53 protein-coding genes and 6 pseudogenes are annotated in these 51,829 nt (G+C 64.9%); 26 read left to right on the forward strand and 33 right to left on the reverse strand.

The window, feature by feature from the left end; translation table 11 throughout:
* A partial coding sequence (locus AC1D2O_RS32825) for a transposase (RefSeq protein WP_478158560.1) occupies positions 1 to 306 on the reverse strand: 306 nt, incomplete at its 3' end.
* A gap of 87 nt (positions 307 to 393) precedes the next feature.
* Here AC1D2O_RS32825 and AC1D2O_RS32830 point away from each other — a divergent pair.
* Positions 394 to 604: pseudogene (locus AC1D2O_RS32830) on the forward strand (IS3 family transposase); the annotation flags it as partial.
* A 35-nt stretch (positions 605 to 639) separates the two neighbouring features.
* On the opposite strand, the gene AC1D2O_RS32835 reads toward AC1D2O_RS32830, so the two are convergent.
* The 8 genes and pseudogenes from AC1D2O_RS32835 to AC1D2O_RS32870 all read right to left on the reverse strand — a co-directional run bounded on the left by AC1D2O_RS32835 (position 640) and on the right by AC1D2O_RS32870 (position 8,662).
* Positions 640 to 894, reverse strand: a complete 255-nt coding sequence (locus tag AC1D2O_RS32835; protein WP_477650840.1) for a RidA family protein — start codon at positions 892 to 894, stop codon at positions 640 to 642.
* Entirely contained in the window at positions 860 to 1,108 is a 249-nt protein-coding gene (locus AC1D2O_RS32840; protein ID WP_477650841.1) for a Rid family hydrolase, read from the reverse strand. Before AC1D2O_RS32840 ends, AC1D2O_RS32835 begins: the two co-directional genes overlap by 35 nt.
* Before the next feature lie 54 nt (positions 1,109 to 1,162).
* Positions 1,163 to 2,482: an aminotransferase class V-fold PLP-dependent enzyme gene (locus AC1D2O_RS32845; protein WP_478158561.1), complete on the reverse strand. Its 1,320-nt coding sequence runs from the start codon at positions 2,480 to 2,482 to the stop codon at positions 1,163 to 1,165.
* Positions 2,483 to 2,567: 85 nt separating this feature from the next.
* Positions 2,568 to 3,440, reverse strand: a pseudogene (locus tag AC1D2O_RS32850) (phosphonopyruvate hydrolase).
* A 49-nt stretch (positions 3,441 to 3,489) separates the two neighbouring features.
* On the reverse strand, positions 3,490 to 4,905 hold the full coding sequence (locus AC1D2O_RS32855; RefSeq protein WP_478091038.1) for an L-serine ammonia-lyase: 1,416 nt from the start codon (positions 4,903 to 4,905) through the stop codon (positions 3,490 to 3,492).
* Positions 4,902 to 5,882, reverse strand: coding sequence for an ABC transporter substrate-binding protein (locus AC1D2O_RS32860; protein ID WP_478091040.1), 981 nt, complete (start codon positions 5,880 to 5,882; stop codon positions 4,902 to 4,904). Before AC1D2O_RS32860 ends, AC1D2O_RS32855 begins: the two co-directional genes overlap by 4 nt.
* Positions 5,883 to 5,906: 24 nt before the next feature.
* Positions 5,907 to 7,553 (reverse strand): ABC transporter permease, encoded by a 1,647-nt coding sequence (locus AC1D2O_RS32865; RefSeq protein ID WP_478091042.1) that lies wholly within the window; start codon positions 7,551 to 7,553, stop codon positions 5,907 to 5,909.
* Positions 7,554 to 7,567: 14 nt separating this feature from the next.
* Positions 7,568 to 8,662 (reverse strand): ABC transporter ATP-binding protein, encoded by a 1,095-nt coding sequence (locus AC1D2O_RS32870; protein ID WP_478158562.1) that lies wholly within the window; start codon positions 8,660 to 8,662, stop codon positions 7,568 to 7,570.
* A 204-nt stretch (positions 8,663 to 8,866) separates the two neighbouring features.
* On the opposite strand from AC1D2O_RS32870, the gene AC1D2O_RS32875 reads away from it, so the two are divergent.
* The 11 genes and pseudogenes from AC1D2O_RS32875 to AC1D2O_RS32925 all read left to right on the forward strand — a co-directional run bounded on the left by AC1D2O_RS32875 (position 8,867) and on the right by AC1D2O_RS32925 (position 18,161).
* The gene (locus tag AC1D2O_RS32875) at positions 8,867 to 9,766 is read left to right on the forward strand and encodes a LysR substrate-binding domain-containing protein (RefSeq protein WP_478091046.1); all 900 of its coding nucleotides are present in this window, start codon (positions 8,867 to 8,869) and stop codon (positions 9,764 to 9,766) included.
* Entirely contained in the window at positions 9,763 to 10,473 is a 711-nt protein-coding gene (serB, locus tag AC1D2O_RS32880) for a phosphoserine phosphatase SerB (protein ID WP_478091048.1), read from the forward strand. Before AC1D2O_RS32875 ends, serB begins: the two co-directional genes overlap by 4 nt.
* Before the next feature lie 54 nt (positions 10,474 to 10,527).
* Positions 10,528 to 10,848: a hypothetical protein gene (locus AC1D2O_RS32885; protein WP_478091050.1), complete on the forward strand. Its 321-nt coding sequence runs from the start codon at positions 10,528 to 10,530 to the stop codon at positions 10,846 to 10,848.
* Between the two features lie 89 nt (positions 10,849 to 10,937).
* Positions 10,938 to 11,240 (forward strand): annotated as a pseudogene (locus AC1D2O_RS32890) (DUF2958 domain-containing protein); the annotation flags it as partial.
* 440 nt (positions 11,241 to 11,680) lie between these two features.
* Positions 11,681 to 12,772, forward strand: coding sequence for an ArdC family protein (locus tag AC1D2O_RS32895; protein ID WP_478158563.1), 1,092 nt, complete (start codon positions 11,681 to 11,683; stop codon positions 12,770 to 12,772).
* A 536-nt stretch (positions 12,773 to 13,308) separates the two neighbouring features.
* A complete protein-coding gene (locus AC1D2O_RS32900; RefSeq protein ID WP_478158564.1) occupies positions 13,309 to 13,485 on the forward strand; it encodes a hypothetical protein in 177 nt (58 codons plus the stop codon).
* A 212-nt stretch (positions 13,486 to 13,697) separates the two neighbouring features.
* Positions 13,698 to 13,880 carry a HigA family addiction module antitoxin gene (locus AC1D2O_RS32905; protein WP_478158565.1) on the forward strand — a complete coding sequence of 61 codons (183 nt, stop codon included), beginning with the start codon at positions 13,698 to 13,700 and terminating at the stop codon, positions 13,878 to 13,880.
* Between the two features lie 168 nt (positions 13,881 to 14,048).
* Positions 14,049 to 14,240 (forward strand): transposase, encoded by a 192-nt coding sequence (locus AC1D2O_RS32910; protein ID WP_477650736.1) that lies wholly within the window; start codon positions 14,049 to 14,051, stop codon positions 14,238 to 14,240.
* A gap of 943 nt (positions 14,241 to 15,183) precedes the next feature.
* Positions 15,184 to 17,316 carry a ParB/RepB/Spo0J family partition protein gene (locus AC1D2O_RS32915; protein WP_478158566.1) on the forward strand — a complete coding sequence of 711 codons (2,133 nt, stop codon included), beginning with the start codon at positions 15,184 to 15,186 and terminating at the stop codon, positions 17,314 to 17,316.
* Positions 17,317 to 17,652: 336 nt separating this feature from the next.
* Positions 17,653 to 17,919 carry a hypothetical protein gene (locus tag AC1D2O_RS32920; RefSeq protein ID WP_478088465.1) on the forward strand — a complete coding sequence of 89 codons (267 nt, stop codon included), beginning with the start codon at positions 17,653 to 17,655 and terminating at the stop codon, positions 17,917 to 17,919.
* Complete coding sequence (locus AC1D2O_RS32925; protein WP_478088467.1) at positions 17,919 to 18,161, forward strand: hypothetical protein; 243 nt, start codon at positions 17,919 to 17,921, stop codon at positions 18,159 to 18,161. The genes AC1D2O_RS32920 and AC1D2O_RS32925 overlap by 1 nt, the downstream gene beginning before the upstream one ends.
* 137 nt (positions 18,162 to 18,298) lie before the next feature.
* Here the strand turns inward: AC1D2O_RS32925 and AC1D2O_RS32930 are convergent, their stop codons facing one another.
* Both AC1D2O_RS32930 and AC1D2O_RS32935 read right to left on the reverse strand, forming a co-directional pair.
* The gene (locus tag AC1D2O_RS32930; protein ID WP_478158567.1) at positions 18,299 to 18,853 is read right to left on the reverse strand and encodes a hypothetical protein; all 555 of its coding nucleotides are present in this window, start codon (positions 18,851 to 18,853) and stop codon (positions 18,299 to 18,301) included.
* A gap of 94 nt (positions 18,854 to 18,947) precedes the next feature.
* A complete protein-coding gene (locus AC1D2O_RS32935; RefSeq protein ID WP_478088471.1) occupies positions 18,948 to 19,217 on the reverse strand; it encodes a hypothetical protein in 270 nt (89 codons plus the stop codon).
* Between the two features lie 155 nt (positions 19,218 to 19,372).
* On the opposite strand from AC1D2O_RS32935, the gene AC1D2O_RS32940 reads away from it, so the two are divergent.
* The 5 genes from AC1D2O_RS32940 to AC1D2O_RS32960 all read left to right on the forward strand — a co-directional run bounded on the left by AC1D2O_RS32940 (position 19,373) and on the right by AC1D2O_RS32960 (position 23,446).
* Entirely contained in the window at positions 19,373 to 19,927 is a 555-nt protein-coding gene (locus AC1D2O_RS32940; protein WP_478088473.1) for a hypothetical protein, read from the forward strand.
* Positions 19,920 to 20,993 carry a relaxase/mobilization nuclease domain-containing protein gene (locus AC1D2O_RS32945; RefSeq protein WP_478158568.1) on the forward strand — a complete coding sequence of 358 codons (1,074 nt, stop codon included), beginning with the start codon at positions 19,920 to 19,922 and terminating at the stop codon, positions 20,991 to 20,993. The genes AC1D2O_RS32940 and AC1D2O_RS32945 overlap by 8 nt, the downstream gene beginning before the upstream one ends.
* Before the next feature lie 404 nt (positions 20,994 to 21,397).
* On the forward strand, positions 21,398 to 22,606 hold the full coding sequence (locus AC1D2O_RS32950; protein WP_478088475.1) for a Fic family protein: 1,209 nt from the start codon (positions 21,398 to 21,400) through the stop codon (positions 22,604 to 22,606).
* A 254-nt stretch (positions 22,607 to 22,860) separates the two neighbouring features.
* Positions 22,861 to 23,145, forward strand: a complete 285-nt coding sequence (locus tag AC1D2O_RS32955) for a ribbon-helix-helix protein, CopG family (RefSeq protein WP_478088477.1) — start codon at positions 22,861 to 22,863, stop codon at positions 23,143 to 23,145.
* Positions 23,146 to 23,152: 7 nt separating this feature from the next.
* On the forward strand, positions 23,153 to 23,446 hold the full coding sequence (locus tag AC1D2O_RS32960) for a type II toxin-antitoxin system RelE/ParE family toxin (RefSeq protein ID WP_478088479.1): 294 nt from the start codon (positions 23,153 to 23,155) through the stop codon (positions 23,444 to 23,446).
* Between the two features lie 245 nt (positions 23,447 to 23,691).
* Here the strand turns inward: AC1D2O_RS32960 and AC1D2O_RS32965 are convergent, their stop codons facing one another.
* The 18 genes from AC1D2O_RS32965 to AC1D2O_RS33050 all read right to left on the reverse strand — a co-directional run bounded on the left by AC1D2O_RS32965 (position 23,692) and on the right by AC1D2O_RS33050 (position 40,177).
* Positions 23,692 to 24,813 carry a zeta toxin family protein gene (locus tag AC1D2O_RS32965; protein ID WP_478158569.1) on the reverse strand — a complete coding sequence of 374 codons (1,122 nt, stop codon included), beginning with the start codon at positions 24,811 to 24,813 and terminating at the stop codon, positions 23,692 to 23,694.
* Entirely contained in the window at positions 24,810 to 25,286 is a 477-nt protein-coding gene (locus AC1D2O_RS32970) for a hypothetical protein (protein ID WP_478158570.1), read from the reverse strand. The genes AC1D2O_RS32965 and AC1D2O_RS32970 overlap by 4 nt, the downstream gene beginning before the upstream one ends.
* A 93-nt stretch (positions 25,287 to 25,379) precedes the next feature.
* A complete protein-coding gene (locus tag AC1D2O_RS32975) occupies positions 25,380 to 26,081 on the reverse strand; it encodes a TraX family protein (protein ID WP_478088484.1) in 702 nt (233 codons plus the stop codon).
* Between the two features lie 32 nt (positions 26,082 to 26,113).
* Positions 26,114 to 26,692 (reverse strand): phospholipase D family nuclease, encoded by a 579-nt coding sequence (locus AC1D2O_RS32980; RefSeq protein WP_478088486.1) that lies wholly within the window; start codon positions 26,690 to 26,692, stop codon positions 26,114 to 26,116.
* A gap of 24 nt (positions 26,693 to 26,716) precedes the next feature.
* Complete coding sequence (locus AC1D2O_RS32985) at positions 26,717 to 27,892, reverse strand: LPD7 domain-containing protein (protein WP_478158571.1); 1,176 nt, start codon at positions 27,890 to 27,892, stop codon at positions 26,717 to 26,719.
* A 21-nt stretch (positions 27,893 to 27,913) separates the two neighbouring features.
* Positions 27,914 to 29,821 carry a type IV secretory system conjugative DNA transfer family protein gene (locus AC1D2O_RS32990; protein WP_478158572.1) on the reverse strand — a complete coding sequence of 636 codons (1,908 nt, stop codon included), beginning with the start codon at positions 29,819 to 29,821 and terminating at the stop codon, positions 27,914 to 27,916.
* Positions 29,787 to 30,920: a P-type DNA transfer ATPase VirB11 gene (virB11, locus tag AC1D2O_RS32995; protein ID WP_478158573.1), complete on the reverse strand. Its 1,134-nt coding sequence runs from the start codon at positions 30,918 to 30,920 to the stop codon at positions 29,787 to 29,789. Before virB11 ends, AC1D2O_RS32990 begins: the two co-directional genes overlap by 35 nt.
* Complete coding sequence (gene virB10, locus AC1D2O_RS33000; protein ID WP_478158574.1) at positions 30,889 to 32,274, reverse strand: type IV secretion system protein VirB10; 1,386 nt, start codon at positions 32,272 to 32,274, stop codon at positions 30,889 to 30,891. The genes virB11 and virB10 overlap by 32 nt, the downstream gene beginning before the upstream one ends.
* Positions 32,271 to 33,101, reverse strand: coding sequence for a TrbG/VirB9 family P-type conjugative transfer protein (locus tag AC1D2O_RS33005; protein WP_478088494.1), 831 nt, complete (start codon positions 33,099 to 33,101; stop codon positions 32,271 to 32,273). The genes virB10 and AC1D2O_RS33005 overlap by 4 nt, the downstream gene beginning before the upstream one ends.
* On the reverse strand, positions 33,098 to 33,820 hold the full coding sequence (locus AC1D2O_RS33010; protein ID WP_478088496.1) for a VirB8 family type IV secretion system protein: 723 nt from the start codon (positions 33,818 to 33,820) through the stop codon (positions 33,098 to 33,100). Before AC1D2O_RS33010 ends, AC1D2O_RS33005 begins: the two co-directional genes overlap by 4 nt.
* A 155-nt stretch (positions 33,821 to 33,975) precedes the next feature.
* Positions 33,976 to 35,031 (reverse strand): TrbL/VirB6 family protein, encoded by a 1,056-nt coding sequence (locus AC1D2O_RS33015; protein ID WP_478088498.1) that lies wholly within the window; start codon positions 35,029 to 35,031, stop codon positions 33,976 to 33,978.
* A 10-nt stretch (positions 35,032 to 35,041) separates the two neighbouring features.
* Complete coding sequence (locus AC1D2O_RS33020; protein ID WP_478158575.1) at positions 35,042 to 35,284, reverse strand: hypothetical protein; 243 nt, start codon at positions 35,282 to 35,284, stop codon at positions 35,042 to 35,044.
* Positions 35,285 to 35,300: 16 nt separating this feature from the next.
* Positions 35,301 to 36,035 (reverse strand): P-type DNA transfer protein VirB5, encoded by a 735-nt coding sequence (gene virB5 / locus AC1D2O_RS33025; protein WP_478092454.1) that lies wholly within the window; start codon positions 36,033 to 36,035, stop codon positions 35,301 to 35,303.
* Positions 36,028 to 38,544: a VirB4 family type IV secretion/conjugal transfer ATPase gene (locus AC1D2O_RS33030; protein ID WP_478092456.1), complete on the reverse strand. Its 2,517-nt coding sequence runs from the start codon at positions 38,542 to 38,544 to the stop codon at positions 36,028 to 36,030. Before AC1D2O_RS33030 ends, virB5 begins: the two co-directional genes overlap by 8 nt.
* The gene (locus AC1D2O_RS33035; RefSeq protein WP_478092458.1) at positions 38,541 to 38,921 is read right to left on the reverse strand and encodes a VirB3 family type IV secretion system protein; all 381 of its coding nucleotides are present in this window, start codon (positions 38,919 to 38,921) and stop codon (positions 38,541 to 38,543) included. The genes AC1D2O_RS33030 and AC1D2O_RS33035 overlap by 4 nt, the downstream gene beginning before the upstream one ends.
* Before the next feature lie 11 nt (positions 38,922 to 38,932).
* The gene (locus tag AC1D2O_RS33040; protein ID WP_478092459.1) at positions 38,933 to 39,193 is read right to left on the reverse strand and encodes a TrbC/VirB2 family protein; all 261 of its coding nucleotides are present in this window, start codon (positions 39,191 to 39,193) and stop codon (positions 38,933 to 38,935) included.
* A gap of 44 nt (positions 39,194 to 39,237) precedes the next feature.
* The gene (locus AC1D2O_RS33045; protein ID WP_478092461.1) at positions 39,238 to 39,540 is read right to left on the reverse strand and encodes a hypothetical protein; all 303 of its coding nucleotides are present in this window, start codon (positions 39,538 to 39,540) and stop codon (positions 39,238 to 39,240) included.
* 64 nt (positions 39,541 to 39,604) lie between these two features.
* Entirely contained in the window at positions 39,605 to 40,177 is a 573-nt protein-coding gene (locus AC1D2O_RS33050; RefSeq protein WP_478092463.1) for a hypothetical protein, read from the reverse strand.
* A gap of 306 nt (positions 40,178 to 40,483) precedes the next feature.
* Here AC1D2O_RS33050 and AC1D2O_RS33055 point away from each other — a divergent pair, with 306 nt between their 5' ends.
* Genes AC1D2O_RS33055 through AC1D2O_RS33070 form a run of 4 tightly spaced genes read left to right on the forward strand, consistent with a single transcriptional unit; the run spans position 40,484 to position 42,838 of the window.
* Positions 40,484 to 41,272, forward strand: a complete 789-nt coding sequence (locus AC1D2O_RS33055) for a ParA family protein (protein WP_478092465.1) — start codon at positions 40,484 to 40,486, stop codon at positions 41,270 to 41,272.
* On the forward strand, positions 41,269 to 42,186 hold the full coding sequence (locus AC1D2O_RS33060; RefSeq protein ID WP_478158576.1) for a ParB/RepB/Spo0J family partition protein: 918 nt from the start codon (positions 41,269 to 41,271) through the stop codon (positions 42,184 to 42,186). Before AC1D2O_RS33055 ends, AC1D2O_RS33060 begins: the two co-directional genes overlap by 4 nt.
* Before the next feature lie 3 nt (positions 42,187 to 42,189).
* The gene (locus tag AC1D2O_RS33065) at positions 42,190 to 42,546 is read left to right on the forward strand and encodes a hypothetical protein (protein WP_478158577.1); all 357 of its coding nucleotides are present in this window, start codon (positions 42,190 to 42,192) and stop codon (positions 42,544 to 42,546) included.
* Complete coding sequence (locus AC1D2O_RS33070; protein WP_478158578.1) at positions 42,533 to 42,838, forward strand: TrfB-related DNA-binding protein; 306 nt, start codon at positions 42,533 to 42,535, stop codon at positions 42,836 to 42,838. Before AC1D2O_RS33065 ends, AC1D2O_RS33070 begins: the two co-directional genes overlap by 14 nt.
* A gap of 76 nt (positions 42,839 to 42,914) precedes the next feature.
* Here the strand turns inward: AC1D2O_RS33070 and AC1D2O_RS33075 are convergent, their stop codons facing one another.
* Both AC1D2O_RS33075 and AC1D2O_RS33080 read right to left on the reverse strand, forming a co-directional pair.
* Positions 42,915 to 43,553 (reverse strand): H-NS family nucleoid-associated regulatory protein, encoded by a 639-nt coding sequence (locus AC1D2O_RS33075; RefSeq protein WP_478158579.1) that lies wholly within the window; start codon positions 43,551 to 43,553, stop codon positions 42,915 to 42,917.
* A gap of 65 nt (positions 43,554 to 43,618) precedes the next feature.
* Positions 43,619 to 44,647: a tyrosine-type recombinase/integrase gene (locus AC1D2O_RS33080; protein WP_477650627.1), complete on the reverse strand. Its 1,029-nt coding sequence runs from the start codon at positions 44,645 to 44,647 to the stop codon at positions 43,619 to 43,621.
* Positions 44,648 to 44,967: 320 nt separating this feature from the next.
* On the opposite strand from AC1D2O_RS33080, the gene AC1D2O_RS33085 reads away from it, so the two are divergent.
* Both AC1D2O_RS33085 and AC1D2O_RS33090 read left to right on the forward strand, forming a co-directional pair.
* Complete coding sequence (locus AC1D2O_RS33085; protein ID WP_478158580.1) at positions 44,968 to 46,110, forward strand: PDDEXK nuclease domain-containing protein; 1,143 nt, start codon at positions 44,968 to 44,970, stop codon at positions 46,108 to 46,110.
* 75 nt (positions 46,111 to 46,185) lie between these two features.
* A pseudogene (locus AC1D2O_RS33090) lies at positions 46,186 to 46,391 on the forward strand (transposase domain-containing protein); the annotation flags it as partial.
* A 205-nt stretch (positions 46,392 to 46,596) separates the two neighbouring features.
* Here AC1D2O_RS33090 and panD read toward each other — a convergent pair.
* A pseudogene (gene panD / locus AC1D2O_RS33095) lies at positions 46,597 to 46,997 on the reverse strand (aspartate 1-decarboxylase).
* A gap of 139 nt (positions 46,998 to 47,136) precedes the next feature.
* On the opposite strand from panD, the gene AC1D2O_RS33100 reads away from it, so the two are divergent.
* Positions 47,137 to 48,272 (forward strand): IS3 family transposase gene (locus AC1D2O_RS33100; RefSeq protein WP_478158581.1). Its coding sequence is split into 2 segments (ribosomal slippage): positions 47,137 to 47,392 and positions 47,392 to 48,272, totalling 1,137 coding nucleotides; the frame shifts between segments, so codons are not numbered across the junction.
* A gap of 110 nt (positions 48,273 to 48,382) precedes the next feature.
* Here AC1D2O_RS33100 and AC1D2O_RS33105 read toward each other — a convergent pair.
* Positions 48,383 to 49,074 (reverse strand): IS6 family transposase gene (locus AC1D2O_RS33105; RefSeq protein WP_478158582.1). Its coding sequence is split into 2 segments (ribosomal slippage): positions 48,383 to 48,939 and positions 48,939 to 49,074, totalling 693 coding nucleotides; the frame shifts between segments, so codons are not numbered across the junction.
* A 650-nt stretch (positions 49,075 to 49,724) separates the two neighbouring features.
* On the opposite strand from AC1D2O_RS33105, the pseudogene AC1D2O_RS33110 reads away from it, so the two are divergent.
* A pseudogene (locus AC1D2O_RS33110) lies at positions 49,725 to 50,366 on the forward strand (CHAT domain-containing protein); the annotation flags it as partial.
* A 153-nt stretch (positions 50,367 to 50,519) separates the two neighbouring features.
* On the forward strand, positions 50,520 to 51,554 hold the full coding sequence (locus AC1D2O_RS33115) for an IS110 family RNA-guided transposase (protein ID WP_478158583.1): 1,035 nt from the start codon (positions 50,520 to 50,522) through the stop codon (positions 51,552 to 51,554).
* The last annotated feature ends 275 nt before the right edge of the window (positions 51,555 to 51,829 follow it).

Raw genomic sequence — 51,829 nt, forward strand, 5'->3', positions numbered from 1 at the left:
GTCCATCGCCAGGCCGATGAACCAACGAAACAGCATGTTGTATTGCGTCTGCTCCATGAGCTGGCGCTCCGAGCGAATGCTGAACAGGATCTGCAGCAGCATCGCCCGCAGCAGCTTCTCCGGCGCGATGCTCGGGCGGCCGCCCTTGATGTCGGCCTCGTACATCCGGGAGAACAGCTCATCCATCTTGGCCAGAGCCTCGTTGACCATCACCCGGATGCGGCGTAGCGGATGATTCGCTGGAACGAAATCGTCCAGCCGTCTCATGGTAAACAAACCTTCGGTGAATGTGTCAGGGCCGCGCATCGGAGCAGGTTTCGTGGGTCTGCGAAGACAACGCCTCAGGCCCACTTTCGGGGGACCATCCGGTGAGGTATTTCAGCAGCCTGCTAGGGGTACTCGCCTGATAACGCGGCGTGCGAAGGCTTCTTCGGCCGGTTGAAAACCGAGCTGTTCTATCCACGCAATTGGCAGTCCACGACCATTGAGCAGTTCATACAGGCCGTGGACTCCTACTTTCGTTGGTACAACGAACAGCGGATCAAGATTTCCCTGGGCTCTCTCAGTCCCATCGAATACCGAGAGTCCTGGACTTACGGCATAAAACCAGTCCAAGATCTTATCCGCACCCCCTATCGGTCAATTTGACCGTACAGCCGCAACAGCTGCAATTTCCACCTTGACTTCCCGCGGTAGTCGGGCAACGCCGACAGTTGCACGAGCGGGCGGGGCTTCCTTGAAGTAGCTGCCGTAAATTGCGTTCATTCGCGGGAACTCGCTCAAGTCAGTCATGTAAACCTGTGTGGATACGACATCGGCCAGGGTCAGTCCACGCGCGCCGAGGACGGCACGAATGTTCTCAATCGTGATCGGCCTGCTCTTCGATATCCGCATTGGGTGGAATCTGATTGGTCGCCGGATCGATGGGTATCTGGCTGGAAATGAAAAGCAGGTTGCCGGACCGTATGGCTTGGGAATAAGGACCGATAGCAGCTGGCGCCTTGGTGGTTGCAACGACCTCCTTGGTTACATGCTGAATGGGGGCGCATGCGGAAACGATCGCGGCGAGGCTCAATACCAAAAGAGTCGGGGTACGGCTGATTTGCATGATGACTAGGTGGATATGGAGGAGGCCAAGCTTCGACCGCGACCCCGAAGGTGATCAGGCTTTGGTGAGTTCTTTGATCGCAACAACCAAACGATCCAGATCCTGAGGGCGTGTGTGTAGAGAAACGGTCACTCGCACACAATCTCCCTTCGTTATGCCGCCACGTCGAACAGTAAATACTCTATGCCTGTCAAGCATCTGGTTCACGACGTTCACGTTGTCGGCCTTGGATGTCTTTTCGGCAAGGCGGAACGACGTGATCGATCCGTAGCAGCTGGGATCGTCCGGGGTCAGAATCTGGATTCCCTTGAAATCACGGACTCGATTGACCCAGTAGTCTCGAAGGTACACGAGGCGCGCACGCTTGTTCTTTATGCCGACCTTGTTCTGAAATGCCAGCGCAGCGGGGATCGTCATCACGTTTGCAATGTTGGTCGTACCCGAGTGCACGCGCGAGCGAATGTCCGTCGCGGCGTTGTCTTCATCGGCAAAGACTCGGTCAATGTCGGCCAGACGATCCTTCTTGATGTACATGAATCCCACGCCAAGGGGAGCGCCCATCCACTTGTGTAGATTGAAGCCGATGAAGTCGGCGTTCAAGTCGGAGGCTTTGAAGTCAATCTGGCCCCATGTGTGTGCTGCATCGACGATCACATCGATGTTTTGGGCTTTGGCCATCGTCACGATATCTGCGACCGGCATAACCAGCCCCGTGCGATGGCTTGCGTGGGTGAGGAGCAGCAGTTTGGTCTTCGGGTAGGCCTTGAAGGCCCTCTCGTAGGTATCGAGGATCGCCTGCCTGGTTGCAGGTTCCGGGATGCTGATCTTGGCTACGTCGACGCCTCGTCTGTCCCGCAGGCTGTTCATGGCGTACTGCATGCTGTCATAGTCCAGATCCGAGTACATGACGGTATCGCCTGCCTTCAGGAGGCGGTAGTTTGTGATCAGATTCTGAAGCGCCTCCGTTGCACCCCGCGTGAGTGCAATCTCTCCGGGTTCCGCCCCGATGGCTGCGGCAACCTGGGCACTGATCGCCGCATTTCCTGTCGGATCGTAGTTTCGCCGCAGGAAGTACGAGTTATTTTGATTCAGGTATTCAACGTTGCGTTTGTACTCGTCCAACACCGGGCGAGCCAGGATACCGAAGTAGCCGTTCTCCAGGTTCACGATGTCCTTCGCGATGTCGAACTGTGCGGCAACTTCCGACCAATAGCCCTCATCGGACGCAACTTGGGCCGCGCCCCCAGAGGGCGCTTGTGGTGTCGAGGGCCCCGTCCCCGACCAAGCAGCCGTGGAGACGGAAAGCCCGGTTGCGGCCAGGCTGACAGCGGTCGATCTGTTCAGGAAGTTTCTCCGAGATATTTGATCACTCATCACTTCGTCCTTTGTGTTTGTGTTTGTGTTTGTGGGGGAACTCTGGTGGTTCTCATGGCCGCTGCTGCAAGCAAGACGACGTGGATCACTTGAGAAACCTCGCCTCGATGGTGCGCATAACCTCATCGCCCTGGAGAGCGATGATTTCCTTGACGGCCGGAATCCGGCCGTCCACCTGCCCCATGCCGCCGTCCTTGCGGATCTGCGCGAAGACTGAACGCATCGCACCTACCGCGGCGCGGATGGCGTGGTTTCCGTAGATCACGATACCGACTTTCTGCGACGCCTTGATGTCAGTCTGTGTGAGCTGGGGATACGCCGTCGGCACGAGGACAAGCGGAAGTTTGCCGCTTCAGCGATCGACGAACGCAAGGATCTCGTCGGGCGTCTTTTGCTTGGAGTGGATCAGGATCGCGTCAGCGCCAGCCTCCTCGTACGCCAATGCACGCCTGATGGCCTCCTCCTGCCCTAGGCCGGCGATCAATGCCTCCACACGGGCTATGACGAGGAAGTCGCGGTCGCTCCGAGCGTTCACCGCCGCCTCGATCTTGCCCTGGAACTCCTCGACTCGAACGAGTTTCTGTCGACCCTCTGCGCGCAGGCTGATGTCTTTGGGAAAGGTCTTGTCCTCCATCACGATGGCGGACGCGCCGGCCGCTTCGTACTGTGGAACGATGTAGGAGACGTTGACGGCGCTGCCGAAGCCCGTGTCGATGTCCGCGATGAGAGGCACCGATACCACCGATGCGATCGTCCGCATCATCTCCAGGTGCGTTCCCATCGACAGGATATTGGCATCGGGCACGGTGTAGCTGGCGGAAAGTTCAAAGCCTCTTCCCCAGATTCCGTCGAAGCCTGCCTCCTCGGCCAACTTGGCTGCCAAAGGATTGTGTGCCGCCATCGCCGTGAAGAGCGTCCCTTCGTTCAGGGCCCGCCGGATCTTGTCGTTCTTCGTCATGTGCTTCTCCGAGGTGTTGTGTTTGTCTGCGAACTTCTAACTCACGGCACTAGCACTCGACAATGTTCACGGCCAGGCCGCCGCGCGAGGTTTCCTTGTACTTGGTCTTCATGTCCGCGCCGGTCTGCATCATGGTGCGGATGACCTTGTCCAGCGAGACGAAGTGAGAGCCATCGCCGCGCAACGCCATGCGCGCGGCGTTGATGGCCTTGACGGCCCCCATCGCGTTGCGCTCGATGCACGGGATCTGCACCAGCCCGCTGATCGGGTCGCAGGTCATGCCCAGGTTGTGCTCCATGCCGATCTCGGCGGCGTTCTCGATCTGCCCGGGCGTGCCGCCCATCACGGCAGCGAACGCACCCGCCGCCATCGAACAGGCCACGCCCACTTCGCCCTGACACCCGACCTCCGCGCCCGAGAGCGAGCCGTTCTTCTTGTAGATGATGCCGATGGCTGCGGCGGTGAGCAGGAACTCGACCACTGCATCCTCGCCCGCGCCGGGAAAAAAACGCTGGTGGTAGTGCAGCACCGCCGGAATCACACCCGCCGCCCCGTTGGTGGGCGCGGTGACCACGCGCCCGCCGACTGCGTTTTCCTCGTTGACGGCAATCGCATACAGGTTGACCCAGTCCATCGCCGCAAGCGGGTCCGGCGCGGTGGCGGGCGTGCCGCTTTGCAGTTGCCGGAACAGGTCCGCCGCGCGCCGCCGCACCTGCATGCGCCCGGGCAAGGTGCCGGTACTCGCGCAACCGCGCTGCACGGCCCCGGCCATGGTCTCCCACACCCGCAGCAGTTGCGCCCGCACCTCGGCTTGCGGGCGCCATTGCGTTTCGTTGTCCATCATCAGCGCGGCAATCGACTTGCCGTGCGCCTTGCATTGCGCCAGCAGGTCCGCGCCAGTCTCGAAGGCAAAGGGCAGCGCAGCGGGCGGCGGGCGCTGCGCGCCCTCGTCGTTGCGCACGCCGAAGCCGAGTGCATCGACGACGAAGCCGCCGCCCACGGAGAAATAGTCGGCCTCGGCCAGCGGCAGGCCCTGCGCGTCCAGCGCCATGAACCGCATGCCGTTGGGGTGATGCGGCAAGCTCTTTCGCATGAAGAGCAGGTGCACCTTTTCGTCGAACGCCACCGAGTGCACGCCGAGCAGGCACAGCCGCCGGTCTTGCCGGACGGCCGCGACGGCGGGCTCGATCGTGTCGGGGTCGATCAGGTCCGGCCGATGGCCTTCCAGCCCGAGCAACACGGCGCGGTCCGTGCCGTGGCCGCGGCCGGTCGCGCTCAGCGAGCCATACAACTGCGTCACCAGCGCGGCCACCTTCGGCAGCAAGCCTCTTGCTTGCAGCAGGCAGGCGAACTGCTGGGCCGCGATCATCGGCCCGACCGTGTGCGAACTCGACGGTCCGATGCCAATCTTGAAAAGATCGAAGGCGCTGACGGGCGTGGAACCCGCCTTTACAGCGTCGGTCACCGCGCCTTCACCGCCAGGTTCCACAAGGCCACGAGCTGCTCGTACTCCGCCGAAGCAGCTTCCTGGTCGAGCGGGAAGATCTTGACGGCGCCCAGATCAGGCAGCGAGGTGAGCTTGGACACCGGGATGTCGCTGCGCACCGGGCGGCGGAAGTTCTTCACCAGCAGTTCCTGCTGCGTCTCCTTGCTCAGCAGATCGTTGTAGAGGGTGATGGCGGCGTCCATGTTCTTTGCGCCCTTCACGATGAACATGCCTTCAGGCGCCAGGTAGCTGCCCTCGGTGGGGTAGACCAGCTTGATCTCTTTCTGCCCGCCCGCCACGTACTCCTGCGCCGCGTATTCGATGGTCAGGCCGACCGGGTATTCGCCGGCCGCCACGCCCTTGTAGGTGCTGCCCGAAGACGCGGTGATGACCGCATTGGCAGCCAGCTTGGTCAGCCCGTCGCGGCCGAACTGCTTGAGCAGCCCGTACACCAGCATGTAGGCCGTGGCGCTCTTGCTCGGGTCGGTGATGGCGAACTTGCCTTTCCATTCGGGGCGCATCAGGTCCGACCAGGTCTTGGGCGCGGCCATGCCCTTGAGCTGGCGCTCGTTGACCATCATCACCATCACATGCACGTTGGTGCCGACCCACAGGTCGTTCGGCCCACGGAACGCCGCGGGAACGGCCGCCAGCTCGGGCGACTTGTAGGGCGCCATCTGGTCCTTGTAGGCGCCCAGCGTGCCGAAGCCGCCGCTCCAGAGCACGTCGCCGCGCGGGCTCTTCGCCTCGGCCTGGATGCGCTTCATCAGCGTGCCGGTGCCACCGGTGACCTGCTGCACCGTCAGCGCGGGCGATTTCTTCTTGACCACGGCCAGCGCGGTCTCGACGGTTTCCGTGTTGTTGGACGAATAGAGTACCACCGTCTGCGCGCCGGCCACGCCCGCCACGAGGGCCAGGGCTGTGACCGCGCATTTCGCCAGAGACTTGAAGGACATGAAAACCTCGCAGGTTGAAGTTGGCTATTTGCTGGAAAAGAGATTGATGCGGAACACCTTGATCGACACGATGATCGGCAGCAGGATCACGCTGACCAGTGCCGCGCCGTAGGCCGAAGCCAGCCCCAGGCGGCCGCCGTCGACCTGGCGGAAGATGGCGATGGGCATGGTCTCGAGGCCGCCCGTGTAAACCACGATGGAGGCGGAGAGCTCCGAGATGGTGGTCACCCACATCAGGATGGCGGCCGAGATGATCGAGGCCTTCATGGCCGGCAGCAGCACCTTGAAGAAGGTCTTCAGCGGCGACACGCCCAGGCTGATCGACGCCTCTTCGATGGAGTCCGAAATGTTGAACAGCGTTGACGACGCGTTGCGCACCGCAAAGGGCAGGCGCCGCACCGTGTAGCACAGCACCATGATTCCCGACGAGCCCGCCAGCACCAGCCAGCCGGTGTTGAAGGTCTGCACCAGCGCAATGCCCAGCACCGTGCCCGAGATGGTGAGCGGCAGCACCACGATGTAGTCCAGCAGCTGGGTGAACGCGTTGCGCTTCTTGATCGTCAGGTAGCTCACCAGCACGGCGAAGGCCACGCCCACCACGGTGGCCATCGAGGCGAACTTCAGCGAATTGAAAATGGGCTCGGGCGCACCGCGCAGCGCGCGCTCCAGGCTCGACAGCGACCACTGGCCCCAGCGCATCACCGGCCCGCTGGTCTCGGTGAACGCACCCACGAAAACGATGAGCAGTGGCAGCATCGACAGCACGATAATCACGCCCACGCTGAGCGTGTAGAGCACCGCCGCGCCCGAGCGCACGCGCACCACCGCCGGCGCACGGCCCTGCGTCATCGTGTAGATCTTGCGTTCGACCACACGCTTCTGGAAAAACAGCACGATGGCCACGATGCCGATGGACAGCACCGACATCGCGCTTTGAAGCGTGGGGCTGCCGCCCATCTCGCCAACGAAGGCGTTGTACGTCATGACCGAGAGCAGCGGCACGCTGCTGCCCAGCACCACCGACAGCGCGAAGTTGCCCACCACCAGCGTGAACACCACCAGTGCATTGACCAGCACCGCGGGCAAAATCACCGGCACCAGCACGCGCAGCTTGGTCACCAGCGGCGAGGTGCCCAGGCTCAGGCCGGCTTCTTCCAGCTGGCCGTCGAAGCCGCGCAGCGCGGCCAGCACACCCAGGTAGATGTAGGTGTAGTAGACCAGGGTCATGGAGAACACCATGCCGGTCCAGCCATAGAAGGTCGGCAGCTCGATGCCCACGCTCGCCAGCATGTTGGTCACCAGCCCGTTGTTGCCCAGCAGCAGCAGCCACGACTGGCCGACGATGATCTCCGGGATCACGATGGTCATGATCGGCAGCACGGCCACCAGGTTCTTCAGCGGGAAGTCGTAGCGCGCCACCATGTAGGCGAAGGGCACGCCCACCGCCACCGTGCAGGCCGTGACCGTCACGCCAAGCACCAGCGTGTTGCGAAACGCCAGCAGGTATTCGCTGTCGCGCAGCAGCGTGATGAAGCCGGACAGCGAGAACGCACCCGACTCGTCGCGCACGCTGTTCACGAACAGCGTGCCCAATGGATAGAACACGAAGAACAGGAGCAGCAGCAGACTGAGCAGGGTCAGGAAACCCCAGGGCCACCAGTTGATTTTCATGGCTTGCTTCCCGCTCAGGCGCCGACGATGCGGCTGTCCGCCGGCACCAATACCTGCACCGCGTCACCAGCCTGGAAGTCGGCCACCATGTTGCCGGCATGCAGCTCGACACGGATCTCGGAGTTGTCGTGCAGCCGGATGCGGTAGGCCGTCTTGAAGCCCAGGTACTGGCGCCTCAGCACTTCGCCCGCGATGGCGTTCGGCACATGGGGCGCGGGTGCCATCAGCGACAGCGCCTCAGGACGCGCGATGAGGATGCCCTGCGCGCCCAGCGTGGCGCTGCCCTGCATGCCGTCGAGCTGCTGGCCGCACAGTTGGTAGCGCAAATGCGGCGGGGCGCCTCCGGCGGACTCGGCCGGCGCGGTGCCCACGCGTTCGGCCGGCACCGGAATCACGTTGGCCGAGCCGATGAAGTCGGCCACATAGGCGTTGACCGGCGTGCCGTACAGCTCTTCGGGCGTGCCCAGCTGCGCGATGCAGCCGCGGTCCATGATGGCGATGCGGTCCGACATGGCCAGCGCTTCTTCCTGGTCGTGCGTGACGAACACGGTGGTGATGCCGGCCTCGCGCACCAGGTCGAGAATCACGTCGCGCATCTGCAGGCGCATCTTGGCGTCGAGGTTCGACAGCGGCTCGTCCATCAGCAACACGCGCGGGCGGATCACCAGCGCCCGGGCCAGCGCAACGCGCTGGCGCTGGCCGCCGCTCATCTGCGCCGGGTAGCGGTCGGCCAGCGCCAGCAGGCTCACCTTGTCCAGCGCCTCGTTGGCGCGACGGGCGATCTCGGCCTTGGGCACCTTGCGCGCGCGCAGCCCGTAGGCCACGTTGTCGAAGGCTGTCTTGTCGGGAAACAGCGCGTAGTCCTGGAACACCATGCCGATGTCGCGGTGGTGGGTCGACACGCGCGTCACGTCGTCCTTGTCGAACAGGATGCGGCCGCCGTCGGGGTCGTTGAAGCCGGCGATGCAGCGCAGCAGCGTGGTCTTGCCGCAGCCGCTGGGGCCCAGCAGGGTGTAGAAGGCGCCATCCGGCACATGCAGCGACAGGTTCTGCAGCACCGTCTGATTGGCGAACTGCTTGACGACGTTGTCGATGGTGATGGAAGCCATGTCTCTTGTTCAGGGTGGAAAGAAGCGCGATGCTAGGCGGGGCCCTTGCGTGTCACCAGCCGTATTTTCTAAGACTGCCGGTTAGTTTTTCTGCAGGCTTCCCGTTCTAAGATGCCCGCCGGCCTTCGAACCAATGCGGCAAGCAACCGACCACGAAAAACAGATGAGAAAGACGAGCCCGTTCGCCAAGGTACGCATGTGGTGATGCGACGCCTCCCCCCTTTGAAAGCGCTGCGCGCCTTCGAAGCGGCGGCGCGCCATGCCAACTTCACCGCGGCCGCCGACGAACTCAGCATCACCCACAGTGCCGTCAGCCAGCAGATCCGCCTGTTGGAGGACTACCTGGAGCAGCCTCTGTTCGCGCGCGAGGCGCGCGGCGCGACGCTGCTGCCGCATGCGCGCGACTACTTCGCCGAGGTGCAGGCCAGCCTGGACCGCATCGCCAGCGCCACGGCGGCGCTGAAGTCGCCCAACCAGCGCACCAGCCTGCGGGTGTGCACCACGCCTTCGCTGGCCATGAAGTGGCTGATTCCGCGGCTGGCCGGGTTCCAGGCCTTCGCGCCCCTGGCCGACGTGCAGCTGTCGACGCTGGGCCGGCAGTTCTTCGACCATGCCGAGGCCGGCAACGACGTGCTGGTGCGCCGCATGCCCATGCAGCGCCCCGACCACACCTGCGTGCGCTGCCTGGACGACCATCTGGTGGCCGTGGCGTCGCCGCGCTTCATCGAGCGCCACCGCATTGCCAGCATTGCCGACTGCCTGGGCCACCCGCTGTTGCAGGCCACCGGCGGGCTGGACAACTGGCCACGCTGGTTCGAGCTGGCCGGCGTGCGCGTGCCGCCTCGGTTGCCGGGCCCCGTGTTCGACCACCAGTTTCTTTGCATGCAGGCGGCCATGAACGACCAGGGCCTGGCCCTGGCGCCCTGGTGCCTGCTCGAAGAAGACATCCGGACCGACCGGCTGCGGCTGGTGTTCCCCGAGCCCCGCCTGCCGGCCTCGGGCGTGTACGCGCTGTACCGCACCGAGGGACCGGTGGCCACGCTGGCGCGGCAGTTCGTCGACTGGCTGGGCACGCAGCACTGGACCGCGGGAAGCACGCCGTGAACCACACACCCGGGCATCGCCCGCCCACCCTGCGGCTTTCGGATTTCCGGCTGATCGCCTTCGACATGGACTCGACGCTGATCGACATCGAGACGGTCGACGAAATCGCCGACATCGCGGGCTGCGGGCCCGAGGTCGCGGCCATCACCGACGCCACGATGCGCGGCGAGATCACCGACTACAAGGAAAGCCTGCGCCGCCGCGTGGCCCTGCTGCGCGGCGTGCCGCTGTCGGCGCTGCAGGCCGTGTACGACCAGCGGCTGCACCTGAACCCCGGCGCCGAAACCCTGATCGACGCCTGCAAGCGCGCCGGCTTGCGGATCGTGCTGCTGAGCGGCGGCTTCACGTTTTTCACCGATCGCCTGCGGGACCGGTTGAAGCTGGACGACACACGCTCCAATGTGCTCGAGATCGAAAGCGACCGCCTGACCGGGCGCATGCTGGCCCAGCCATGGGGCGACATCTGCGACGGCCAGGCCAAGAAAGACAAGTTGCTCGAATGCTGCCGCGCGATGGGCATTTCACCGGCCCAGGCGATTGCCGTGGGCGACGGTGCCAATGATCTGCCGATGATGCGGGTGGCCGGGCTGTCGGTGGCCTACCGTGCCAAGCCCAGGGTGCGCGAGGAAGCCATGGTGGCCATCGACGAAGGCGGGCTCGACCGGCTGCTCGACTGTTTGCCCGCTGACACGCGCGCCAGCGCCTGAGCCTGCTCAGGCCTTTAGGTATTCGGCCTTGGTACCGAGCCAGCGGTCGATGACATGTACGAAGGATTCCATGAAGCCGGTGCGTGCAGCAATCTGCGGCGCGCCCTGCTGGATGTCGACCGCGAGCGATCGGCGGCAGCCAGGTCGATCAAGGACCTTGAACAAGCGCGCAAGACGTTCGATACCCATGTCGAGCAGCATCGTGTTCGAACGGGAGAGCTGCAACAGGAGTTGAGGCAATTGCGTCAGAAGCTCGGGGCGACCGAAGGGGCGCCGGAAGATGCCCGCAGCGCGGGCGAGATGCTTCGCGCCCAACTGGACAAGCGCCTCGAGGCCAAGACACCACGCAAGAAGGTCACGCGAAAATCGCCTTGACGAGGGAAACGATCGACTCGGGAAAGGTAGAAATTCCGAGAGACGAATCTCTTTTAGCAGCAACAAGTTAGGTTACCAACGGCCGCGTCGGACGGGCCTGCCAGGAGAAGGGCCAGGCCTTCGATCCGCTGCCCGTGGTCAAGCTCTTCACGCCCGACGCAGGTGCGACCTGGCTGCTGACGGAGATCGATCCCGAAGCGCCCGATATCGCGATGGGGCTTTGCGACCTGGGCGTTGGGTTCCCTGAAGTCGGCCTGGTGGACCTCCTGGAACTTTGCGCCGTGCGGGGGATGTTGAACCTGCCCATCGAGCAGGACCTGCACTTCCGGGCTACGCAGCGGCTCAGCGCCTACGCCACGGAGGCACGCATGGCCGGGCGTATCCAGGCCTGAGTGGGCCGCCGCCGGCTTCGGCATTTCTGCGGGCTTGCCCTTGCGTGGCGCGCGGTGCGCGCAGCCATCGACCGGGCCGCTCCGCAAGACGCGGGCGCGGCAGACTCTGGGTTGATCTTGCAAGTCATGCCTCTGCGTAGCAGAGGAGGGCATTGAGCCGCCTGCGGCCGCAGCGCTGCCAGGGGGTGTGCCCGCACGGGTCCACGGCATGCCGCGGGGCATCTGCTGTCGGAGCCCCCTCTTGATCGACGCATAGCTCGCACGGGCCACTGTCCAGGGCTTCGGGCTGCGCCACCGTCCTCACCCGGTCCTCACTTCGCTCGGCTGCGGCTTGCGGGCGGTCCCCGGACATCGGCCCTTGCTGCTCGCAGTTCATGCGTCGAGGCGGCTCCGAAAGCAGATGTTCAACCCCGCGGCACATGCCGTAGAAAGGACCGGTCATGCGTGCACATCAAACCCCTCGTCAGCGCAACAYGGACAACCCGTCAGCCACGGGCGTTCCCCCCGTACCCCCCGAGGACTCACCCAAAGCAGATGTCTTGAAGGCAAGTGAGGGCGCGCCGCGCAGCGGCCGGATCGACGTCCGGCAGGCCGTCACCGATCGGATCATCGCGATGCTCGAGAAGGGTGGCAACGCGTTCCGCGAGCGCTGGACGCGGGCGGCTTCGCGCGGCATCCCGCGCAATGGCAAGACCGGTGCGCCGTACCACGGCGCCAATGTGCTGCTGCTGTGGGATGCCGCGATCGAGCAGGGCTACGCCTCCAACGTGTGGCTGACCTACAAGCAGGCCGCCAGCCTGGGCGCCCAGGTTCGCAAGGGTGAGCGGGCGGTGCTCTGCGCGCATTTCGAGCGCAAGGTGGGCCGGGCCTCATCGGGCGTTCCCGATTCGCTGCACACGTCAGGACGCAATGAGGAGGAGGGTGGTGCAACGGGCGAGGGCGAGCGGGACTTCCTGCTTTGCAAGCCGTTCTGGGTTTTCAACGTCGCGCAGATCGACGGCCTCCCGCCGGAGCGGGTGGATGATGGGAATGCGTCGAAAGACTGGGCCGATCGCTCGCCGATCGAAGGTGCGATGCGCTTCATCGGCGGTTGCAAGGCCGACATCCGGCACGGCTTCGATCGCGCGGCCTACGCCCCGCACGCCGACCGGATCCTCATGCCCGCCGTCGATCGGTTCACGAGTCCCGAGGCCTATTGCGCCACCGCGCTGCACGAGCTGGTGCACTGGACCGGCCACCCGGACCGGTTGGCGCGCACCTTCGGTGCGCGGTTCGGGGACGCCGCCTATGCCTTCGAGGAACTCGTGGCGGAGCTCGGCAGTGCCTTCGTGCTCGGTCACATCGGGCTGGTCGACGCGACGATCGAAGGACACGCGGCCTACCTCGACGCCTGGCTGCAGGTGCTGCGCAACGATCGGACCGCAATCTTCACCGCCGCGCGTCTGGCCGGCGAGGCGTTCGAGTACATCCTGAGCCGCGAGTTGCCGCCCGCGGGTGAACTCGCCCTGGCAGATAACGCGGGCAAGGAATAGGTGGAGGCATCCCCCTCGCCGCAAGCCCATGGTCATGCCCGCCTCGCGAGTGTGCTGAAGACCTACGATTGCTGTCGCTGGGTCAGGAGGCCGGGGCACTGGACCATCGCACTCGCCGCGCCCAGGAAGGGCGGCGAGGTCGGCACCACGGCTGAGCAGGCGGGTGAGTTCGCCGCGGCGACGGCCGCTGGATCCAAGCCGGCGACCTCGATGCCTCGCAGGACGCGTTTCCAGCCGATCTTCGGGTCGGACTGTGCCGACCAACCCGGACCCGGACGTCGATCCCGATCGACATACGCCTCGCCGAAATGGCTGCTTCGGCTTTGCTCCTGGACGCTTCAGGCAAGAAAGGGTGCCGTGAAGACCACCGGCCCCACCGCCCGCTCGCGCGGGCGCGATCCTCGAGCGCGACTGGTGGACGCCGACCGCTGGAGGCTACTTCGAGCATGTCTCGAAAGCCCGGAGGCCGAAGCGGTCCAGGCGTTTGCACACCGGCCGAGGTGCACCGACTGGGCACGGCCAGGAAGGCCGACATCGTGACTGCGGCCGAACGGCTGGCGGCGGGAACCGGAGGGTTGCCTGCGATGCTTGGGCGACAGGACGCTGATGCCCCGGCGCAGGCCATCGCGTCGGAGCCAGAAGCCATGGACCGCGCCGACACAGCCGGCGATGCCGAGACCGAAGATAGCGTGGTCGAGCCAGCCGTCGCATGAGTCTGGAGCCCCGGCCTGCGGGACGGGGCGTGTTCGGCGAGGGGCGCGTCGACGAATTCAGCGGCTGCGCCGCAGACGCGCCTGCGAGCGCGCACCGCCGAGGGCGGCGCGCAGCCACGATCCACGACAGGCCTCGCTGCGCGGGGTTGTGCCATGCCCTGCCGTGTCCGACGCTGGCGGGCAGGCCGCCGTGAACGACGCAGACACGCGCCGTGCGCGAGCGCCGTGGCGTGTCCCCCCTGATGGCCCTGCGCCTGTCCCGCTACTTCGGCGGCTCGGCGCAATGGTGGCTCAACATGCAAAGCGTCTACGACCTCAAGCTGGCCGAGAAGGAGGCCGCGAAGCAGATCGAGAAAGAGGTGCGGCCCCGCGAGCATGCGGTCACCTCCGCCTGATCCAACCGCCCCAAGGAAAGCCCGCCGCGTGCGGGCTTTTTTGCGCGCCCATACCACGGTCCTTGAATGCCGTGGGCTTCGATGCAGGTCCGCGGCAGCGCAGGCGTGGCCGACTTGCTAGGGCGTCGCCAATCGAGTCGACCATGGATGACGAGAGATACTTCATGCATGGAGATCACACCAGCCCAATTCGCCCAGATCGAGCACTGCCTGCCTTTGCGGCGCGGCAATGTAAGTCTCTCGAATTTGGACGTGTTGAATGCGCTCCTTTCTGTTGCAGAGCACGGATGCAAGTGGCGCGGCCTGCCCAAGCGCTTCGGCAACTGGTGTCAGGCGACACGACAGACTGCCCCCCCATGACGACATGAGGAATTGACCCCCCTCATGGCAGGAGGCCAAGATGGAAGGCAGTTCGAGCAAGCTCCGCGATCCGAACGGATCGATTGGAGACAGGCGATGCAGGCACCGGAGGACGTGGAGGCGATGCTTAACTGGCGTCGCTCGGCTGGGGCGCCAAGCGCATCGTCAACGAGTTGGGGTGCAGCCGCAACACCCTGCGGCGATACCTGCGCCAAGGCGGCTGCCCCCCTCTGGAGGGACCGATCAGGCGTGAGCGCAAAGCGCGAGGGGCGTAGCCCCTGGTGGGTGGGGGATGCCGGGTGGGAGCGCGAAGCGCGGGCGGAGGCCGGAGGCCGGAGGAGCCGGCGGGGGCGAGCATCATGCGCAGAACGTCCGACAGTTCCATGGCACACGCCTTGCCCATCCTGTGGGCACGCATGACGATGCCTCGATAGGCTCCTTGGAAGGTTCTCTTTGGATGCAGGGCGCCCCAGCGGCTTCGCCGCTGTCGGGCTGCTCCAGGTTCGCGCCTTCGCGCTCATCCCCTTCGGGGACGGCCTGCGGCCAGCCTTGCGCATCCCTGGCGCGCGGGACTGCGTCCCTTGAACCTCCCTGATCAGACTGCCTGCGGCAGGTGGAGGCGCTCGCCGCGCGGCGGTTGAGGTGCGCGTCAGCCTCGGGCCGTGCTGCCGTTCTCCTGCGTCTTTCGCCTTGTCCGGTGACTCTGCGCCCGCGGGGCCGGGGGACCGGCTTCGCCTGCAAGGGGGTTTTCATAAGGCTGCGCCTTACAAACCTTCCCCCTTGCTCCCCCGTCCCCGCCGTCGCTGCCGTTCACCGGGCGAAAGACTCAGGAGAACGGCGGACAGCTCCGGGCAGGAGACCGATGCACACCGCAACCCTTCATCGAAGGGCTCCAGATCTAGAAGCCCGGCATCCCTTCAACTTCAACTGCAAAGGAACCGACATGACTGCTGCTGCCCATATCGCTGCTGCCATCCAGGCCAGTGCCGAAGGCACGTCCGCGCCCAAGCTCAACGGGGCGAAGGCCCCGAAGAGGCCCAAGGCTTCAGAAACCCGCCAGCTAGCGAAGCCGAAAGCGCCCACCAAGGCGTCCATGAAGGCCGCCGCCCCTGTCGCCGCGCCTTCACCTGCTGCCCGCGACGTGCTGGTGCCGCTGAATCAACTCGTGCTCAGCGCCGCCAACGTGCGGCGCGTGTTCCACGAGGACGGCATCGCCCAGCTTGCCGCTCTCATCGAGTCGCAGGGGCTGCTGCAGCGCCTCGCGGTGGTCGCGCAGGCGGATGGGGGCTTCGCGGTGGTGGCCGGCGGCCGCCGGTTGCGCGCCATGCACCAGCTCGTCGCCGAGGGCCGGTGGAACGCCTCGCAGCCCGTGGAGTGCAGGCTCTACGACGATGCCCGCGCCGCCGAGGTGTCGCTCGCCGAAAACTCGGGCCGCGAAGCCATGCATCCCGCCGACGAGATGGAGGCTTTCCGCACACTGGTCGAGGAAGGTCTCACGGTCGCACAGGTCGCGGGCCGCTTCGGGGTGAGCGTGCTGACGGTCGAGCGCCGCCTGAAGCTCGCCCGCCTTGCCCCCCGGTTCCTCGCGATGTACCGCACCGACGAGATCGAGCCGGACCAGTTGCAGGCGCTCGCGCTGACAGAGGACCATGCGGCACAGGAAGCCGTCTGGGATGGCCTGCCGGCCTACGACCGCGATGCATGGACGATCCGGCGCTTGCTCACCGAACAGTCCTGCGCGGGGGACAGTCGATTGGCCCGGTTCGTTGGCATTGAAGCCTACGAGGCCCGGGGCGGTCGGGTGCGGCGTGACCTCTTTGCCGATGACGACGATGCGAGGAGCGTCTACCTGGACGATCCCACCCTCTTGCAGATCCTGGCGATGGAGAAGCTGCTCGCCCTGGCCGAGGAGGTGCGCGCCGAAGGCTGGGGCTGGGCCGATTGCCTGACCGAGGGCGACCACCTCGTGCTGCGCAGCTATGGCAGCGAGGCGCAGGCCGAGCGCGAACCGACACCGGAGGAAGCGCAAGCCATCGAGGCGATGGAAGCCGAGCGCGACCGTCTGGCCCAGGCCTACGACAGGAACGAGGACGGAGGGGACCCGGACGCCGACAACTACGCGGCCGAGGAACAGCGCCTGTCCACCGCCCTGGACGACCTGGACGACCGGCTCGACACCGCGCGTGCGACCTTGCGTGCGTGGACGCCTGAACAGATGGCGCGCACCGGCGCGTTGCTTCGCATCGACCACGCCGGACGGGTGACTGTCCACCGTGGCCTGATCCGACCCGAGGACCGGAAGGCGGGCGCAGGGCCGGGTGCTGGCGGCCCCGACTCTTTGTCGAGGAGCGGCACGGTAGAAGGCAGGGACGAGGGGGCCACGGAGGACACGCGCAAGCGCCCCGAGTTCAGCGAGAAGCTCATGCGCGACCTGACCGCCCACCGCACCGCGGCCATTCAGGCCGCACTGACCCAGAACCCGCAGGTGGCCCTGGTCACGCTTGTCCACCGAATGGCCGAGACCGTCTTCGGCCAGTACGGCCGGGGCAACGATGTGGTGAAGGTGACTGTGCGTCCGACCAGCGACTACAGCCTCGCGCAGATCGCGACCGGCTACGAGAACTCCCCGGCCTGCGCGATCCTCGGCCCAGCCGAGACGCAGTGGGGCGACCGGCTGCCGGGCAACCCGGAGGCGATGTTCGACTGGCTGCTCGGGCAAGACCGCGAGACGCTGCTCGACCTGCTGGCCTATTGCACCGCGCGGAGCATCGACGCGGTGGCGGGCCGCGAACGCTCGCGCGACCAGAGCGATGCGATCGTCAAGGCGCTCGGCATCGACATGGCCAACTGGTGGCTCCCGACCCCGACGACCTACCTGTCCAGTGTCAGCAAGGCCAAGGCGCTCGAGGCCGTCAAGGAGGCCACGGGTGTCGACGCGACCCACACCGTCGCCATGATGAAGAAGACCGAACTCACCGCCTACTGCGCCCGACAGCTCGAAGGCACACGCTGGCTGCCGGGTCCGCTGCGGATCGTCCATGCGCCCGTGAACGGCGAAGGCCCCGACGACGCGTGACCTGCCTCTGCCCGCTGCCCCGGTTCGGAGGCCTCGTCCTCCGAGGGGCATGCGGCTTCCATCCTTTCCCCCAGGAGCCCTTCATGAACATCCGGACTTCACTCACTTTGTGGGCCACCGCAGTGGTCTGCCTCACCGGGGCCGCCGTCGTCATCGTGGTTCATTCCGATGCCGGCACGCCCACCCGACCCACGGGCTTTCAAACCAGGTTCCAGCCGGCCCTCCGGCCGGACGCTCACATCGGGCGCTTCAGGCAGCTCACGCCTGTGCCACTCGATGACCCTGCACATCCTGGACCCGCGCGTACGTCGGGCCCCACCGCGGAGGAAGGTCGTCATGGCAACGCGCAAGCCCACCCCTGAAACGGCCGGAGCTGCCACCGAAGCAGCCTCCCGCGCGGCGCTGAGTCGATTCGAAGGACACTGTCTGTGCCGGCGAACGCGCGAGTGCGAAGAGCTGCTGCAGTTGGCCGTGCTCGGCATCGAACAGACCCGCGAGCGGCATGCGCCTGACACCGACCTGCGCGAGATCGCCGAGCACCTGACGGAGGCCGAACGTCACGTCGAGATCGCCCGTCGTCTCGCCGCCCGCTGGAGCGAATGATGGCCACGAAATCCGTCAAGCCGGTCACCCGGGAGACTTCGGCGTTGGTGCGCGAGCGTGGGCTTCGCGCGGTGATGGTGACGATCGTGGGCGGCGTGATCGAGCTTCGTGCCAAAGGCCTGCGATCGCGAGAGACCGTCGATGTGGCCTGGTGCTACTACGCGGCAGTCAAGCAGCGCGTCGCCTTCGAACGCGCCGAGCGTGCTCGGGAGGGAAGGGCGAAGAAGGGTCGGGCGGGTTGATCCCGCTTCTCGGGCAGGCCCGTCGGCGACCGCTGGCGGGCTCCCTCGTCGCCGACGTTCGGCATGCCGAACAGCGAGCCCGGCTTCGCACCGTCGAGCGAGGCACTGCGAGGCTGCCTGTTCGGCGCAGACACGGTTCAGGGCTTCCTGCGCAGCAGTCGGTCCAGTCGGCTTCGCGGCTTCGATGGAATCGCGGGCTTGGCGTCGCGGTAGGCGGCGCGCTGCGTTCGCAACGCTGCGGCGAGGGCGGCCACACTGGCGCCGTCGTAGTGCCAGATGCCCGTCACGGCCAGACAGCCGATCCTTCCGCCCTGAGGCTTCGGTGATACCCGGATATTCCGTACGCCGATGCTCTGCAGGATCTCGGACCGATATGAGGCGAGCGACGCCTCCCGACCCACGAATTCGGGAACGTCCCGGCTCAGTTCGATGCCGATCATGTGGACGGATGGATGACGCTCGGCGATGAAATTCACCACTTCGGCCAGCACGAGCCGTGGCAATGCGCCGGCCCGAAAACCCTCGAAGTCGACGGTCATGAAGTTCTCGACCAGCACCTCGGTTCCGTCGGAACTCAGCGTCACCGACTGCACGCGTCCGATCAAGGCTTCGCCGTCGAACACATCGATGGGTTTTCCGGGCACATAGGCGCGGCCGTCGGGGCCCGTGAGCCGCAGCCTGATGCCGATCACGCGGATCGCGACGAGTGCGTGTGGCCCGCACAGGGTCGTTCATGGTGCGCCGCGGTGGCTGCGCCGGCGGCGAGTTCTGGATGGTCCTCTGTGATCATGGACGCAGCTTATCGGCGGCGAGCGCTGCGGCCTCAGCTTCGAATCGAAGCCGCGAAGCGCACTCGTGAAGCATGTCGCAGTCCCATGAAGTTTCGTTGTCGACGATGTTCGGCGTGCCGAACATGCCGGCAACAAACGACGCCGCATCGGCTTCCTGGACGGGACACGCACACGGTGTTCGCGTGCCGAACACATCGAGATGCGCTGCTTCGAGGCATCGTGAGAACGTTCGCATGCGTTCAGGCGGGTCATCGTTGTTCGGCATGCCCGAACGGGTCCCAGATTTGCCCATTGAGTGCCTCCAAGCTTAAAGCTGTAAGGAGCGAGGTAGATGTTCGGCATGTCGAACGCTGAGGCCTTGTTTGGCTTTGAGGGCAGGATAGACTGGCGTCAGACATTGTTAACGTTCCGTCGTTCACCATGACCAGCGCGAACCGAACTGCCGTTGTCGGCACCCGCACCTCGAGCGAAGCGAAGGCTCGTTTCGCTGCCCTTGCGGCAGGTCGCGGAGTCACCGAATCGGCGCTGCTCGCGTTGCTCATCGAGCAAGTGGTTGCCGACAACCCAGAACACGACGTTCGAGCGACGCTGTTTCGCATCGCAGATGAAGGTCCCGCCATCGACCGCCTGACGCTTCGCTTGCGGCCGGGCGACCGGGCTCTCGTCGATGCGCGGGCTGCAAGCCGTCGGATGAAGACCGCGAGCTACTTGTCGATGCTCGTTCGAACCCATGTCCGCGGAACGCCGGTGATGCCACCGCAGGAACTGGATGAGTTGCGCTGTGCGGCTGGCCTTCTGGGATCCATGGGACGCCAGCTCCGCGCCATGGCTTCGCAGTCCCCATGCCAATCCGATTGCACCGCGGATTTCGCGGAGCTGCTGGTCGATGTCGGTCGGGCCGTCGAGAGCGTTCGCGCGGGGGTCTCCGACGTTGTCCGCGCGAACCTCAAGAGTTGGGAGGCCGGCCATGCCTAGGCACATCGTCACCTTGCCTCGCACCGCGGGGATGGAGTTCGACATCGTCAGCTACGGCCGACGGGGACCCAGTGCACCCGCTTCGCTGAGCGTTGACCAGGTCGAGCAAGTGAAGCGAACGGTCAGCCGCACGCCCGAGGTGATGGTGAAGGTGTCCGGCGGCGCGCGCGATACAGGAGGCGCCCGAGCCCACCTGAAATACATTGACCGCCACGGGAAGCTCGACATCGAGACCGATGATGGCGTCGCAATGCGCGGTCGCGGCGCCGCCGAGCAACTTGTCGGCGACTGGCAACTCGACCTGTGCCGAAGCGAGCACAGACCGAAGCCGAAGGATGGCGAGAAGGACACGCGCTCCAAGCTGGTCCACAACATCGTCCTGTCGATGCCGGCTGGCACACCGCCGAAGAAGGTCTTGGCGGCCGCAAGGCATTTCGCGCGTGAGAACTTTGCGCTTCAGTATCGGTATGCCATGGTTCTGCATACGGACCAGGCCCATCCGCATGTGCATCTCGTCGTCAAGTGCGAGCACGAGTTCGAGCCAGGTCGGCGCCTGTATGTGCGCAAGGAGACGCTGCGCTCGTGGCGCGAGCAGTTCGCGGCGTTGATGCTAGAGGAGGGCGTGGCGGCCAACGCGACCCCGCGCCAGTTGCGGGGGACTCGAAAGGGCCTGAAGGATCCGATCCATCATCGGCTTCGCGACTTGAGAACAACCCAGGCAGCGAGCACGGATCGGTTCGCTGGTGGTCGACCGGCCCAGGACTCCAGCTTCATGCGGCGTCGGCTACTGGGTATTGGCAAAGACCTGCAGGCAGGTCGAGTGGTTTCGGAGGATGGCAAGGCCAAGCTGCTGGCGACGCGATCCGAGGTCCTGGATGGTTGGGGAGCGACGGCCGAGACGCTGCGACGCCAAGGGCTTGCCGATCTGGCGGGTCAAGTAGAGCGCTTCATGCAGAAACTGCCGACGGCTGTCGCCGACCGCGAGCACTTGGTACAGGGCTTGTTGGCACGCCTGAAGGCACAGCGCCATGCGCGGGGTCCCGCTCGGAGTGAGCGAAGCCGCTGAACGGCGAGGCTGTTGTCGTGCCAGCGCGCGGCCAATGGACGCACCGGCAACGCGAATTCGGACAGCGGGAAGTGCTCCCACACGCGAGCGGCTTGGGGGTCGCATCGAACTGCGGCTTGGGCGGCGTGACGGCCATGTACCCGGTGGGCCCGGCGCGATCCCGGATTGCGGTCACAGCGGCAACAACATTCACCGCGGCTGATCACCCGGCGATGCACACGCTGGGCGGCTGTTGACCGATGCCGCGTGAAGCTACCGCTTCTCCCCGCGGTTGAGTCTGAACGGGCAATCGAGCCGGCAAGAAAACCAGAAATCGAACCGGAATATCGATTGGGTGTGGCTTCTCTAAACCATTGTTATTCATAAGGTTTTCATGGAAAATAACGGAAACACAACCGGAAATCATGTCAGAAAAACCCAAGGCGATCGCGGTCTATGACCAGCCCCATCAGTTCGAGCCGCTGTTGCCGGCGCAGAACTTGGACGGGCTGATTGAAGCAACCCGCCGCGTCTTCGAGAAATCCGCACAACTGCGAGCCTCGGCAAGCCCTCAAGCACGGGATGCCCTGCGGGCGATCGTGCGCTCGATGAACTCGTACTACTCGAACAGCATCGAGGGGCAGGGCACGCACCCGGCAAACATCGAGCGCGCGCTCAGGCACGACTTTTCCGAAAAGCCCGACGTGGCCCTGCGCCAGCGGGTGGCCGTTGCGCACATCGAAGCGGAACAGGAACTCGAGCACCTCGTGTCGACGGAGGCGGCAGCCCTCAGCAGCGATTTTCTTCTGAAGGCACACACGGCCTTGTACGGCAGGCTTTCGGAAGACGACCGGCGCACGGACGATGGACGCATCGTTGTGCCGGGGGAGCTTCGCAAGCACGACGTCGCAGTCGGCCGGCATCAACCTCCGACCTGGCAGTCGCTACCCCAGTTCCTGGCGAAGATGGATGAGCGATATGGCCGGCTCAAGGGCGTCGATGCGGTTCTCTATACGATTGCGTCCGCCCACCACCGCATGGCGTGGACTCATCCGTTCGAGGACGGGAACGGGCGTGCTGTCCGGTTACAGAGCCACTGCGCCCTGTTCCCTCTCAGCGGTGGCCTCTGGTCCCCCAATCGGGCGCTGGCGCGCCAGCGCGAGGTCTACTACGAAATGCTCGACAACGCGGACAGTGCGCGGCAGGGTGATCTCGATGGCCGTGGAAACCTCAGCCAGAAGATGCTCTGGGAGTGGTGCCGCTATTTCATCGAGCTGTGCGAGGACCAGGTCACGTTCATGACCACCATGCTTGATCTTCCGAAGCTAAAGGATCGCATTCGCGCCTACGTGCTCGTGCGCGGGATTACGGACGGAATCGCCGAGTACCGGGAAGAGGCCATCTTTCCGCTTCAGACGGTCGCAACAACGGGTTCGGTCTCGCGGGGCCACTTCATCAGGATGACCGGCCTTGAAGAGCGCACAGCTCGCAAGGTCGTGTCGCGCTTCTTGGCCGACGGGCTGCTGAAGAGCGATGGCCACCGGTCGGAACTGAGCATCGGGTTCCCGATGTCTTCGCTCAATATTCTGTTCCCCAACCTGTATCCAGAGGCCGCAACGGCAGCTCTCGAATAGCTGGCGGCTCGAAGTCGATGTGGGGTCAGTTGCTGATATCGCTTGACACCGGCGAATCGGCCATCGGCGGGGAACCTGATGTGAGCAGTTCCGGCGCACACCGCTTCGTCATTGCAGAGCGCACCTCACCATCTGTTCAATTTGAACCGCGTCGTCAGCGCCTGCCAACACAAGGAGGAAGGTGGGTGTCGATGGCTCGTGTGGTACAAATGTGCTACATTGGGGTTCGCTCAGAAGGTCCAGGAAAGTTGCCCATGTCTACGACCACGATCCGAATGGAAGATGCCCTGAAAGCTCGCATCGCGGCGGCTGCCGAGCGAGCCGGAAAGTCGTCACATGCCTTTATTCTGGATGCGCTATCCGAGACGGTGGAGCGCATCGAGACGGACGACGAGTTGCATCGGATTGCCGACGAGCGGTGGGTTGCTTTGAAGCGGACTGGAAAATCGGTGGCCTGGACGGATGCGAAGGAATATTTGCAGGCCCGCGCTAGCGGCAAGAAAGCGCGCCGGCCGTCAGCGCGACAGCCTTCGCGCTGATCGAGTCATGGCTCGAATCGAGCTTGCTCCCGAAGTTCTTGACGACCTTGATCGCTTCTTGGATCACATGGCGCAGTTCGACGCGGTGGACATCGCTAAGCGGATCGAGGAAATCATCGAGGCCATCCAAGTGCTTGCGCATAGTCCTCAAATCGGCAGACCGGTGAAAGACGGAAAACGGGAATTGGTCATCGGCAGGGGTGCTAGAGGCTATGTCGCGTTGTATCGCTACTTGGCCGAGGTTGAGACGGTCTTCATATTGGCAATTCGCGCGCAGCGAGAATCGGGTTTCAAACATTGATCCCTTCGTGCAGGGGCGCATGACTTGGATCCGGCGAAGATCGCGAGATGGTGGAGATCCGGGGCATGGCGCTGCAACCGACACCCAACGGCAAGATTGTTTGGCTCCGCCGACATCTTCGATCGCGATGCGAATCGCCACAGTGCCCGCCGGGCCGTCGTCGTCTCGATAAATACCCGACATGTCGCTGATGGATGCGTTGGTGGCAAGGCGTGGAGAGCCCCTCGAGGCGGCCTTGGGTTCAGCTAGCGCGTAGGGGGATCCGTCGGCTTTTCTTTCGCCGCGATCCGCGCCATGTCGCCGCGTTCAATGCGCTGGGCGATGTTCTCCCGGGCATGGAGCACCAGGCGCGTCGCCTCGTAGTCCTGGTATTTTTCAGACTCGAGCATCGCCAGGCCCAGGGATTGCACGGCCCGTGCATGGTGGGGAAATTCCTTCACGAACTCGTTGCGTTCCATGGCCCGGAAGGCGGCGCCCTCGCGCGCCCATTGCAGCATCTGGGCGGCCGCAGGAACTGCTTCGCATCGCGCCACTGCCGCATCGCGCCATCGCAGCACCTCGCTCGCCACGTCGCGAGGCACTACGGGGTCCTGGACCAGGCGCCGCACCAAGGTCTCCCACCGCATGGCGGTCTGCACGAGTTCCCTCGGCGCCGGCGTGCGATCACGCTCTGCGTCCAGCGTGACCTGGGCACGCGTGGTGCGAAGCCATTCGCCTTGCGTCAATCGGTTCTCGTAGAACTGGGCGCCCCGGGGATCGATGATGCGCAGGCCATCCACGGCCCGGCGATCCTCCAGATGCCCCATCACATGGCGGACGTTGGCGAGCGCCGCGTCGTGCGCCGCGGCTGAAATGAAAGGCGCCGGCAAGCCGCGGGATCGCCACCGGTCGTAGCGCGCCATCAACGCGATGCGACTCAGGTCGGGATGGGTGCTGACGAATACGGCCTGCACCGCGTACGCGGCCTTGCGCAACGCGGCCGCCAGCCTCGGAATCGACCTCGCATCCTCCAGCTCGTCCTCGATGACCATGTGCAAGCGCTGCGCTCTCGCGTCCTCGACGGCGCGACCCAACCAATGCACGATGTTGGGCTGGATGGCAGGGAAATCGACGGCGCTGTCTGCATGGCTGGCCGGGTGGTAGGCCGTCAGACGCTCGATCGAGAGATGGATGGCCGGGCCTGCGGTCTTGAGCAACTCGCGCCGCAGCAGGGCTGCGGCCACCGATACGCCGGCCCCAGGTTGCCCGGCGACGAACATCGCGACCGGCTGGGGGGACGCGGGGATGCCCGCGAACAKGTCGGGTCGGACCCTGCGCTCGTAAAGACGGTCTCGCTCGGACGCGGAAAGATGGCCCGTTCGCGTCATTCGGCGGCCCCCGAAACGGTGGGATGGGCAGGAGGACCGTACCTCGCCAGAATCCGTGCGACGTCGGTGGCGCTCATCGGGTCGAAATCGGCGAGCAGCTTGCAGGCGGCGTCGCGTTCGTCGCGTATTCGCTCGAGTCGCCGGACGTCGGGAACTGCCAGGGCCAGACCTTCGTCGAGCGACGTCGTCAGATCGGCGATCGTCCGGTGCAGCAAGGCCAACGCCAACTCCGCGTCCAGCGAGGCATTCAGCGGGTCCCAGTAGCGCGGTTCGTAGTCCTCCACGGGCGGGATTGCCGCAGATCGAGAGGGCGCGTCCCGATCCTGGTCGATCGAGAAGCTGCGCAGGCGGACCGCCTTGGTCAGCATCATGCGCATCACGTCCGGCAATTCCATGCCGACCTCGGCCGCCATCCGATACGCTTCCTTCGCGATCGCGCGGTCGATTCGGAATCGGATGATCGGGCTTTCCATGGCGACGCGAGTTATAGCAGGCCGCGGGAGGCGTACCCCGGGGGCTCGGCGCTTTTTCGGCCCTGACGTGGGCCGGACCACGGGCAGCGAGGCTCAGGCCAGCTGCTTGACGAGCCAGATGACGCTCAGGTGGGCGGGGTAGAAGGCATAGAAGAGCCACCGGCAGCGCCTCACGGGAAGGGCCACCTGCGCGGCCGCCCAGATGAGCGGCAGGCCGGCGAGCGCCGCGAGGTTGCGGTTCACCACCCCCAGCGATGCGATCGCGGCCGCCCAAAGAGCAAACCGCAACGCCGTCGGCCGCCGGCAGAAGGCCCAGGCGCCGATGCAGCTCAGCAATCCGAACCACCAGAACTCGACCACCGCCCCCGCGAGGATGAACAAGCCGATTGCCAACGCCGTGCGGGTCCGGCCCCCGCCCTCGCGCAGCGCCACGAGGGCGGTTGCCGCGAGCAGCGTCCAGAGAATGTTCAGCGGCCACCCGCCGACAAGCGCCACGTAGGCAGGCGTCGCCACTGCGCCGAAGGCGAGAAGCCGCCACATCACTCTGCGGTGCACTCCCGCCGCCCAGGCGCCAGGGCGCGCGAGGTTGTACATCAGCACGAAGCCGAACAAGGGCATGACCATCCGGCCGAGGTCAAACAGGAAGACGAGGCGCTGGTCCCACAGATACTTGTTGACGTGGTCGAGCACCATCAGGATGAGCGCGAGCCACTTCAGGCCTTCCAGACTGCCGTCGGCGACCACGAAGCGTGCCTTGTGGGGGTGCGCGCGGGTCGATGTGCTGCGGGTCAGCATGATCGGACCGTCACGCGCATGCCAGGTTCAGGTCAGTAGGCCGGGGGCAGGTCCGTGCCCTCGTGCCAGAGACGCTGCCATTCGGTCGTGTACTGCGCCGCGATAGCGGGCGCGTTCCGAAGCACCAGCACGATCTCGGCGTTGCGCCTGGCGGCCGAGGCGGTGTAGTTGAAGCTTCCGGTCTGCACGGTGGCGCCATCGACCACCATGAACTTGTTGTGCTGGAGCGCGTAGCGCGCATTGAGGCGGACGGGCACACGCTCGTTGGCCAGAAACCGCGCGGCCGAATAGTCCTTGGTCGCCTCGCCAGCGTCCACGATGACGACCACCTTCACGCCCGCGCGCGCGGCGTCGCGCAGTGCGACAGCGACCGGTCGGCTCGTGAAGGCGTAGGCAGCTACGAAGATCGATGATCGCGCGCCGCTGATCGTGTCGAGCACCAGGGGGAGCGCCTGTCCCGGTGTGAATGCTGCGAAGGCCTCGATCTGCAGGGATGGCGTCCGCTCCGCCGATGCCAGCGGCAGGCCGCTGCCGATCGCAAGGGCCGCTGCCAGAGTGAGCAGCCGGCTGGCGACATGTCGACGGCGCGAAGGGGACGAGTGGTCGGTCATGGTCATCCACAGGGTTGCGTCGCTTCATTCGCGTGTGGGCTCGGGTTCGTCCCTGCGGGGGGGCGTGCGGCCGCGCGCTTGCACCGGGGCATGCAGCGTGCGCGGTGGCGGCATGCCGATGCGTTCGCCTCGCTCCACGGCGTCGGCGAGGCTGTGACGGATCGCCTCGACCACCCTTCGCTGATCGTCGGGGCGCTGCGTCAGCCGGCGCGCAAACTGCCGCGCCAGTCTCAGGCCCAGCATGGCGCCTGCGAGGTCCGGATACTGGGCCAGCACGGCACTCGCGGCCATCTGGCCCTGGCGCACGACTTCGGCCTTTCGGCTGAGGGCTCTGACGTAGTCCGTCTTCTCGACCGTCCAGCCCATGCGCTGCGCGGCCTTCCTTGTCTCACCGACCAACTCACCGGCCTCATTGCGCCGCGCGACCCGGACCGTCACGGATCGGCCGCCCTGCTGCCGCAGGCTCACTTGGTCGCCAACCCGTACACCCGAACGGGATTCGGCCAAGGCGCGTTCGAGGTCCGCGCCCCAGAACGTGCGTTCGCCGGCCGGGGTCCGCACGCGCGCGTAGTACGACATGCGCTCACTCGGATCGAAGTGGTAAGGCGCCGCTGCGTGGGCGAGCAGCTCGCCGGTGACCGGCGGGCGAAGCCCGTCGGGCGTCGAGCGGATCTCGCGCGCTTGCAGTCCGGAAGGGGACCGTTCGGTCGCGGTTGGGCCGCGTTCGGTGATTCGTTCCCCGCCTCGTTCCGCGCCGTCTGTCCCTGGCGGCCTGCGGTCCCGGGCCCGCTGCAACTGCTGGCTTTCGAGATCCGTCGGCGCGTAGCCCCGCACCTCGATGTCCAGCAAGCTCGCTTCGCGCCACACCGCGCGCCGGAACGCCTCGGTGCCCTTCAGCTGAACCACCTGCCAGCCTCGCGCCTGCATGATCGCCACCACGCTATGGATCACCTCGAGGTTGTGCGTGCGCACCTTGAGCCGCGTGCCTTGGTCAACGAAAGCCAGCGTGCGATCGGGAAAGAAATAACGGTCGTCGATGCGCAGGAAGCGCCGGACCACGGCGTCCGGCACGACGCGGTTCGATGCGGCGCCGGGCCGCGGGGGCTGCTCGTCCACCATGCCAGCCCCGCCGTCCGGATCGCCGACGACGTGGTGGCTGGAGTTTGCCGGAGGGGTGGGATCAGTCGGATCGTGGGCCATGGGGGTCTCCTGCGGCCGTCGTCAGTCGAGCAGCTTCGAGATGAAGCTGTCGGCTGCGGCCTTGATCTCGGCGTCGGTCATCGGTCCCTTCGGGATCTCGACATCGTCGAAATCCAGGGAGAAATCCTCGAGGTCCAGGTCTTCGAGGCGTGTCGGATCGACTTGCATGTCGGGAACCTCCTTGGCAGCGTCGTGGGCGCCTGGGTGGGCAGGGCGAGGGGGGCGGGGGCCTGGCGCCATCCGCAGTCGCGTGACGCTCGCGATGTCGAGCAGGGGCACTTCGGGCGGCGGGCGTTCCCGCTTGGCGAAGAAGCGGTCGCGAAAATAGTAGACGCGGTGCGCGAGCACTGGGCGAAGGCCCTCGTAGAAGAGGATCATCCGGTTCGTCCCCAGCTCCTTGACCTCCTGCGGCAGCAGGAGCCGCCGCGGCTGCTCGCTGATGCTCACGGTCGGCGACTTGCCGGCGCCGCCCCACATGGGGCGGCTGATGTTCTTCTGCCGGACCGTGCAGGTGCCGAGTTCGCGCGACACCGCCTCGGCATCGTCGAACTCCTTCGGCGGAAAGACGATGCGCGCGGCCAGCATCTTGCGGATCGATTTCGCCCCTTCGATCCCATACTTCTCGATCAGCTGCGAGTTCGACTGCACGATGATCACGGTGCGCACGTTGTAGCCCGGCAGGAAGGCGGTGGACTCGGCGATCACCGGAATGCGCCCGAGCGCCGGGAACTCGTCCAGCATGAGCAGCAGCTGGAGTTTGAGCGCCGGGTTGTTTTCCGGGAGCTCGCGCGTCTGCAGGCCGATCGCCTGCTGGAAGAAGAGGTTCAGGAGTGGCTGCAGTCGCGCGATGTTGTCCGGGTTGATCTGGACGTAGATCGAGATCGGGCGCTTGCGCAGTTCGCGCAGGTCGAAGTCATTGGCAGACGTCGCCGCGTCGATCATCGGGTTGAGCCAGAGGTCGAGCCGGCTCGTGAAGGTCTTGCGGATGCTCGAGGCGGTGGTCGGCGCCAGGTCGATGACGTCGTAGAGGCTCTGCACCGTTTCCTGGGAAAGCGGGTAGCCGGCACGTTCGCAGGCATCGATCACGCGCTTCCAGTGCTTCTGGAAGCCTTCGTCGTCGCTCGCCATGCCCTGGCGCAAAACCTCCCCCAGGGTGCGGGTCGCGCCCTCGGTCTCGAACAGGTACAGCGCGATCCCGAGAAACAGCGAGCGTGCGGAGGAGGTCCAGAACGGGTCGCCTGCGTGCGGGTCCGGAAAGAGCATCGTGCCGATGCGCTGCAGGTCGTCGATGCAGCGGTAGGGCACGCTCGAGACGTAGCCCAACGGATTCCAGCGCGCGGATCGTTCGCGCTCCGACAACGGATCGAACAAATGCACCTCCTGGCCATGCGCCGCGCGGTAGCCGGCCGTACGCATGAAGTTTTCGCCCTTGATGTCACTGACGATGGTGGAACCCGGCCAGTTCAGCAGGTTGGGGATCACCAGGCCGACGCCCTTGCCGCTGCGCGGTGGCGCCTCCAGTTCGACACCCTGCTGGCCCGGCAGCACCAGGTAGCGGTTGCCGAGGCGCCCGAGGATGATGCCGTGCTCGCCGAGCAGTCCGGCTCTCGCGATCTCCCGCTTCGTCGCGAACCGTGCGTCGCCATGCAGGGGTCGGCGGCGCGACAGCATCGCGAAGCCGACCACACCGAACGCAAGCCCCTGGCCACCGGCCAACGCCATGATCAGCGCGCGCCGGATGTCGGGCCGTTCGCCGTAGCCCTGCCAGTAGCGCCAGGCGGTCAGCGGCGTGGCCTGATGGGGCGGCAGCTTCACGGCCATCAGGAAGAAGTAGCCGGCCAGGTACAGGCCGACCACCGCCGCGCACAGCAGCGCGACCGTCACTTTCAACGGGCTACGCAAGGCCTCTGAGCTTGGTTTCAGGGTCATGCCAGATCTCCGTCACCATGCGCCGCTGGCGGTCGCGCGCGCACTGCACCACCACATCGATGCTCAGCTGCGCCAGTTCGACCCCCTCGCGGGTGCTCATGCCCTGACCCGCGTCGCTGCGCTTCATGAGCTGCGCGAGCGCCACGAAGGCCATCTGGGCGCTGTCCGCATGTACGCTCGTGATCGAGCCCGGGTGGCCGGTGTTGACGGACACCAGGTAGTCGTACACCTCGTCGCCGGTGCGCAGTTCCGAAACGAAGATGCGGTCGGGCCGCTGCCGCTTGGCGCTCGCGAGGAGTTGCCCCGGCGTGATGGCCGCCTGCCCCTGGGCACCCTGCGAATAGAACAGCCGGACGTGATTCGGCTGATTGCGCAGCGACAGCTCCTTGACGTCCTCGATCGTGACCAGGCGCTCCTCCGGCGGCACCTCAAGGATCAGTGCCTTGCTCAGTGTCGTCTTGCCGGATCCAGTGGCACCGGACAGCAGGATGTTCCTGCGCAGCTGCACGGCGCGGCGCAGGAAGCGGACGATCTGCCGCTCGCCCAGCAGTTGCATGAGCTCGCGATCTTCCGGCGAGGGAACCGTGCCGGTTGCGACGGGACAACAGGCAACCGGGACGCTTCGAGTCGACTCGAACATGCCCAGCCCGTCGAGCTCCTCCAGGCTCCAAAGCACGTTCGACGGGCGTCGGATCGTGATCGAGACGGTGTGGTCTTCGGTAGCTGGCGGCAGCACGATCTGGATGCGCTCGCCGCCGGGGAGAGTGGCCGACAGCAGCGGCTCGCTCGCCGAAATGCGCTGACGCGTGAAATTGGCCACCAGCTTGGCGATCGACATGCACCAATCGAAGGTCGCGAAGGGCAGCGGCTCGCGGGTCCATCCGGTCTGGCGCTCGACGAAGGCGCTGCCGGGTTGGTTGATGCAGATCTCGGTGACTTCCGCATTGTCGAGGAGGGCGCACAACGGTCCGAGGAAGAGTGCCAGTGACGACGGCTCGTCGTGGACAGGCTCACCCCGGCCCGCACGCCTCGAGAAAGCGGGAGTGGCGATCTCGGGAAGGACCGTGTCAGGGGCGGTCTGGATCGCTGCGGAGTGCATAGACGGCCCTGAAATCGACATCGCGCGCAACTAGGATCTGGATGCGCTCGCCCTGGTTCTTGATCACAGTCGGCGGAATCGACATGGTGTTGCGAAGCACCTCGGCGATCACGTCGCGGCTGCCCTGCGGGCCGAGCACCACGCCGCCGCCACTGCCGACGTTGGTGCCGCTCTGCTGATTGGCGACGATCGCCTGCATGGTGCCGTCGATCACGGACAAGAGGATCGCGGCGCCGAAGCGCTGCCAGAAGTGGGTATCGACAAAGCCGGGCAGGCCGTTGCGTCCGAGCTCGTCCGTGCCGGGGGACGCAAGCTGAACGACGACGCCCGTGGGCGTGCGCGCCTCGTTCCACACCACGAAGACACGCCCCTGTCCCTGGCGAGGCTCGCCGCGCTGCTCGCCGACGAACTTCGTTCCGCGCTCCAGCAGCACCACCTTGCCGTCGGCGCCATAGATGTCGCTGGCGCCGATGCAGGTCGTCATGCCTTCGTAGGTGGAATCGATCGCGGTCTCGAGCGTGCAATCGATGAACGCGCCCTTGGGGAGTAGCATGCGGCGGGTCGGCAGCAGCTGCGCGGTCACGGCCGGCGTCGGGGTCGGCTTCAGCATCGCCGCCAGGGTTCCACCGCCTCCAGACGGAGAGGTTGTCGGCGCCTGGAGGGAACCGAGCAGCTGGGCCATTCCGGGGGTCATGCCCGGTGCCGTGGCCATTGGCGAGATCCCCGGCATCTGCGGCGCAGCGGCGAAGGCTCCAGCTGCGGGCGTGTTGGCCGCTCCAGTTGCGGAGGTCGTCTGCGCGCGGCGAAGGACCGGGATGCCAAGCTGGCGCTCGAGCGCCAACTGCTCGGGGGTCTTGTCCGGCGGACCGCCACTGCTCGAGGTGGCAGGCGGAGGCGGAGGTGGCAACGCCGGCGATGGCGTGCCGGCCTTCGTCGCCGACCGGGCGATCGGGGGATCGATGCGGCCCAGCGGCGGCACCTTCATTTCGCCGGCCGCGCGAGCTGCGGCTGCCTTTCGGGTGGATTCCTCGGCGTCCTTGGTGCGGGAATACTGGGTGTTGTAGTACCAGAACAGGAAGCCGGCCCCGAGAAGGACGATGGTGCCCAGTGCAAGGCTGCTGCTCACGCGCGACTGGATCGAGCGCTCACGGTTCACCGAGGGGATGGCGCGCTCGCCCTGCACCGTGTGGGCCTGCGCATTCCCGGGCGAGGATTCGTCGGATCCCCCTTGCTCGCCGTGACCGGACAGGATCTCCCCGGTGTCTTGGTCGACGGTCGGTGGCTGGTCTTGCGGCTGGCGATCGCGGTTGCCGAGGTCATCCGGCTTGCGTTGGAGGCGATCCTTCCCGTTCATGGCGCGGCTCCTGGCGTGGTGCGCGCTACGCCGGGCACGGTGGTGTTCGAGCGGCTGAGCGCTCCGCCGCCGGCAAACGACTGGTTCACCACGCAACCGACCAGCTTGCCGCGTCGGAGCACGAAGCGTCGAGCGATCCGGTGGATCACGACCTCGTCGTCCTCGATGTTGAAATTGAGCAGCGATTCGGAGCCGTCGTCGTTCTGGACGAACATGGCGGGGAACTCGGACCGCGTCTGGAAGCGAAGCCGGGTCTGCACGCCGTCGTCGTAGGCGCTCATCGGCTTGAGGGTGGTGCTGCCGCAGAACCAGTAGTCGCTGTTGCGCGGGCGCTCGGCGACTTCATTCTTCATGCGAGCCTCTGTCAAGAGCCGCTCGCGCTCGGCGGCCGCGGCCCGGGCGTCTTCTTCCGGATAGGTGAAACGGATGGAATAGACCATGCGACGTGCCGCCTTGCCCGTGGGTGCGGTCGCCGAGACGACATAGTCGAAGTGGTAGGCACGGCGATTGGTGAGCACCGTCAGGTTCGTTGTCGCATGGGCCTCCTTCGGCTTGATGAAGAAGTGATTGCGCTCGGCGCCCACGTCGAAGGCGCCGTTGTCGCCGGACCCGAGGTTCACGAACTCCTCTCCCTCGGCCCACTGCATGTGGATTTGGAATCCCACGTAGCCTTGTAACTCGACCACGTCGTCCGGGTTGTAGGCAACGACGCGAATGCGCGCATCGACGGTACCCGCCGGTGGTACCGTGCCAGCCTCGACGTTTGGCGAAAGGACCGCCATCGCCGTCAAGGCGCCGATGAAGAGGGTCGTCAGGGCCCGGCTCATCGCGTGTCTCCCTTGCCGCCGGGAAGCACGCCCGTCGCCACCTCCGGCTCGCGCCGATACTCCACGACGCGAAAACCCAGCGGATTGAGTGACCGGATCTTGTCGTCCTTGGAGGGCTGCGTGTAGGCGAACTCGATGGTCGATACCCAGTGGCTGGCCTGCTCTTCCCCCGTAGCTCCCGGGCGGGTGAAGCGACTGAAGCGGACCTGGGCGAGCTTGTCCCGGCCGCTCTCGAGCTTGAGGAAGGTCACCGAGCGGATCTGCGTGCGAACGGTCGTTCCGTCCTTGAAGAGATTGAGGGGTGAGAGCGGGTTGTTGGTGTTCCAGAGCGCGGCCCATTCCTGATTCAGACGCGGGGAGTTCTGTGCAGCGACCAGTTCGTAGTCGGCCTCGGCCGTTCCGTAGAAGTACCGCTCGCGGGCGATCACATGGTTCGACAGAAGGTTGCGGGTCACGACCTGCTCGATGTCCGTGGTGCCCTCGTAGGGCGGAACCACATCGACGATGCCGCTGCTGCTGTCGACGCGAATGACGACGGGTATCGGCTGCTTCAGGGGCGTGAGACCGGCAACCGCGGCGACGGCCAGCAATGCGATGACGGAGGCAATGGCCGCGACGGTCCACGCCAGCTTTGAGGATCGAGCCGCGCGACGTGCGCGATCGATCTCCCAGCTCTGGGCCTCCTGCAGGTATCGATCAAGGGTTGGCCCGCGATTCATGAATCGCTCCTCGCATGGATGCATCGGCCTGGGCGTTGATCGGGCTCAAGTCTCCTTCGCACTCGGGCGGCAACGGGGGCCGCGTTCCGCATGACGAGAGCAGCGTGATGATCGAGAGAATCAGAGGGACCAGCCTCATCTTGTCCTCCACTTCTCTAGCGCAGGGTGTTCGGATTGGGCATCACCTGCTCCCGAGGCACTACCGTGCCGCCACGCCTGGAACCGCCGATCCGATCCCATGTGTTTGAGACGCCTGCGCCGAGGCGATTGCCGGCCAACCGGCGCAGTGAGTCCCATTTGCTGCCAGGGTCGCGGCGGAGTCCGTCGAGTACGCCGCGGCCGAACTCGTAGGTGGAGCGACGGGCACCGCCCATGCCCCAGCCGATCACGCCACTTACGGTGCCATAGGTGCTGAGAGCAACACCGCTTGCGAGCCCTGAAGCGATCGGCATTACCTGCCTCATGACCAAGAACACAAGGGCTGCCGCTAGGCAAACTCTCGCACTTTCCGCAATGGTGATGCCAGTTCCCGACGTAGCGGCATTTGACGCATAGGCGCGTAGCACCGACAGCAAGAGGGCGGAGGTGAAGAGCGTCAGGATTCCGATGAACGCATAGTTTGCGAGCTGCGCAACCCACGATTCAAAGAATCGCTTAGTTGCATCAAAGAAGAGCATGACGATGAACACCGGACCGAGAGCAAGAAGGACGGCGATGGCAACCTTGGATAGGGCCAACATGAAGGCTGTCACCACGACGGACAAACCGACAAGCAGATAAACGAGGAACCCCGCTGCATAGAAGGCGAAGTCGCTGTCTAGGACGCTTCCTTTCTTGAGCAGATGTTCGGCAATCGCGGTTCCGTCTAGCCAGACTTGATCAATCACTCCGACAATCGATGGTGCGCCTATGACTGCCGCGGCCAACTGATCAGGCGCTGTGAAGAAGGTGTTCGTGATGATCTCGTGGTAGCTCCACAGTCGAAGGCCGAAGCCAAGGATGAGGCCAATCACCACGATTCGCCTGATGCCTTCCCAGATGGGTTCTTGTACCCGACCTGTCAGGCATAGGAAGCCCCACATCATCACGTAGATCGTGGCCAGGGTGACGGCTGCGGGCTCTATTGCGGCGGCCACGCGAATCGTGTTCGTACTGACATAGTCAGCGACTTGTATGTTCAGCCAAGCGAAGAATTGAGCGAAAAATCCCACAGCGGCCTCACTACTTTGCATTGCCCAGGGGGATCGGAACGGGTTTTAAGTCTCGGGTGTTCCCGATGCCTTCCAACTTCTTTCGACGAAGGTCCTCGTCGCGGGAGGCAGCCTTGCTCTCTGTAGGCGGATCGACGGTGGTCGGTGGAGTCGAAATAGGAGGCTCTGCCCACTGCTGGACGATGTAGTAAGTACCTCCCGCCGCAACAAGAATGGTGACGGTGACGGTCAGAGGCCATAGGAGTTTGGACATTGAGATTTCTCCGCGACTAGTAGTCGACGATCGCCAGTGATTTGAACGATCCGACGTCAGATACAGAGCGTTCGCGGTTCCGCTGCCGCCGCGCGAGTTCCTCAGACTGTGCAACTTGGTAGAGGCTCTCCAACTTCGTCTGTTCGTTCGTCAACATGCTCTGCTCCGCCTGTATTCGCGCCTGCAGATCCTGGATCGCCTTGGGATCTCTCGCAGTCCCTATCCGATCGACCAGCTGTTGCAACGCGGAGAAGCGCTGGCTGGTGTTCTGGTAGGCCCCCTGGCTCATGGCGCTGAACATGGCGGAAGCCTGGCGGCCTTGCTCGACGACCTGCCGCATCTCCGGACTCAGCGCGCTCATCTGCGAGCTCGAGAGGATGCTGTTGGCACGCATGATTGACTGGATCTGTCCCGACAGGCCCGCGTACCCGCCCGAGGTCGCGTTGACCGTGTTCATCAGTTCGCCGTAGCTGGACGGCAGGTAGTTTCGAGCGATGTCAGCGGTAGGTAGCAGCTGCTCCATGCCACGCGCACCGGTCATGGCGCTGTAGGTCTGCTGGAGCTGAGCGTTGGATTGAGTCAACTGCTCGTACTGGCGCTGCATGCCCGAAAGTTGCTGTTGCCAGGCGCCGAGCTGCTGGATCAGGTTGGCAACGGCGGCCATGTCGATGACCGGGATACCGGCCCTGGCCTGCCAAGGCATCGCGGCCGCGGCGACCGCGAGGATGAGGCCAATGAGTTGTCTACGCATGGTGGTGCTCCTTCGCTGTGGATGCGATCTGGCTGTGGGTGGGGTCGCGGGAGAGCGCGGCTCGAAACTGTGGCAGCCATTGCGCTGGCTCCGGACCGTGCTGCTCGATGACCTCGCGCATCAGGCGCACATTGGCCGTGCGTCCGGAGATGACTTGCAAGGCGTCGTCGAACCCCTGGAGGTCCAGCTGGGCGACCACGCTGACATGGTTCTGCTTGATCAGAAACTGCCGGGAGCCCGGCTCGAGTTCCTGCTTGATCAAGGCGAATTCCCGGTCCGTGAGATTGAAGCCCTGGGTGTATTCCGCGTACTCCGCCTCGGGGTTCGGGAACAGGATCTTGGTCGGGGTCTGCTCCACGATGGCGCGGGCGATCGATGAACCCAGGACGTGGCTGGTGCTCTGAGTGAAGGTGGCGATGTTGGCGTTCTTCTTGCGCCAGGTCTCGAGGCCGTTTTTCGCGAACCTGGCAAAAGCAGGGTCGTTCAGCAGCTTGGCGAATTCGTCCATCCAGCAGACCAGGGGGCGGCCGTCGACCATGCGGTTCACCAGATGGAAGAGATACATCGTGAGCGGGGCCCGGACGATGTCGTGATCGAGGAAATCCGTGACGTCGAAACCCACGAGTGCGTGCTGGTCGAGGATCGGCGCTATATCGTCAATCGGGTTGTCGAAGACCCACGCATAGTCGCCGTGCTCGGCCGCGCACCAGGGCCGCAGGCGGGCATGCACGCCTTCGGGGTCCGTCACGTCGAGGAACGCCGCCAGGCGTGACAGCCGGCGATAGGGCATGTCCAGGCGCAGCGTGCCTCGAAGCGCCTGGTCGAGGTCCTCCTCCTGCCGCACGGTGAGCGTGTCGGCCGGGCTGCGCAGGACCAGCCGGCGCAGCCATTGCCGCATGAAATCCAGGTTGTCGGCCACCCTGTCGTCGAGCTGCAGAGGGTTGCAGCCGGTCGGGACGCCGTTCTTGAGCGGCAGGTAGCGGCCGCCCAGCGCCCGGACCAGGATGTGCAGCCCCTCGTCCTTGTCGAAGATCACCTGCGTGGCGTCGAGCCGGTTGCAGATGGCGACCATGCAGAAGCCGAGCAGGGTGGTCTTGCCGGTCCCCACGGGCCCGACGCCCGTCACATGCCCCACGTCGCGGCGACTGCCGCCATCGGCTCGGCGGGGATCGCTCGCATGCAACGAGAAGTAGAACGGCGAGCCCGCGCGGGTCACGAACATGGCGAGCGCGTCGCCCCAGTAATTGCCTGTCGGCCTCCCGGTCGGGAAATTGTGAAACGGCGACATGCCTGCGAAATTGCGGCTCGTGATCGGCGCCTTGCGCGTCCGATAGGCGAAGTTGCCGGGCAGCTGCGCCCAGAACGCGGCCTCGAGCGCGAGGTCTTCGCGGGCCACGACCATCCCGGTATCTCCGAGGAGGTAGCGCGCCCGGGCGACGTTGTCGTTGAGTTGCTTGAGGCGAGGCAAGCCGTGGGGATCGCCCGTGCCGTCGACGGCATCGGCCAGCACGTGAAGCGTGAAGTGGTGGTCGCCCACGACGAATCGGTTGCTCATGAGGTCGTCGAGCGCATCCTTCAGTTCCTCGGCCTGCGAAACCGCCATGTCGCCGGCAGCGGCCATCCGGTGGTGCTGGCGGCTCATCATGTCGGTGGCCGTCCCCTTGCCGAGGAAAGTGAAGCTCTGGGTGAGCACGAACGGGAACGGCGCGGTCAGTAGCGCGCTGAACATGCCGGGCGCGCTGGGGGTCGGATACTCCTTGATTCCGAGGAAGGCGCCGACCCGGGTCTGGGTGCCGGTCCGGTACTCCATCGCCTCGTTGCCGAAGAAAGGCCGGCTCGTGGCCAGGACCTCGTTGAGCGGTGCCCGCGGCAAGGGCATGCGCTGCCATTCCCCGTTGAGCAGGAGGCCATGGAACTCCATGAGGCTCGAGAAGAGCACGTCGCTGCCGTCGCGGCGGTAGACACCCAAGGCCTCGGGGTCGTAGCGCTCCAGCGCCGCGAGCAGCTCCTGGCGCTTCTTGGCGCATTCGTCCAGCGAGTCACGCATCTCCGCGCGCGCGCCGTCCGGATCGGCCTTCTTGAGGAGGCGCAGCGCGACGTTGCCGATGCGCGTCGGCTGGGGACGGAAGACGAGCGAGACGTAGAGCTCGTTGACCATCAGGCGCTCCGCCGCCATCTGGTGCCGGTAGCGCTCCTCGACCTCCCGCGCGAAGCCGGGGACGGTGCGACCCCGCGGCCAAGCGCCGTCGCGACGCCGGATGACATGGCTCCAGAGCGCCAGGTTGGGCGAGGCGATGTTGCGCCAGAGCACGTTCAGGCGTTCGTGCCAGTTGTTGATGTCCTCGTCGTCCGCGCTCTCGAAACTGGTGCCGGCCAGGCGCAAGGTCTGGACGTAGTCGCCGGCGCGCGTGCGCGCCACGTGCGCATCGACATGGGCGACCAGGGGGATCATGCCGGCGGCACCCGCTTCGCGGCGCAGGAGGCGCTCCTTCTGCAGGCCCAGCGTCATGACGGCCTCCCGGGAAGGAGGACGTGCGCCGGGGGCTGACGCCGGCGTCCGCGCGCATCCGGCAGGTCCAGTGTCAGAGGGCTGTAGGAGTTGGCACGCCAGTGCCGCAGGTTGCCACCGAGCAGCGCCGGCAGGCGCGTGCGGCCCCAGAGCTGCAGCAGGTCGAAGAATTGGGGCTCGTAGAGGCAGACCAGGTAGAGCACGCCATGGATCGGGAGGAAGGCCAATAGCCAGGCCAGGTTCTTCGTCACGATGAAGGACTCGGTCGTGATCACGACGTTGACCATCATCGCGGAGTAGGTGACGCCCCACACCATCGACGGGCGCGTCATGCCGACGAAGAGGGTGTCGGCCACGATGCCCTGATTGCGGTCCATGCCCATTCGCTTCAGACGCCGAACATCCCGCGGATCCACGAGACGATCTGCGGCCCGCCGAACACCAGCACCGTGCCCAGCACGACGCCGACCATCCACCACCAGCTGATGCGGCCGAACCAGGCCATCACGCCGGACACCATCACCGCCACTGCGGCCAGCGGCGTCAGGATCGCGACCAGCTGGCTCTGCGTGGCGTTGGCCCCCGTGGCGAACGGGCTGCCGGCGGCCGCGACCTCGGGCAAAAGTGCTGCGAGCGCAGCCCACAGCAAAAGCTTCGCCGAGAGTCGGGTTCGCGGCCGGCTGTCGTTCCGGTTCAGACCAGGAGTTCGAGCCGGACCAGCGTGCTGCCGATCTCCAGGGTTTTCAGGTGGGTGACCAGCGTGTTCAGGTTGCGGTAGGTCCGCGGTCCGCGCGACCCCATCACCGTCGAGCGGCCGGGGCGCCAGGAGATGCGCGCCTGCAGGTGGTAGCGCCCGGGCTCCCCCTCCACGACGATGAGTTCGTTGACCGCCCGCCGGTGCAGGAAGTCGACCAGCTCGAGCGCGGTCAGCTCGTTGCGGGCGGGTGGCGGCTGGAGCTCCGTGTTCCCCGGCGTGTCGCGACGCATCGTTGCCATGGCTTTCCTTGTTTTCTCGGGATGGCGCAGGATTGTGATCGAGACGGCAGCGGGGCATGGTGCTCTACTCCAGACGGCGGGTGGTGGCGTGGCGCGTGGCGTCGGCGCCCGATGGGGTGGCGAGGGACACGGGCTTGGCGCGGGCGGGCGTGGCCCGGGCGTAGACGTCCCACCAGCGAGCGGCAGGCGGGACGTGCTTGATGGTCGCCGGCTTGGCTTCCGCGGCGGGGAGCTTGGCGGCGTTCGATGCCGGCGGGCCGGGCAGCCCGGCATGGGACTGTGCAGACTCGATTTCGCGCTTCAGCGCCTCGATGTCCTGGAGCAGGCGGGCGCGTTGAGCTTGCGCTTGGTCGGCCCCGACGGTGTCGCTGGCGGCCAGGCGCTCGGCCCGGCGCTTGGCCATCGCCTCGACGGCTTGCAGGGATTGACGCAGTTCATCGCGCAGGATGCGCAGGCGCTCATCGTCGCGTGCCGTTTGCTCGATCGCTGTGACGGCGGGACGCGTATCGGGAACGACCGGCTCCGCGGGTGCCGGCCCGGCGCCGAGCAGAAGCAGGAGCGCGACGCAGCCCACGGCCGAAGGCGCTGCCCAGGCTTTCAACACCGCACCCATGCGTTGACGAGACCCTGCTTCCATGGGCGCACTTCACCACAACGCAAAGGTCACAGTCAAGACGGATTGATAATTTATTTTGCTATGGTTAGCGATAGCACATGTAGACGAGCGATTTGTTTGGGACTACGCTGCGGTCACTGGCGAACAGTGATCGAGGGCCGCTCTGAGAAGTCGCGCGAGACGACGCGACGAGCGAGGCGATGCGTTGATCGTAGGCCCTCGAGATGCGTCACTCAACGGGCCGCGTGCTGTATCGCAGCAAGAGCGGAAACAGGAAGTTTCGCAATTGTCGGTCGAAGGTTCTCAAATGCCGTGAAGGAGCCGCAAATGCGTGTGTTGGTCCTGACGAATCAGAAAGGCGGCGTCGGCAAGTCGACGTTGAGTGTCCTGCTGGCGCAGTGGCTCGCCGAACGACACCGACTGCGCGTGGGCGTGATCGATCTCGATACGCAGGCCAACGCCTCGAAGTCTTTGGCGCGGTTCGGCAGCGGGCGCGAGGCGGCCGAACTCTTCGAGACGCACGGGATCCGACCGATGGCGGCGACGGCAGCTTCCCTCACGCTCTTCGCAGGCACGAAGCGGCTCGCAGACCTCGAGCTCGCCAAACCCGAAATCATCCTTCCCGCCTTCCGTCGGCAGGTCGCGACGCTCAGTGGAGACTTCGACGTCGTTGTGATCGACACGCCACCGTCGCTCGGCCTGCGCATGAGCGCCGCGCTGATCGCGGCGACGCACGTGGCATGTCCCATCGAGCTCGAGGAATACAGCATCGACGGAGTCACCGACATGCTCAAGACGATCTTCGGCGTGCAGCGGCGCTACAACCCCGGGCTGCGCCTGGCCGGGCTCGTGGCCAACCGCTTCAACCCGCACTCTGTGCGCCAGAGAGCTGCGCTGCACGACCTGGTGGCGCACTACAGCGAGTTCGTGGTTCCGGCCAAGATCTCCACGCGTTCGGCCATCCCCGAGGCGCTCGCTGCGGGGGTGCCGCTGTGGCGCCTGGCCAAGAGTTCGGCGCGCGATGCGGCGGCCGAGGTCTCGGCGGTGTTCGATCTTCTCAAGCAGCGCATCGACGGGGCCGATGTGCCGCTGACAGTGCAGGAGGGCCGAGAATGAACAGCGTCGATTCCCTCGACCTCAGCGCCTTGGCCCAGTTCAAGGCCAGCTCGTTGCTGGCGGAGGTCGATCGCTCCCCCAACGCAGTCGCAGGCAAGCCCCTTCAGCTCGAGGTCCTGCAGATCGACTTCGATGTCGCCCAGCCGCGGCGCACGATCAGCGAGATCTCGATCGCGGAACTGGCTCAGTCGATCCGCCTGCACGGCGTGTTGGAGCCGATCTCTGTGCGATCTCATGCCGAGATTCCCGGTCGCTATGTCGTCAATCGCGGCGAGCGGCGGCTGCGCGCCTGCCGCATGGCGGGCCTGGACCGTGTTCCGGCCTTCCTGGACGAACGCCAAGACCCCTACGCGCAGGCGGCGGAGAACCTGCACCGCGAGGACATGTCACCCTTCGACCTGGCGCACTTCATCGCCGAACGCGAGCAGGAAGGGCAGGCGAGAGCGGAGATTGCCCGGCGCCTCGGGAAGCCGCGCTCCTTCATCACCGAGGCCGCCGCCTTGATCGATGCGCCGGCACGGGTGCGTGAGGCCTTCGATCAGGGACGACTCGGCGCCGATTTGCGGGTGCTGTATCGACTCGCGGGCGCCATGAAGGAACGCCCGGTGGAGACCTCCTCGGTGCTGGCGGGCGCGGGTCCGATCAGCCGGGCCAACGTGGACGCGTTGCTCTCGGGTGTGGGCGCTCCTCAGACCGACGCCGCCGGACACGCCGGCGGGGATGCGTCGGCGCGTTCGGCACGCGTCGCCGGTGCAGGTCGGACCGTGTTGGTGGTGGAGCACGGTGGGCGGCGAGGCTCGTTGCGCCTGAAGGCCCACGACAAGGATGTGGGCGAGGTGCGCTTCGGGGATGGCAGCCGCACGCTGGTGCGACTCGCAGAGTTGCGGCCCCTGTGCTGGGCCACCGAGGAGTAGCCAATGAATCACGCCCTGGACGAGACCCATGCGGCTCACCGCGCGCCCAAATCCCGGGCTGCGATGCAGCCGCTCATGCTGAGGCTCCTGGTCGGTTTGTGTGTTGTCGCGCTGCAGGCAGTTCGGATCGCCTGCTGCGCCTTGCTGGTGCTCGTCGAGCCGGTGCTGCGCGCGACGCTGGTGCCGATCGCGTATCTTGGATTCCTCGTGACGCTGGTGTTCGGATTCCTGATCGGCGATCCGCGCTTCCCGCGCTGGGGCATGCTGGCGTTCTCGGTGGGAATGCTGATGCTCTATTGGTTATTCTTGGGTTTGATGAGCCTTTTCATGACCTTGCCTGCGGACCATGACTGTCGTTGACGCCCCGCTGCTGGAGCGCGTGGCGCGCGAGCGCCGTTTCGACGCCCGCACGCTGGAGATCGCGCGGCGGCTGTTCATCGAGAATGAAACCCCGAAAAAGCTCGCCACTGAATACGGGGTCATTCACCAGCGCATCTACGCCATTCGCAAGCTGGTGCAGGAAGCCGTCGAGAGCTACCGGCTGCCCGAAGGCTGGTCCGAGGTGACCCTGCGCGGGCCCGCCGATCTGGTGCGCGCGACAGCCACCCAGTTCGAGGCGAAGAAGCGCGCTCGCCTGCAGTCGACGCAGTAGGGGCGCAAGACCAGAATTAGCAACGGACCGCGGCGAGCTTTCCGAACGCGGTCGGGAGCGGAATGGCGCGGCGTTCTCAGGCTTGCTTCGCGAAATCCTGCAAGGTCTTGCCGCTGTCGAGCGCCGCCTTCAGCCACCCGGGCTTCGGGCCGCGGCCGGTCCACGAATTTCCCGCGTCGTCGCTGTAGTTGATCTTCGAGGGCGCGCGCTTGGCCTTCTTCTCCGTCGATTTGCTGGTCGACGCGTGCGACTGCGCCTTTTCCATGGAGGAAGCGAGACTCGACTTGGAACCGGAAGTCGAGCGGAACTCGTCGATGGAGCGACCTGCGGCGAGTGCGTCGCGCAACCAGCGGGGACGCGGACCGCGGCCCGACCAGTTGTTGCCTGCACCATCGCTGAACTGCGCCGATGCCTTGGCCGGGCGCTTGCCCGCGGACTTGGAAGATCCTGCGCCGGGACCGAGACCAAGGTGCGCAGCCGTCAGGCCGTAGTGCGCGATCGCGACCTTGATGCGCTCGATGACGCCCTGGACCTCGGAGTTGCGCAGGGCATCCGCCTGCTTTTGCAACTGTTCGATCTGCTTCTGGATCTGCTTGTAGGTTTGTGCCATTGCTTGCTTTCTCTTCTTTGAGGTTGAAAGTACTGCGACTCCCTTGGGACGTGATTCTGCCAGTCCTGATGCGAAAGATGATGAATTGGCATGAAGCGTGTTCAATATCCTCGGAATATCCGCAGCATCGCAACTGGTATTGAAAGCCTTTTCAAGTTGGCGACGTGCACTCAGACCACGTCCACCGGGCCGATCACGACGTATTTGTAGCGATCCATGACGGCCACTTCAACGCCTAACCAGCGCGCTACTTCTTCGGGTGTGGTTCCACGTCGTAGTTGCCGCATCGCAAAGGTGTGTCGGAGCTTGAAGGTTCCGCCTTCGTTGTCATCGAGACCTGCCTCCGCGAGCAACTGCCTGGTTGCCGCGTAGTGGGACTGCTTGCTCCAGGGCTTGCCCGTCCCCGTTGCTGGAAGCAGCATGTCGCCCGGAATCTGTCGTTCCGAACGAACCCGGAGCCAGTGCTGCAGGAGTTCGCCGGCCCAAGGGGCGATCGGAGTCTCGCGCGCTGGCGCGTCGCCGATGGCGGGTATCGAGATCTTCCACGGCCGATCCCGCACGCGGCCGCCTCGCGAGATCGGCGAATCCAGCGTGAGCGCACGCACCTCTGCGGGTGTTAGCCCACCACCCAGATGCAGCGCGACTGCAACGCGATTACGTAGTTCCTGCCAGGTAAATGCTGCGTGGGCATCACGCCGTGCGCCGCTGGCACCGGGGCGAGGGCGCGCGTTGGACAGGAACGCGATCAGGTGCTTCGCCTCGGCCACTGAAAGGAATTCTGGCAACGGGTCGCCGCTGGCGGCTTCCGCATAGCGCACCTGCGGGTTCTCGGCGAGCCAGTCGGACGCCGCCGTGTTCGGCGCTTCGTCCGACTGCGCTGCGTGGTGGCGCAGCACCCGGTCGATCAGGCGCAACAGGCGAAGGGCGTGCCGGGGGCTGAGGGAAAGGTCTGGGCTTTTCATGCCGAAGCGAGCTGCCTGGAAAGCCTGCAGATCCCGGGCGTCGAGCGACTTCAGCGTGACGGCTGGCGACTGGCCCAGACACCAGCCCATGAAACCGCGCCACATCTCGCGGTACACCTCGATCGATCCCGGCTGCCGCAGGGCGCCGGCCGCGCGCTGGTCGGCGAGCCACTGCTCGAAGGCATCGAGCAGGCCCCGCTGCGCTGGCGTTTCGTCAAAAAGGGAGAGGGAGGACATTCTATAAATATACTAACGGACCAGGCGTTTGATTTCAAGGCTTGTTTTGAGTTCAAAGGTGCTTTCTGAGACAGTGTACGGTTCACACAATTCGCTGAGGCTTTCCGTTAGTACATTAACTAATAGTCGCCGCGGATGTCTGTTGCTGCTGGCCGATGGGACGGCGAGCCTGGTTGTCGAGGCGCCACTCGCGCAACAGCTCATCCGTCGCGATATATGCTGACGCAGATGAACCTGACGCGCATCCTGGAAGCTCCGCCAAACTTCGACCGCAGTGCGCAGTTGAATCGACAGGTCGAAACCTTGATTGAGAAGCTGCCATGACGGCTATGACACCCGACCCGCCTGAGTACGCAAGCGTCCACGCCGACATCGTTGCACTGCTGGAGGCTGCCCGAGCGGCCGCCGCGCGTACCGTCAACGCGCTGATGACCGCCACCTACTGGGAGGTCGGCCGACGCATCGTCGAATTTGAGCAAGGTGGACAGGAACGCGCCGTCTACGGCGAAGCCCTGATCGAACGCCTGTCCGCCGACCTGTCAGCTCGATTTGGCCGTGGATTCAGTCGGCAAAACCTGTGGCAGATGCGGCTCTTCTACACGACTTGGTCAGCAGACCAGATTCCCCAGACACTGTCTGGGGAATCTGTCGGTCGCGCAAAACTCCCGACGGTGTCTGGGACATCTCCCAACCTTCCTGCTCTCACTCGAACTTTTCCGCTCCCCTGGTCGGCCTATGTGCGCCTTCTGTCGGTCAAGAGCCCGCCGGCCCGTGCCTTTTACGAAACTGAGGCGCTACGCGGCGGCTGGTCCGTGCGTCAACTCGATCGCCAGATCAATAGCCAGTTCTACGAGCGCACAGCACTATCCAACAACACGTCGGCGATGCTGGCGAAAGGCGAAGTGCCCCAGCCTGGCGATGCCATCACGCCCGAGCAGGCGATCAAGGACCCGTTCGTGCTCGAGTTCCTGAGCCTCAAGGACGAGTATTCCGAGTCCGAACTCGAAGAGGGCTTGATCCAGCACCTGGCCGACTTCCTATTGGAGTTGGGCGACGACTTCGCTTTCGTCGGCCGGCAACGACGGCTACGCATTGACGACAGTTGGTTCCGCGTTGACCTCTTGTTCTTCCATCGCCGACTCAGGTGCCTACTGATCATCGACCTCAAGGTCGGTAAGTTCAGCTATACCGACGCTGGGCAAATGCACCTGTACCTCAACTACGCCCGGGAGCATTGGACAAGGCCTGGCGAGAACCCACCAGTGGGCCTGATTCTTTGCGCGGAGAAGGGCGCTGCTGAAGCGCACTATGCGCTTGAGGGATTGCCCAACAAGATTCTGGCAGCCGAGTACCAAACCATACTGCCAGATGAAAAGCTACTGGCTGAGGAATTGGATAAGACGCGGCGTGAGTTGCAGGCTCGACGGATCGGAAAAGGGCGAGGGCGAAAAGACAGTGAATGAGAGCCTGCTTCGACAGCGAGTGCCGACGGTAGAAGGCCACGACTTCCTGCCCGACATGGGCAGAATGACCCTGTGATTGCAGTTGGGCGCCGAGCATGGCTGTTCGCCGGCATCGCGCTCGCCGGTCAGCGTGCCGCGATCGTGATGAGCTTGGTGAGTTGGCCAAGCTGCACGGGCACGATCCGTGGGCCGACCTCAATGATGTCCCGACCCGGCTGCCCACGCAGTTGAACCGCCGCATCGAAGAACTGCTTCCCCACAACTGGCATCCCGCGCGCTGAGCACGCCGCCGCTACGGCGGCGATGCTCGTCCGCCCGTCAACTATGGGACTGCCAGCCGCTTACCCTGCGCTGCTGCCAAGAATGGTTGGCGCCGATGGGTGTGTGCATGCGAAGAATATGAAGTACTGCGAAAGGCCTCGCCTTGCGCGACTGGAGTTGGAAAGGTCAATCAGTCCGCAGCGAACCGGAGAGGGGCGCCAGTGCTCAGGCCGCGACAGCTTCGCTCGAAGCGGCCTGCACGGGGATCTGGGCGCGCTCTTCCTTGATGCGGTTGGCGTCGTCGACGACTCCAGCCTCGGCCGATGCGCCGCCACCTGCTCCTCCGGCACCAGGCCGAAGGCCGCGATGATGATCAGGTCGCCCACCGCTGCACGCCGAGCGGCCGAGCCGTTGACCGAGATGATGCCGGTGCCACGCTCGCCGCGGATCGCGTAGGTGACGAAGCGCTCGCCGTTGTTGATGTTCCAGATGTGGACCTGCTCGTTCTCGGTCATGCCGGCAGCGTCCAGCAGGTCTTCGTCGATGGCGCAGGAGCCTTCGTAATGCAGTTCACAATCGGTGGCCGCGACACGGTGAATCTTGAATTTGAGCAGGGTGCGGAATATGGTAAGGAAGCACTTTCTCTCGAATACGGAAGGATGAGGGGCGCCTCAGCCGGCTGGCACCGCGGCGATGCTGACCTGCCCCCTCCCAGCCGTACCAGCGTAGTGGCAGCGAAGTCCGTCAACTTGGAGAATGACGGACATGAGAAAGAGCAGATACACCGAGGAGCAGATCATCGGTTTCATCAAGCAGGCCGAGTCCGGCTTGCCGATCAAGGATCTGTGCCGCAAAGGCGGCTTCAGCGACGCGACCTTCTACAAATGGCGCGCCAAGTACGGCGGCATGGACGTCCCCGACGCCCGGCGGCTGCGTGAACTCGAGGCGGAGAACAACAAGCTCAAGAAGCTGTTGGCAGAGGCTCACCTGGACATCCACGCGCTGAACACGGCCTTCGGGGTAAAGCGTTAGCCCCACAGGCCAAGCGTGCCGCCGTCGCAACCATGATCGAGCAATGTGATCTGAGCGAACGGCGTGCATGCAGGCTTGTGGGGCTCTCCCGTGACAGCTATCGCAATCCACCCGAGGTCGATGCCATGACGCAAGAGCTCAGCAGCAAGATCGTCGAGATCGCACATGCGCGCCGGCGCTTCGGCTATCGGCGTATCCACGACATGCTGCGCCCGCACTTCCCGGGCGTGAACCACAAGCGCGTCTACCGCCTGTACAGCGCCGCCAATCTGGCGGTGCGCAAGCGCAAGAAGGTCAGGCGCCCTGCCAGCGAACGCGTGCCGCTGCAACTGGCTACGACGGTCAATGAGGTCTGGAGCATGGACTTCGTCAGCGATAGCCTGAGCACCGGACGGCGCATCAAGTGCCTGACGGTGGCTGACGACTTCAGCCACGAGTGCGTCAGCATCTCGGTGGACTGGGGCATCTCTGGCCAGTACGTCACGCGGCTGCTCGACCAGGCGGCTGTCTTCAGGGGCTACCCGCTGGCCGTGCGCACCGACAACGGGCCGGAGTTCACCAGTCGTGCGTTCATGGGCTGGGCGCAGACCCATGGCATCCGCCACATCCTGATCGAGCCCGGAAGGCCCATGCAGAACGGCTACATCGAGAGCTTCAACGGCAAGTTCCGTGACGAGTGCCTGAACGAGCAATGGTTTGAGACGCTGCCGCAGGCCAGGTCGGCCATCACGCTCTGGCGCCAGGACTACAACGAGGTCAGGCCCCACAGCAGTTGCCAGCGAATGCCACCGGCGAAGTTCGCCGAGCTGCATCGCCAGCGCGCTGGCGACGCAGCTCGATCCAGCTCAACAACCACCGAGATCAATTAATCTTGCAACCCCGGACTTCCTCGTTATGAATGGCACGGCAGGAGGGGGCAGGTCAAGGTTCTGTCGCAATAGCAGCGCTGGGCCGAGCATTTATGCGTCGTGCTTTTCGCTCAAAAAGCCAGCGAGTAGAACTTCGACGCCGCGGGCGAGTTGTGGCCTTGAGGGCAGTCAAGCTGACCCTTCCTGATCATGTGCATCAGTTCGATCCCGGCGAGCAGGATCCGCGCGCAGCGAAAGGACTTGAATCCGAGCATCGGCCGTACGATGCGCTTGATGGCCCGATGGTCTTGTTCGACGATGTTGTTGAGATACTTCGATTGGCGCATCTCGATGTCGGCACCGGAGTCGGCATTGATGCTCAGGATGGCAGCGGTGTTGGCGCCGCTCTTGTCGATGGTGATCTTCTCAGGCACGCCATGCAGGCTGATAGCTCGCTCCAGAAATCTGCGTGCGGCGGCATGGTCTCGCTTCGCACGCAACAGAAAATCGATCGTATCGCCGTTGCGGTCGACCGCCCGGTAAAGGTATTTCCACTGGCCGGCGACCTTGACGTAGGTCTCGTCCATGCGCCAACTCGTGCCAATGGGGCGTTTGCGCCGCCGAAATACCGCCGCCAGCACCGGCAAGATCTTTATCGCCCAGCGATGCACTGTCGCATGATCGACGAACACCCCCGCTCCGCCATCATCTCCTCGATGTGCCGGAGGCTCAGCGGATAGGCCGCGTACCAGCGCACGCAGGTGAGCATCACTTCCAACGGGTAGTGCATGCGCTTGATCACCATCTTCAGGGCTCTGATCATTGATGGCGCCTCGGATTTCATGCGGCCGAAGACTACCGTGCATCGTTACTGCGACAGAACCCTTCTGGGGCATGGAATGGTCCAAGTCGAGGGCATTGCGCGACGACCTGTCGATCAAGCTGGCGCTGGCCGACAAATCCCTGACGCGCGAGGACCGCGCGGCGCTCGCGGCGTCGGAATCCCGAATCGCCCAGCTGGAGGCTGCAATCGAGGCGGTCCAGGCCGACCCGTCGAAACGCGACGTCGCACAGCAGGCCCTGCTCAAGGAAAGGCTGGACTACAACCGCACCTTCGCCGCCGCCGAGGCGCGCAGCCCTGCACTTCGTCTGGCTTCGATGTCGAGGATCCAACGGCCGGATAACGCGAAGGAGATCCTGAAGCCGGATGAGGTGTATCTCGGCTACCTGACGCGACGGGTCGACGGGCCCCTCTTCGAGGTGCTGATCGCGGTGCTCGAACCCACGGGCCGCCTGACGTTGGCGGGCCCTGTCACGGCCCTGGGACTCGAGAACTCGGTGGCAAGCTTCGTGCGGATCCTCTCGGGCGCTGGCGGCCTGAACGATGTGGCCCGACACGGGCAGGATCTGTTTCGCATCGGTGATGCGTTCTTCATCGACGATGCCAACAAGTCGTATCCGCAGGCCCTGACCATGGGGTCAATCGGTCCGTTACGCGAGACACTGTCGAATTCGCTATTGCCGGGTGCTGTACGCGACATCGTGGCGCGATACCCCCGGTGGATCGTCTCGCCCGGCGGGGCGCTCTGGAATGTGCCGTTCGAAGCGCTGGACGATGGCAAGGAGTTGGTGGTCGACAAGAGGATCGTGCGCTACGCGCACTCGTGGAGCATGCTCACTTTGCTGAACTCAAAGGCCAAGGCGCGAGATCAGCTGCCTCCCGTGGAGTTGCTCGCGATCGGCGGGGCGACCTATGTGGATCGGGTGCTGCCGCCCGGGGTGCCCGGCGATGCTTTTCTTGACCTGAAGGACCTCAAGTACTCTGACGAGCAGCTGCTTCGCGTCGCTCGGACGTATGGACTCGTGGAGGGTCGCTCGCTCTTTCGCGGTGCCAGCGCAACCCGCAAGACCATCATGGCGCTTCAGTCTTCGGGCGAACTGGCGCGAGCGCGCATGATTCTGCTGTCTGCGCACGGCTACCTGAATCAGGCGAATCCCGCGCGCAGTGCCGTGGTGCTGGGGCGGCCCACCGATGGCACCGAGGCAGACCGATACTTGAGTGCGCATGACATCGCCCGGCTGTCGCTCAACGCCGATGTGGTCATGGTGTCTTACATGGACACCCGCCGTTGTGCAAGTGGATGTGGCGATGAAGGCAATCGGGTACTGGCTGCAGTCTTACTGGAATGGACGCCCCCTTTCTCCGGCGTTCGCCGGCTGCCAGAGTGTCAGCGGGCGATATTGCCCACTGCATATCGGAGGCATCTCATGAAGATCACGACGATTGGTTTGGATCTCGCCAAGAACGTCTTTCAGGTGCACGGCATCAACGAGCACGGCGTCCCCGTACTTCGCAAGCAGCTCAAACGCAACCAGGTTGCACCGTTCTTCGCGCGCTTGGAGCCCTGCTTGATCGGCATCGAAGCCTGCGGTGGGGCGCACTATTGGGCGGCCAAGCTTGCTGTGCTGGGGCATCGCGTGAAGATGATGGCGCCCCAGTTCGTCAAACCATATGTCAAGACCAACAAGAATGACGCGCTTGATGCGGAAGCTATTTGCGAGGCCGTCACCCGACCGAACATGCGGTTCGTTCCGGCGAAGTCACCCGAGCAGCAGTCTGTGCTGGCGCTGCACACGGCGCGTGAGAGCTTCGTCCACGCACGCAGTGCCCAGGCAAACCAGATTCGCGGGCTGCTGATTGAGTTCGGGCTCATCATTCCCCAAGGCATTCGTCATGTCTACGAGACGGTTCCAGGGCTGATTGAGGATGCCAGCAATGAGCTCCCCGGACGCTTCAGGCTGCTGATTGATCGGCTGCTGCAGCACCTCAAGGAACTGGACCGGCAGGTCCGTGAACTCGAGAGGGAGATCGAGGTATGGCATCGCGGCAACGAGGTCAGCCGTCGCCTAGAGACGATTCCAGGCATCGGCCCCATCACCGCAAGCGCGCTGGTGGCCAGCGCCGGCGACCCGACCAACTTCAAGAACGCGCGGCAGTTCGCCGCATGGATCGGGCTGGTGCCGCATCAGAGCTCCAGCGGAGGCAAGACCAAGCTGCTGGGCATCAGCAAGCGCGGCGACGTCTACCTTCGGACGCTGCTGATCCACGGGGGCCGTGCGCTGGTGCAGTTGGCCAAGACGCGAGCTGACCGAGCCGACACCTGGCTGGGCAGGTTGGTTGGCCGTCGACATCACAACATTGCGGCCGTGGCGATGGCCAATAAGAACGCGCGGCTAGCGTGGGCGTTGCTGTCCACGGGCAAGGCCTATGAACCCATGCATGCGCCGACAGCAGCGGCGTAGCGCGCGCAGCGCGCGAACGTCGGCGCATCACGTAAAGACTCTCTCACAGGTTGCTATGGCAATCGATCGTTGATGGCAATACAGGTAGGACCGGGGCTGGTCAAACCTGACGGATATAACGAGCTTCGAGCTCGCAGTCTTATTGAGGAGCCAGCCAGCGCATTCCATCAGGGCCGAAGCGCTTCATGCGTCTGAAGGTCGGATGTATGTCTGCAATCTTCTCCTGCTCGCCAGCAACGTGACATAGCCTTGCAAACTGGGGGCGTCCATGTATA

This window comes from Variovorax sp. P1_G12 (assembly GCF_056405555.1).

Excerpts from the sequence above, each read along its gene's own strand:
- AC1D2O_RS33055 (WP_478092465.1), top strand. The coding sequence starts at position 40,484 with ATGCGTGTGTTGGTCCTGACGAATCAGAAAGGCGGCGTCGGCAAGTCG.
- AC1D2O_RS32840 (WP_477650841.1), bottom strand. The coding sequence starts at position 1,108 with ATGCAAATCAGCCGTACCCCGACTCTTTTGGTATTGAGCCTCGCCGCG.
- AC1D2O_RS32910 (WP_477650736.1), top strand. The coding sequence starts at position 14,049 with ATGGAGATCACACCAGCCCAATTCGCCCAGATCGAGCACTGCCTGCCT.
- AC1D2O_RS32875 (WP_478091046.1), top strand. The coding sequence starts at position 8,867 with ATGCGACGCCTCCCCCCTTTGAAAGCGCTGCGCGCCTTCGAAGCGGCG.
- AC1D2O_RS33065 (WP_478158577.1), top strand. The coding sequence starts at position 42,190 with ATGAATCACGCCCTGGACGAGACCCATGCGGCTCACCGCGCGCCCAAA.
- AC1D2O_RS33045 (WP_478092461.1), bottom strand. The coding sequence starts at position 39,540 with ATGGCAACGATGCGTCGCGACACGCCGGGGAACACGGAGCTCCAGCCG.
- AC1D2O_RS33060 (WP_478158576.1), top strand. The coding sequence starts at position 41,269 with ATGAACAGCGTCGATTCCCTCGACCTCAGCGCCTTGGCCCAGTTCAAG.
- AC1D2O_RS32970 (WP_478158570.1), bottom strand. The coding sequence starts at position 25,286 with ATGGAAAGCCCGATCATCCGATTCCGAATCGACCGCGCGATCGCGAAG.
- AC1D2O_RS33115 (WP_478158583.1), top strand. The coding sequence starts at position 50,520 with ATGAAGATCACGACGATTGGTTTGGATCTCGCCAAGAACGTCTTTCAG.
- AC1D2O_RS33010 (WP_478088496.1), bottom strand. The coding sequence starts at position 33,820 with ATGAATCGCGGGCCAACCCTTGATCGATACCTGCAGGAGGCCCAGAGC.
- AC1D2O_RS32950 (WP_478088475.1), top strand. The coding sequence starts at position 21,398 with ATGTCAGAAAAACCCAAGGCGATCGCGGTCTATGACCAGCCCCATCAG.
- AC1D2O_RS32920 (WP_478088465.1), top strand. The coding sequence starts at position 17,653 with ATGGCAACGCGCAAGCCCACCCCTGAAACGGCCGGAGCTGCCACCGAA.
- AC1D2O_RS33035 (WP_478092458.1), bottom strand. The coding sequence starts at position 38,921 with ATGGACCGCAATCAGGGCATCGTGGCCGACACCCTCTTCGTCGGCATG.
- AC1D2O_RS33030 (WP_478092456.1), bottom strand. The coding sequence starts at position 38,544 with ATGACGCTGGGCCTGCAGAAGGAGCGCCTCCTGCGCCGCGAAGCGGGT.
- AC1D2O_RS33050 (WP_478092463.1), bottom strand. The coding sequence starts at position 40,177 with ATGGAAGCAGGGTCTCGTCAACGCATGGGTGCGGTGTTGAAAGCCTGG.
- AC1D2O_RS32870 (WP_478158562.1), bottom strand. The coding sequence starts at position 8,662 with ATGGCTTCCATCACCATCGACAACGTCGTCAAGCAGTTCGCCAATCAG.
- AC1D2O_RS32835 (WP_477650840.1), bottom strand. The coding sequence starts at position 894 with ATGCGGATATCGAAGAGCAGGCCGATCACGATTGAGAACATTCGTGCC.
- AC1D2O_RS32960 (WP_478088479.1), top strand. The coding sequence starts at position 23,153 with ATGGCTCGAATCGAGCTTGCTCCCGAAGTTCTTGACGACCTTGATCGC.
- virB10 (WP_478158574.1), bottom strand. The coding sequence starts at position 32,274 with ATGAACGGGAAGGATCGCCTCCAACGCAAGCCGGATGACCTCGGCAAC.
- AC1D2O_RS33080 (WP_477650627.1), bottom strand. The coding sequence starts at position 44,647 with ATGTCCTCCCTCTCCCTTTTTGACGAAACGCCAGCGCAGCGGGGCCTG.
- AC1D2O_RS32845 (WP_478158561.1), bottom strand. The coding sequence starts at position 2,482 with ATGAGTGATCAAATATCTCGGAGAAACTTCCTGAACAGATCGACCGCT.
- virB11 (WP_478158573.1), bottom strand. The coding sequence starts at position 30,920 with ATGCACTCCGCAGCGATCCAGACCGCCCCTGACACGGTCCTTCCCGAG.
- AC1D2O_RS32975 (WP_478088484.1), bottom strand. The coding sequence starts at position 26,081 with ATGCTGACCCGCAGCACATCGACCCGCGCGCACCCCCACAAGGCACGC.
- AC1D2O_RS32935 (WP_478088471.1), bottom strand. The coding sequence starts at position 19,217 with ATGCCGAACAACGATGACCCGCCTGAACGCATGCGAACGTTCTCACGA.
- virB5 (WP_478092454.1), bottom strand. The coding sequence starts at position 36,035 with ATGCGTAGACAACTCATTGGCCTCATCCTCGCGGTCGCCGCGGCCGCG.
- AC1D2O_RS32860 (WP_478091040.1), bottom strand. The coding sequence starts at position 5,882 with ATGTCCTTCAAGTCTCTGGCGAAATGCGCGGTCACAGCCCTGGCCCTC.
- AC1D2O_RS32980 (WP_478088486.1), bottom strand. The coding sequence starts at position 26,692 with ATGACCGACCACTCGTCCCCTTCGCGCCGTCGACATGTCGCCAGCCGG.
- AC1D2O_RS32940 (WP_478088473.1), top strand. The coding sequence starts at position 19,373 with ATGACCAGCGCGAACCGAACTGCCGTTGTCGGCACCCGCACCTCGAGC.
- AC1D2O_RS32885 (WP_478091050.1), top strand. The coding sequence starts at position 10,528 with ATGTACGAAGGATTCCATGAAGCCGGTGCGTGCAGCAATCTGCGGCGC.
- AC1D2O_RS32990 (WP_478158572.1), bottom strand. The coding sequence starts at position 29,821 with ATGACCCTGAAACCAAGCTCAGAGGCCTTGCGTAGCCCGTTGAAAGTG.
- AC1D2O_RS32955 (WP_478088477.1), top strand. The coding sequence starts at position 22,861 with ATGTCTACGACCACGATCCGAATGGAAGATGCCCTGAAAGCTCGCATC.
- AC1D2O_RS32915 (WP_478158566.1), top strand. The coding sequence starts at position 15,184 with ATGACTGCTGCTGCCCATATCGCTGCTGCCATCCAGGCCAGTGCCGAA.
- AC1D2O_RS33070 (WP_478158578.1), top strand. The coding sequence starts at position 42,533 with ATGACTGTCGTTGACGCCCCGCTGCTGGAGCGCGTGGCGCGCGAGCGC.
- AC1D2O_RS33005 (WP_478088494.1), bottom strand. The coding sequence starts at position 33,101 with ATGAGCCGGGCCCTGACGACCCTCTTCATCGGCGCCTTGACGGCGATG.
- AC1D2O_RS32925 (WP_478088467.1), top strand. The coding sequence starts at position 17,919 with ATGGCCACGAAATCCGTCAAGCCGGTCACCCGGGAGACTTCGGCGTTG.
- AC1D2O_RS32865 (WP_478091042.1), bottom strand. The coding sequence starts at position 7,553 with ATGAAAATCAACTGGTGGCCCTGGGGTTTCCTGACCCTGCTCAGTCTG.
- AC1D2O_RS32985 (WP_478158571.1), bottom strand. The coding sequence starts at position 27,892 with ATGGCCCACGATCCGACTGATCCCACCCCTCCGGCAAACTCCAGCCAC.
- AC1D2O_RS33020 (WP_478158575.1), bottom strand. The coding sequence starts at position 35,284 with ATGTCCAAACTCCTATGGCCTCTGACCGTCACCGTCACCATTCTTGTT.
- AC1D2O_RS32945 (WP_478158568.1), top strand. The coding sequence starts at position 19,920 with ATGCCTAGGCACATCGTCACCTTGCCTCGCACCGCGGGGATGGAGTTC.
- AC1D2O_RS33085 (WP_478158580.1), top strand. The coding sequence starts at position 44,968 with ATGACGGCTATGACACCCGACCCGCCTGAGTACGCAAGCGTCCACGCC.